Consider the following 57,499-nt stretch of genomic DNA (forward strand, 5'->3'; position numbering starts at 1 on the left):
CTGGATGCGCTGCTGAGCAACGGCCAGCGCGCCCAACATTCCCGGACCGGTCTTGAACGCGCTGCTACGGCGAGGCTCGGTCGTAATCGGTGCGGCGGGCCGCTCGGTCGGTTGACGTTCCGACGACGAACCCAGTTCGGCCGTCTTCGCCGCCATTTTGTCGCGAAAAGAACTCACTTGCCGGCCCTCCATTGTTCAACGTAGAGATCGTCGATCCATCGAACGTAGTCGGTCAGCGGCTGGCGAACCCGTGCCACCGTCTTGTCCGCGAGGTCGCCTTTGCTGATGTCGAAAACCGTAGCCATCGCGAGCGCGCCGTTACTCATTGCCGAGCTGGCCGGCACCTCGAGCGCGTTCACCCAGTCCTTGTAGGTGCGCTGCACCCACGAGCGCACCACTGGGGCCGACGACGTCTTGCCGTAATCCACCTTCGAAAGCAGCACCGAAACGAAGTCGTAGGTTTTCTCGTCACCGCGCTCCATGATCGTGTGCGCAAGATCGGAAAAAAGACTCCAGAAAGAAACCGAGCTGATGAAATCGAGGCTCTCGGGCACCAACGGCATGACCATGGCGTCGGCGGCCATCAAGGCGTTGATGGTCAGATAGGAAAGCGACGGCGCGGTATCGAGAAGAATGTAATCGTATTGCTTGCGCAGCGCTTCAACGCCCTGGCGCAACAGATCCCAGAACTTGAAGCCCGGATTCTTGATCACCGTGCCGGGAATATGAAATTCCGCGGAAAAGAGTGTGGGGTGGGCAGGAATCACGTCGAGACCGTCCCAATACGTTTCCTGCACGAAATTGAGCAGGCCGCCTTCCATTTGCGGGTCGTAGATGAACGGAAGCACCGTGCTATCCTCGGTGACTTCCTTCTCTGCGTAAAGACCGCACAGTTCCGTCAGTGAGGCTTGAGGATCGAGGTCGATGAGCAGCACCCTGCGCCCGCGCAACGTGAGACCTTGCGCGAGGCACATCGTCGTGGTCGTTTTCGTCGATCCGCCCTTGAAGTTCGCGACCAGAATGACCTTGCCGTCTGCGTCGCGCACGCCGGTATGCAACGGCGTCTGATAGATATCGGAGACTTGCTGCACCCACGTTCGCGCCTCGGGCAGCGTGAATACGCGGCTACGGCCGGAGCCTTGCGCGACACCTTGCGGCAAGCCCTCGCGCGTGGCGAGCAGGTTATTCAGCTTGATCCGGTCGATGCCGCACATCTCGGCCACTTGCGCCGATGTAAAAGTGGGCGCCATCTTTCGCGGCCGGGGAGCCAGCATCATCTCTCGAAGTTCTTCCGAAAGACGTCCGGCCTCTTCGGCAAACTCAGTGATCGCGGAAAGATCCACGCGTCGATCGATCGACGGCAATTCGATAGTTTTTGCCATTAATACGCTTTCTAACGGAATTTAGATAAAGCGTAGAATACAGGAAAAGCGTATAAAAACACACTAATCGAGATCGCTATTTCAAAAAATGACCTTTTAAAACGGCCGCTAAAGGCTTCGCTACCTTCGCCCAAGGCATTCGCCTAGGCGCCGCAATCGACGGCGCCAAGGGCCTCTAAATCGCTTTGCGCGTAAGTGCCTCATTTTTGTGCAGATGCCGTAAGGAAATCGCGAGAAGAAATCGCGAATTCAAAGGTCGCGGGTCGGCTTTGAAGGTGCCGACGTTCCGGAGCGGACAATTTGACACCGAGCAAGTTGTTCGATTCGCCAAAAAGGCACCCCCGCGACCGACCGCGACAACGGCAACGCTTTTTGTGCTTCGACGGAAGCGATCCCAGCGTTGCAATGTGCGAACGACACAAAAACCGTTACCCCTGTGGTTCTAAGCGCCATAAAAAGCGCGTGCTCAAAGCAACCCGCACAAAAACCTCGACCTCTTACCTCCTCGTCGGCTGACATATCTTCGGCAACTCGGCCACGTACATACGCTTGCAACAGCGTCGGAGACGCGCTCGCTGCTTCTTGCACAAATTCCGTTACCGTTGACGCCATTTCCGAGGGATCGTGCTACCAACGCCCTGCACAAATTCCGTTACCGCCAATCCCGCACATGCCTTCCGCACGAAAAGCTTGCCGCAAAGACCGTAAATTCAATTGCACAAAATCCGTTACCAACACGGCCCAGCAGTCTTCATCCAGTAGGAGGCAGATGTTCGGCCAGCACTTCCCGACCAGGGAATACCCTGGTAATTGCCCTTGCGCTCCCAATCGGCACAAAAATCATTACCTTAAGCACGCATGGGCAACATCGAAATTACGATTTTTGTGGGGCCGTCCGAATGCAGTCGTCTCGCGCTGTCGCCCTCAATCGGCTAACTCCAGCCATTTCCGGGTGCGAATTTCTTCTGCATCTCGCGATACGCCGAGCGCGAAATTTTGCCCAAAGCATCTATATTGGACGCCGGTTGGTTTGTTTACTTAAAAACAAAACCTCACAAACCAACAAACACAGCAGCCAATCTCTGGTCTTTTCAAGAGCTTAGCCAGAAAAAGCACCGTTTTCTGTGCTGAATGTGCCGTTTTATGTGCGCGGATGTCGAGTTTGTTGTGTCCCTGTTGCAGCGATATTTGTGCAGAACGGTACGTTTTTTGTGCGACCGGCTGCCAAAACCGCCGCTTGCGGTAACGTTTATTGTGTTGACTTGTGTTTGGGGAGTGATACAGTCCCGGCCAATGTCGACGGGGAGAGCGTGAATGTCGGAGGTGAACGGGCGAAGTACGACCACACAGCAGATGGCGCTGGGTCTCTTTGAGGAGATGTCCGGTCAGCCGATCAACGAAAGCACGCGCGAGATCGGATTTCAGCGCAACAACGTGTTCGTGGCCATCAACGGGCTGGGGCTGTCGTCGCGGCGCTTCATCGACGCCGCGTACTTCATCGCTGCGCAGGAACCGGTGCCGCGCGAAACCTACGACGTCGACCTCAATTACTTCAAGTGGCTCATGCGCTACGAGAGCCGCAACGTGCGCCATCTGCAAAGCGTGATCAAGGAAGCGCAGCGCGTGCTGATCGAAGTCACGGACACGCCGCCGGACCGCGCACCCAACGAAGACGACCAGTGGATTTCCGAGCAGTTGATGGGCAGCGTCAAGATCGGCAAGGGGCGCATCCAGTTTCGCATTCCGCCGTTGATGCTGCGCCACATCACCGGGCCGGACAAGCATCACTGGCTGAATCTCTGCATCACCGCGTCGTTTTCGCAAACCTATGCGCGCGCGATCTACGACTTCGTGATGCCTTACGTGGTCGCGGGCGTCACCGACTGGATCGAACTCGACGTCATGCGGCGCTGGCCCGGCAAGCTCGGCACGAGCGCGTCCGAATTCAAGCATTTCCGGCCGAAGTACCTTGATCCGGCGGTGCGCCAGATCAACGAGCTTTCCGATATCGAAGTCAGTTACGAGACCCGTGCCGACTCCGAAACCTCGCGTAAAATCAACAAGATCCGTTTCCGCCTCAAGCGCAAGGACACGGTCGCCGCAATGCTGAGCCGGCAGCCCGACGCGCACGATCTGCTGCTTACGCTCAAGGAGGAGTTCGGCCTGAGCAACAAGCAGTTCGACGTGATTGCCGAGCACCGCATGAGTTGGACCGACGAGCGCATTCAACAGGCAATCGAGTACACGCGCTTTCGACTGAATCAGGGCAAGGTCACGAAAAGCCCGGCCGGTTATCTGATGAAAGCGTTGAGCCACAACTGGCAGGTGTCGGAGGCCGAGCGCAAGATGGTCGCGATCCAGTCGGAGCTGGCGATTGCCGCAACCGAGAAGGAAACCGCGAAGGAGGCTGCCACCGCCGCCGTGAAGCAGAGCATTGCGGCGCGCGATGAAGAGGCGAGGGCGCAGCGCAACGACGAAGTCAAGCGCGGCCGCGATCATTTCGAATCCGCCGACGAAAAAACGCGCAAGGAACTCGTGCGTCTCTACATCGCCTCGCAGGCCGGTAAGCTCATGCTGCGCCGTCTGAAGCTGGAGGCGGGCGCGCTGTCGGACGCCAACATTCTCAACCACTCCGATCTCTCGTGGTATTTCGGCCAGTTCGTCTACGGCAAGATGAAGCAGCTCGGCGCGTAGAAAGCGTTTGCAGAGACGCTAGGCGGCTGATCGCGGGGCAAGCGTATGGAAAACGGCGCCGGCGAAGCCCGATTGCGCTCGCTTGATGAGCAAGCAGCCCGACCGTAACGCGGCCTCGAAAATCCTTGCCGGATCAAGGGATTAAGGTGGTCGCACCACGCGTTCTTCACAGAGTTTTCCACTAAAACTGTGGACAACTCTCCAGACGAATACGCGTCGGCCATGCACAACAAACGTGGTTGCGCACACAACGGCTAGCATTTAACTCAACCATTTGTTGTTTTTTTGGCGGCTGACACCGACGGTTGCGTCGGCATATTCTTTCAGACGGCCTCCTGACAAGGCTCAACGACTGTCGGTTCAGGTGCGCGTCATTTTGCCACCGCGCAGGCGCGCAGGGCGGTGTGACAATGACCCGGAATCATTAACAGGAGTCGTCCGATGCTGTCACCCGCCGCAGGAACCGATACCCTTGCGCGCCCGGCGAGCCGCGCACCGGTCGGGGCAATCTCGGCCGCTCCGCGTTGCTCGGGCTGCGCCATGCGCCACCTCTGCATGCCGCAAGGCCTGCCCGCCGAAGACTTGCCGAAGCTCGAAGCGCTGATTTGCGGCGCGCGCCGCGTGCGTCGCGGCGAGGCGCTGTACCGTTCGGGCGACCGCTTCGACAACCTCTATGCGGTGCGCTCGGGCTCGCTCAAGACAATGATCGTGCATCACGATGGCCGCGAGCAGATCACGGGGCTGCGGCTCGCGGGCGAAGCGCTCGGGCTCGACGGCATCGCGAGCGACGTGCATGCGTTCAGCGCCATCGCGTTGGAGGACAGCTCGATCTGCACGATGCCGTATGGCGCGCTCAAGCGCCTGTGCCGCGAGGTCGGCACGATGCAGGACCGTCTGCACCGGCTGCTCGGCGACCAGTTCAACCAGGAAGCCTCGCAGATGATGGTGCTGGGTTCGCTGTCGGCGGAGGAGCGCGTGGCCGCCTTTCTGCTCGACGTTTCCGAGCGCAACTGGCAGCGCGGCTACTCGCACGCCGAGTTTCATCTGCGCATGTCGCGCGAGGACATGGGCAGCTATCTCGGCATCACGCTTGAAACGGTGAGCCGCATTCTGTCGCGTTTCCAGAAGCGCAATTTGATCGACGCACGCGGCAAGCTCATTCGTATCGTCGATATCGACGGGCTCAAGGAACTCTGAGCGCAAGCGGCCGGCAAGCAGCGAGCATAAACCGCCTCAAATCGCAGCGCCAAAAACAAAAGGGGGAAGGCCGCAAGCCTTCCCCCTTTCTCATTGGGCTACGCGCCGGTTACGACTTCCCGTCGCCCTTGATTTGCGGCAGCGTGTACGCTTCGCCCGGTGCGAGCAGACCGACTTGCGAATACACGCGCAGCTTGTCGCGCGTGTCGGTGATGTCGAGGTTGCGCATCGTCAGTTGGCCGATACGATCCTTCGGCGAGAACGTCGACGCCACCTTTTCCATCGACAGACGCTCCGGCTGATACGTCAGGTTGTCCGACTTCGTGCTCAGAATCGAATAGTCGTTGCCGCGGCGCAGTTCGATCTTCACCTCGCCCGTGATGGCGCGCGCGACCCAGCGCTGCGCCGTTTCGCGCAGCATGATGGCTTGCGGATCGAACCAGCGGCCTTGATAGAGCAGGCGGCCGAGCCGGCGGCCGTTTTCGCGATATTGCTCGATCGTGTCCTCGTTGTGGATGCCGGTCACGAGGCGCTCGTAAGCGATGAACAGCAGCGCGAGGCCCGGAGCTTCGTAGATGCCGCGGCTTTTGGCTTCGATGATGCGGTTCTCGATCTGGTCGCTCATGCCCAGACCGTGACGGCCGCCGATGCGGTTCGCTTCGAGCATCAGCTCGACCGCGTTCGGGAACGTCTGGCCGTTCAGCGCGACCGGCTGGCCTTCCTCGAAGCGGATCGTCACTTCCTCGCGGTCGATCTTCACGTCGTCGCGCCAGAACGCCACGCCCATGATCGGGTTGACGATCTTGATGCCCGATTCGAGGCTTTCCAGATCCTTTGCTTCGTGCGTCGCGCCGAGCAGGTTGGAATCGGTCGAATAGGCTTTTTCCGCCGACATCTTGTACGCGAAGCCCGCCTGACGCATGAACTCCGACATTTCGGCGCGGCCACCGAGTTCGTCGATGAACTGCTGGTCGAGCCACGGCTTGTAGATCTTGAGGTCGGGATTGACGAGCAGGCCGTACCGGTAGAAGCGCTCGATGTCGTTGCCCTTGTAGGTCGACCCGTCGCCCCAGATGTTGACGCCGTCTTCCTTCATCGCGGCCACGAGCATGGTGCCCGTCACGGCGCGGCCGATCGGCGTGGTGTTGAAGTACGTCACGCCGGCCGTGGTGATGTGGAAGGCGCCCGCTTGCAGTGCGGCGATGCCTTCCGCCACGAGCTGCGCGCGGCAGTCGATCAGGCGCGCGCCGGCGGCGCCGTATTCGGTCGCGCGGCGCGGGATCGAATCGTAGTCGTCTTCGTCGGGCTGGCCGAGGTTCGCGGTGTACGCGTAGGGCACGGCGCCCTTCTGCTTCATCCAGTGCAGCGCGGCGCTCGTGTCGAGGCCGCCGGAGAACGCGATCCCGACCTTTTGGCCGGTCGGAAGGCTTTCGAGAATTGTGCTCATGAAAAAGAACCCGGAGAACGAGAAGCGGAGGGAATTCGGTCGAATCGTCAAGTATCTGGCATCGCCGGGCTTTCGGCAAGCTTGGCGGGGCGGCGCGCGCGGCGGTTCGCGGCGCCGCAATGCATGACGCCGGTGTGAGACGAACGGCACGCAGGCGACATTTTCGCCTAAATAAATAGGGGCGCGTGCCCCGAATGGCCGTCTCCGCCGAATGCGGCTAGCGCATGGTGTCCCAGGCGGCTTCGATGGCGTGCAGCGCGCCCATCACGATCGAGCGGTTGAGCGCGGCTGCGAGCACGCCGTCGCGCTCGGCGTAGGCTTCGCACAGACGCTGATGGTCGGCGCACGAGCGTTGCAGGCGGCCCGGCAGCGAGGTGCTCAAGTGCCGCAGACGATTGGTGCGCATGCGCATGGAGTCGAGCACTTCCTTGACGATGCCGTTGCGGCTCACGCGCAGTTCTTCGTCGCGAAACGCCACGTTGGCCCAGAAATAACCGTCCACGTCGCCTTGCGCGGCCACGTGTGCGAGCCGCGCGTGCGCGCGCCAGAGCGCGTCGATGTCTTCGGCGGTGGCGCGTTCGACGATCGCGAGCGACACCTGGCCATAGAGCACGGCGCGCAACTCGTAGATCTCGCGCACTTCCTTGAGGTCCATCGCGGCCACGCGCGGCCGGCGGCGCGGCGGCCAGTCGACGAGACCTTCGCGCGCGAGCGTGAACAGCGCCTCGCGCACGGGTGTGCGGCTCACGCCGAAGCGCTTCGCGAGATCGACGGAATTCAGGTCGTCGCCGGGACGCAGCCGGCCTTCGATGATGCCGCGCGCCACCCAGTCGACGATTTCGGCCACGCTCGACTGCTCGTTTGCGTCCGGTGCGGCGTGTACGTCGACGTCTTCATCCATGCGCTTTTCCTCGATACGCCGCGTCCGGTCGCGGCGCCGGCGATTGTAACAAAGACACGGCGCGTGATCGACGTCTCTAAGTGTATGCACTTGGGGCGGCCGGTGGCGAAAAAATCGAAAAGCTCGAATTTTTTCACTGCAAATGTCGACATAAACCACGCGCGCCACTACGCGATCCCGCGCGCTTCGAAGAAACCGACGGCTTCGAACCGCTGGCGTAACAAGGCGCGGTCGATCGCTCGAACGCATGGCCGTGAATCGCACTCGCCATCCGCAGCCAACTCGTTCGCATACCTAAGCAATGGCGCGCGCCGTTTCGACAGCATGCAATAACGCTAGGGCATACGCGCGCGCGTCGTGTCGACCACGGGCGGATCGTCCGGCAGACCGGGCAGCGCCGCCGTTTTCTCGTGCCCGCGTCGCGCGCCGTTGCAGATCATCAGCAGATGATAGTAAAGCCGCGCGCTCAGGCCGAAGCGATACGCATGCAGATTGCCGAGCGCCAGCAGCAGTCCCGCGCTGGCTTCGCGATTGCGCGCATGCAGCGAAACAACGATCGGCACGAGCCGTTTCATCGCGAGCTTGCGCGCGGGTTCGAGTTCGCGCGGCAACGCCAGATCGCGGAGAAAATGCCACGCCTGGATCGACGAAGCCTGCATGGTGTGCCGCGTTGCCTGGGATACCGAAGTATCGGTCTTGCGATAACACGAGACATGTGCGTTCACATAGAACACGCGCCGCGCGGCGAGGCACAGCCGCACGCCGAACACGAAGTCGCAGCAGGCGCCGTACTGCGCGTCGTAGCCGATGCGCCTGACGAGATCCGCGTTCGCGAGCCAGCCGTTGTTGGGAAACATCTGCACGATGCCCGCGCGGCCTGGCGGCGTTTGCAGCCCGGCCGCGCCCGCCGTGCGGTGATACGCGTGATTCATGCGCCGGCTCGCCGCGTAGTCGATGTTTCCGTCGTGATCGGTTTCGTACTGGTCGCCGAACGTCACTTCCAGATCGGGATCGTGCCGCCATGGCGCAAGCAAGCGCGCGATGCCCTCGGGAAGCAGCGAGTCGTCGTCGTGAATCAGCAGAATCTTGCTGCCGCGCGCCCGCTCGAAAAGGCTCGCCACATTGCGCGCCTGGCCCAACGCGGGAACGTTGCGCCGATAGTCGATGCGCGGCTCGTCGCGGTAACGCTCGGCAACCGCGCGCGCCGTGCGCTCGTCGCGTGAATCGTCTCCTATGACAATCTCGATGTTTGCATGCGTCTGCGCGAGACACGAGTCGATACAGCGCACGAGCAGGTCGGGGCGATCGCACGTCGGCAAGCAAATGGAGAGGGTCGTTGTTATCGTCATGACACACCTCTTACTCGGGAAAGCGACAGGTTCGCAATGCGAACGTCATCTGTTCGCCATGACGGTAAATGAAAAAAAGCCGAAAGAAATGCGAAATAATTCGAAAGGAACGATGCTTGCGTAAACCCGCGCCGCCGCGCTCGCGCGACGACTTGAGCGCGCGCACATATTTCGGCGTACGAATCGACGAAAAAACCGCGAGGCGCGTTAAGCGTGCGGCGCGAGCCTTCGACAAGCGGGCCGGCTCGCGCAACTCGTATTAGCATGCGGGTCATTCGCCCAAACGCAATCGACGCCCCGTCATGGTCTCCACCTCCTACGTACACAAGCCGCTCACGCCCTGGCGCCGCGCGGTCGCGCGGTTTTCGCTTTCCGAGCTTGCGAAATACGCGAAGCTCACGCTCGGCATGTGGATCGGCTTCGGCATTCCGTACGCGCTCGGTTATCCCGACGCGGCCGTGGCGCTTTCCGGCTCGGCAATGCTCACGCTCGCGATGGGCAGCTCGATCTCGGCGGCGCGCGGCTACTTCTACAAGCGCGTGATGTCGAACGTGGTCGCGATGCCGATCGGCACGCTCTTGATCTGGCTGACCGCGCCGCACATGTGGCTTGGCGTGATCCTGCTGCCCGTGGTGATTTTCACGATCGTGCGCATGAAGCCGTCGGTGTTCCAGATGACGAGCATCACCGTGCCGATGACGCTCGTGCTCTACACCGGCGAGCACATCCCGCTGCTCGAGCAGCGGCTTATCGGCGTGGTGCTCGGCATGCTGCTCGGCTTCGTGATCCAGCAGATCGTGTTTCCGCCCGACCACGGCTTCTGGGCGAACACGCTCGTGAACGAAGGCAACGAGGCGGCGGCGGCGCTGCTCGGCGATGTTGCCGACAACACGCTCGATCGCACGCAATTGAAAGCCGCGACGGCCAAATTGCGGCTCGCGAGCAGCCGCCTCAAGGAAGCGCACGATCTGCTCAAGGCCGATCTCGAACAGTCGTGGGTTTCGCCGCATTTGCAGCGCAACCGCGACCGGGTGCCGCTGTTCTGGTGCTATCACGAGTTGTTCGATTCGATCGTCTCGTTTCTCGAAACGCTCGACACCTTCCACGCGCAGTTCGAGGCGCTCGACACGCCGTGGCGGGACGGCTATCGGCGCGGACTCGCGCGCCTCGTGACCGTACACCGCGAGCTTGCCCTGCGCGCGGACCTGCGCGTGGAGCGCGCCGCGCTCGAGGCGAATCCGCTGCCGCTCGCGGCGCTTCAGGCGCTGGTGGAAGCGCTGCCCGCAACGGGCGTCTACACGAGCGTCTATCTCGGCCATCTCACCGGTTACGGCATTTTGCTGAGCCGCCTGAGCGACATGCACACGGAACATCTGCGCGCGGCGTAACGCCATCTTCGAAAATTTTTTGCTGAGCGAGGGAATAACGCGGCGGGATGCTTCGTTCATACGAAGCTGCCCGCGCTTCGGCGCGCGTGGGTCCGGTGCGCGTGGGTTGCGCACGGCAGCGTATGACTCGGCGGGCAGCGCAATGTAAGTGCAACGCAGGCGCAACGCTGTGCTCGCCGGATGACGTCGGTCTTTAGCCGGCGTGTATCTGGCCGGCGTGTATTCGTGATGGTGAATACGAATCGTTATGAATTGCGTTACTGATTGAACGATCGACCACGCCGGCCCGCGCGCCGACCCGCGCCATGAGAACCACCCTCGACGACGCATGAAACAGGAGAAGACAACGTGAACATTCCCCGCCGCTCCAGACCGCGCGGCAAACAACGCGCGGCGCTCGCGGGCCCGGCGCTCGCGCTGGCGATCGCCCATTCGGTCCCGGCCGCGGCGCAGAGCAGCGACCTCGCCACGCTGCCCGCCGTTCGGGTGCAGGCCAGCGCGCCGCGCCATGCCGCCGACAACCTCAACGATCCCGAGCAGGCGGCCAGCGTGAGCAAGACCGGCACGCCGCTCAAGGACTTGCCCGCGAGCGTGCAGATCATCCCGCATGCGCTGCTCGCGGAGCAGGGCGCGACCATGCTGCGCCAGGGCGTGAGCAACGCAAGCGGCGTGAACGTGGGCGGCCAGGACACCAAGGGCTATTACGATCACTTCCTGATTCGCGGCCTCAACGCGCAGATCTACAACGACGGCTTTTCCGATGGCGATCTGCTCGGCGGCATCTCGCACTCGCTCAACGGCGTGGAGCGCGTCGAAGTGCTCGAAGGCCCGGGCTCCGCGTTGCTCGGCAGCGGGCCGCCGGGCGGCACGATCAACATCGTGCATTACACGCCTTCCGCCGACTTCCACTTCGGCGGCAACGTTCAGGCGGGCTCGTTCGGCACCGTTTCGGGCAGCGGTTACGTTACGGGGCCGACCGGCGTTGCCGGTCTGAACTATCGTGTTGACGCCACTATTTCGCACTCCGATGGATTTCGCGACCTCGCGAGCCGCGACGAGGAAATTCGCCCCGCGCTCGAGTGGAAGCTCGACCATCACAAGATCGACTTCACGCTCGACGCGCGCGATATTCACGAAACGCCGGATTCTTACGGGCTGATCTACTTCCACGGCACGCCCATCAGCAACGTTTCGCGCGACGCCAAATACTCCACGCCGTTCGCCTATGCGCGCGGCAACTACGTGCGCTCGACGCTCAGCGACGAATGGAAGCTGAGCGACGTGCTCACGATCAACAATCGCTTTTCGTATCTGCATCGCAGCCTCGACGTGCTCGGTAACGGCGACAGCACGAGCACGAAAGTGAGCGGCGGCGAAGTGGTCGGGCGGCAGTTGCGCCAGCAGGACGATTCGGATAACAGCTTCGACTATCAGCTCGAACCGGTATGGCGTTTCAGCACCGGCAGCGTGCGGCATACCTTGCTCACCGGTTTCGAGTATCAGCATCAGATTATCGACACCGAACGCACCACCGCCGATCTGCCGAACATTCCCGACGCCTTCGCGCCCGTGCCGCCCGAAACGTCGCTGGCGGGGCTAGCATTTCTTTGCGACGCGAAGCATTCGTGCGACAACGATCATCTGGTCGCGAACAACTACAGCCTTTACGCGACCGACCAGATCGACGTGACGGACAAGCTCAAGGTGCGCGCCGGCGTGCGCCAGGACTGGTGGGACACCTCGCTCACGCCGAACGTTTCCGTGCCGGGCCGCTTCGACACGCAAGGCGACCCGTTGCTGGCCGGTGTGACCGACTCGCGCCACGACGCGCCCGTGAGCTGGAACGTGGGCGTGCTTTACAAAGTGCTGCCGTGGATCTCGCCGTATGTGGGCGTTTCGAAAAGCCATCTCGCGAACTTCAATTCGGAGAACACGCAGAACGGCATCGGCGCGCCGGAATCGGCGTTGCAATACGAAGTGGGCGTGAAGTTCGCGTTCCTCGACGACCGCTACGTGCTCAACACGGCGCTGTTCGACATTTCGCGCGACAACGTGGCGGCGCTCACCACCGTCGACGGCGAGGAAAGCGTGGTGTTCGACAGCCAGCGCACCAAGGGCGCCGAGGCTTCGCTGGACGCGACGCTCACGCCGCAATGGCACATGATCGCGAACTTCACGGCGCAGGACGCGAAGATCACGGACAACCCGCAAGGCATCGCGTCAGTGGGCAATCATCCGCAAGGCGCCCCCGCGTACATGGCGAATCTTTGGACTGCGTACGATTTTTCGATTGCAGGCGTGCCGGGTTTTCACGTGGGCGCGGGCGTGAACTACGTGAGCCGCACGTATAGCGACATCACCAACGTCAATTCGATCCCTTCGTATGTGATCGCGAACGCGGCGTTCGGCTACGACGCGCATCGCTGGGGCGTCGACCTCAACGTTCACAACCTAACCGACCGGCGCTACTTCGTCGCGGCGAATGCGGCGGGCGCCTACGTGGGCGAGTCGTTGAGCGCGTTCGTGAATCTGCACGCGAACTTCTGAGCGGATGCACGCGCGCGCGCGCCTGATTTTCAGCGATGTCCGAGCGCGCGCGTGATGTCGGGCAGGCGCGCCGCCGCGCGCTCGTGCAACTGGCTATACAGGCTGTTGCCGTGCGCGTCGATGGCGACGGTGGCCGGCCCGAGCTTCTCGACTTCGAGCGTGAGCAGGCGGAACTGCGAGATGTACTCGGTCCAGTTCATCGCCACCACGCGGCGCAGCGCCTGCGAAAGCAGATGCGCGCCGCCGCCCAGAAACGAGAGATACACGCAGCCGCTCTCGCGCATCGCCTGCGCGCTCGCTTCGTCGAGGCCGCCTTTGCCGCCGGCCAGCCGCACGCCCAGACCGCCGATGATCGCGGGCATGAACGCGTTGTAGCGCGTGCTCGTGCTCGGATTGATATAGAGCGGCACCGCGCCTTCGGGCGTGTCCTTCACGTAGGTGCTCAAGTGAAAGAACGCGCCGCCGCGCAGATCGACGGGCAACGGCGCACTCGTCGCCGCCGCTTCGGCGAGCCGCTTATGCGTGGGCAAGCCGATGCTCACGGTGATCTCGCCCGACACGCGCACCATTTCGCCGAGCTTCAGATCGAGCGCGCTGTCTCGCGCGAGCGGCAATTGCAGATCGCGAATCACGCTCATGGTTAGTTCTCCAGAAATTCGACGCGGCCGTCGTGATGAATGCGGGCGGCCGTGCGCCGGTTGATCCAGCAGTTGAAGCACACGGCAACGGGCACGAAGCCGTGGCTTGCCGAATAGTCGATATTGACGGCCATCGCAGTGGTGTCGCCGCCCGTGCCCATCGGACCGAAACCCATGGCGTTGATCGCGCCGAGCAAGCGCTCCTCCATGCGCGCGAGCGCGGGTTCGGCGTTGGTCTGGCCGAACGGGCGCAGCATCTGCTCCTTCGCGAGCCGCGCCGCATGATCGAAAGTGCCGCCGATGCCCACGCCGATCACGAGCGGCAGGCACGGCTGCGAGCCCGCGCGCATCATCGTGTCCAGCACGAAGCGCTCGATCTGTTCGTGCGTGGGATAGACGAACGCCTCGATCGCTTCCCAGCGCCCCGTGCCCATCGCTTTCGGGGCGCAGACGATATCGACGTAATCGGCCTCGTCGATCACGTCGAAGCTCACGATCGGCATGTCCTTGCCCGCGTAGCCGCGCTCGTGCGTGAGCGGATTCGTCACCATCTTGAGAATGGGCGGCGAGATGTTCGCGGCCAGTTCCGCGAAGCCGTCGCGAATCGCGCCGCGCACGGGGCCGTCGAACCGCACGCGCGTGCCGATCTTCACGCTGTACGTGGGAATGCCCACGTCGCTGCACACGAGCGTGCCGTTGCGTTTCGCGCCGTCCGCGCTTTCCAGCATGATGGTGAGCGTGGCTTTGCCCGTGGGGTCGGTTTCCGTGGTCGCGGCGCGTTGCAGGAACGCGCGCGTGTCGTTGGGGATCGCCTTGAGCGAGCGCTCGTAAAGTTGCGCGGTGACGCGCCGGAGAATCGAACTGTCGATGGACATCGTGGTGATTCCTTCAGGGGCGGGCGCGAGCCGGCGAACCCGCTCGCGTTCCGCCAGGAGAAAAGCGTGCGAATCGCGCGTCGGGGCCGGCGCCGCGCGGCGACAATACGGCCAAACGCAACGACACGCGAAAGAGGGATTCATGAACGTTGTTTCGAACCGCATCACGGTCGTCGGCGCGGGCGCGATCGGCGGACATTTCGCGGCGCGTCTCGCGCTCGCGGGCCATCGCGTTTCGATGCTTGCGCGCGGCGCGACCTTGCAGGCGCTCGCGCAACACGGCTTGCGCTACACGTCGCCGGGCGAGGGCGAGCGCAGTATCGACGTGAACGCCGCCGACGATTGCGCGGCGCTCGGCGAGCAGGACCTCGTGGTGATCGCGCTCAAGTCGCATGCGCTGCCCGGGCTGGCCGCGTCGCTCGCGCCGCTCGTCGGTGCGGGCACGGTGGTGCTGCCGGTCGGCAACGGCTTGCCGTGGTGGTACTTTCTCGTGCCGGGCCAGCCGCTCGAAGGCTTGCGTTTGCCAAGCGTCGATCCGGCAGGCGGCATCGAGCGCGCCATCGACCTCGCACGGGTGCTGGGCGGCAGCGTGATGGCGTCGTGCAGCGCGCCCGCGCCCGGCGTGGTCGTGCATCGCAGCGGCGGCGCCGTGGTGATCGGCGAGCCGGGCGGCGGCGTGAGCGCGCGCGCCGCGCACTGGGCGAACGTGCTCGCCGAAGCCGGTCTGGGCGCCACGGCCAGCCGCGACATTCGCCGCGACCTGTGGCTCAAGCTGCTCGGCAATGTCTGCGCGAATCCGCTCAGCGTGCTCACGCAAGCGAGCACCGACCGCATCATCGACGATGCGCGCACGCACGCCGTGTTCGCCGCTCTGATGCGCGAGTGCGCGGAACTCGGCCGCCGCGCGGGCCTGGCCGTCGACATCGACATCGAAGCGCGCATCGCGCAAACGCGCGCGCTGGGCACGATCAAAACGTCGATGCTGCAAGACCTCGAAGCGGGCCGGCGGCTCGAACTCGAAGCGATCCTCGGCGCGCCGCTCGAATGCGCGGCGCGGCTGGGCTACGACGCGCCGCTCATGCAGGCCGTTCATGCGCTCGCGCGCCTGCGCGCGGCGCAAGCCGGCCCGGCGTGAGCAAACGCGCGCGCGCGGCATCAGCTACGCGCGTAATCGCCGGCGTTGGCGACCCAGCCCTTGCTGATGAAGTCGTCGCGCGGCGGCGAGAATACGTCGATCAACAAATGCCGGCCGTCGCCCACGCCTTCGGTCGTGTGGATCATCTGCACGGGAATTGCGATGAGCGAAGCCGGGCCCGCTTCCAGATGCTGGTCCTCGCGCCACTGGTTCGCGTCGGGGCCCCAGTGTACGCGCAGGTGATGCACGAAATGGCCCGCAATGGCGAGCGATCCCTGCTCGAAGTTCGCGTGACTGTGCGGGCTCAGCTTCGAGCGGTCGCGCGCGTCCTGATACTCCACCCAGTTGATGCTGAGCGTGTCGCTCTGGAGCATCTTGAGGCGCGGCTTGTCGGCGGGCGGCACGATGTCGTCGATGCGGATCACTTGCAGCTCGCCGTTGCCGCGCGTGCGCGCATAACCCGCATCGCTGCCGACGATGCGCGCGTCGGGCGTGGCGTAGTCGTTCTCGTTGATCGAGACGCCGGGCGCGAGATCCGCGCGCGACGAAGCGAGCAGCACCGCGCGCCCGCCCGTCTCGCATGTCACTTCGACGTCGCCCGCGGGCAGCACGCACACGCTGCGGCCCGGCACGCTTTGCGCCGCCGCGGCGCCCACGCGCACCCGCGCGCCGCTTTCGGGCAGCAGCAACAGCATCTCGCGCGCGCTTTGCGCCGCGAACGGCGCGTCGCCTTCGATCCATTGCACGAAGAAGTTCTGGCCGCGCGCGACGCTGCCGGGCGCGAGGTTGTAGACGGCCGTGTCGCGCACGCCGGTTTCGGGGGAGGGGGTCATGTTGGTTTCCTTGAGGGCGCAGACGTCAGTCGCGGCGCGGGCTCGGGCGTCCGAGCACGTCGACGCGGCCGACCGTTGCGTAGTTGTTGCCGTCGAGGCGCGTGAGCGGCTCGGTGCCGATGGTGTCGAAGCGGCCGTCCGCATCGACGAAACGCTCGTCCAGATGCACGCCCACGACGCGCCCGAACACCACGTTGCTGAAGGTTTCGCCGGGCGCGGTCGGTTCGATGTCGACGATGCGCAAAAGCCTGCACTCCATGCTCGCGGGCGAGGCGGCCACGCGCGGCGGCTTGACCATCACGCTCGGCGCTTTTTCGAGGCCCGCGAGTTCGAATTCGTCGGTGCCGTAAGGCGCGTTGAACGAGCTGAGATTCATCGGCTCGCGCAGGCTCCAGGTCACGAGATTGGTGACGAACTCGCCGGTCTCGCGCACGTTCGCAATGGTGTCCTTCTCGTGGCGGTCGGCGGGTGCGTTGCACGAGAACATCACCACGGGCGGCGCCGTGGAAACGAGGTTGAAATGCGAGAACGGCGCGAGGTTCACCTGGCCCTGGCCGTTGATCGTGCTGATCCAGCCGATCGGTCGCGGCGCGACGATCGCGTTGAACAGCGTGCGCTTGAAGCCGGGCGTGGCGGCCGGATCGAGAAACATCGACGTCTCCTGCTTGATGAAGTGGCGCCGCTCAGCCGAGCATGCCGCCCTTGACGAACACGCGCTTGCCGGTTTCGTAGAGCACGGCGTGGCGTTCCTCGGGCGTGAGCAGCGCGGTCGCGTCCACCATGCGTTGCACCATGTCCTGGTAGGTGCCCGACGACGTGCCGATGTCCGAGCCCCACATGATGCGCCCGGCGCCGAACATGTCGACGGCGGCGCGCAGCGCGCGATCGGCGGGCGTGTGCGTTTCGCGGTAGATGTCGAGGTTGATCGACGTGAACTTGAAGAAGATGTTGGGCTCGGCCGCGAGCGGCACGAAGCGCGCGTCGAAGCCGTAGTTTTCGTCCTCGACTTCGGGTTCGAGCATGTGATCGAGTACCACGCGCACGTTCGGGTGCCGGCGCGCGAGGTCGATGAGCGCGGGCACCGAGGGGCCGCCGCCGCCCACGGCGAGCACTTCGAGATCCATCACGATGCCGTATTCGTTCGCAACGGCCCACGTTTGCAGCGCGCGCGGCGAATTGAGCCACGGCATCGTGCCGTCGGCTTCGCGGCCGCCGAACAGGCGCACGCCGGTGAGACCGTGCTTCTCGATGTACGAGCGCACCAGCGCGGGCGTGGCTTCGTCCTCGGCGTCGAGAATGACGACGGCCGAAAACGTCTCGGGATACGCATCCGACGAATCGAGAATGTAGCTGTTGTCGTAGCGGTAGATCATGCGCTTTTGCACCGCCACCGCGCCTTCCACGCCGGCCTGCTTCATCCACGGCAGCATGCGCGCGACGTCGGGCACTTCGTTGATCGGGTTCGGGCCGTGCGCGCCGCCGGGCAGGCCGATCACGCCGGGCAGGCGCGGCGGCGCGTTGGGCGAGCGCTTCATCGGATTGCGCGGATAGCGGCTCTGGTCGTCGGCGACGAGGTGGGCGTGCGAGTCGAACAGCTTGAGATGGGCAGATGCCATGACGTCTCCAGATTGAAGCAAAAAGCGCAGGATGCGCGGGCTTTCATCGCGGGCCGCGCATCGTGCTCAGGCGTTAGAAAAGATGGCGGATGCCGACGAGCGCGCCCGCTTGCGCGTCGCTTTTCGAGGGCGTCGCGAAGGTGAGCGCGGCCACGGCGCGATGGCCCGTGGAGTCGAAGCCGCCCGCCGTTTCGCGCAGGCCGATCAGATACAGGTCGGTGCGCTTCGAAAGCGCGTAGTCCGCGCCGATGTTCCATTGCTGATAGCTCGCGCCGCTCAGGCCCAGATAGGAGCTTGCGCGCGTGTATTCGTAAGCCACGCCGAATTGCAGCGAAGGCGTGAGGCGGTACTTGAGATTCAGCTCGCCCGTGTTGAACGTGACGCTCTTGCCGCGTTCGCTCGCGGGCGTGGTGACGCCGGTCACGGCCGTGCCGCCGAGGTCGTTGAACTTCGTGTTGGTCCAGATGCCGCCCACCGTGAACGCGCCGAACACATAGGAAGCGCCCGCGCCGATCACCTGCTGCGAGGCGGCCGTGGCGTAGCCGCTGAACACCGGGCTCGCCGACATGTTGTTGCCGGTCGTGCTGCTGGTCGCGTTGTTGCCGAACAGCGAATAGTTAGGATTCTTGACGAAGAGATACGCCGCCGACGCCTTGAACGGGCCGCCGTCGTAATCGAGGCCCGCCGAAATCATCTCGTTCTGCGTGGCGTTGCCCGCGACGCCGCCGAGGCTGTACGTGCCGCCCACCTGGAAGCCGCGATAGCGCGCGCTCGCGAACTTGATGGCGTTGTTGGCGCGCTCGGTGCCGTCCACGTCGTCGAGACCGGCCGGATGGTAGCCCCAGCCCGCGCCGCGCGCCGCCCAGTCGGTGCCCGAGGCGTACTGGCCGAGATAGGTGGAGAGCGTGAGGTACTGGCGGCCGAGCGTGAGCGTGCCGTAAGGCGTCGACATGCCGACGAAAGCCTGGCGGCCGAACATCAGGCCGCCTTGCAGCGCACCCGTGGTGGTGGTGAAACCGTTTTCGAGGGTGAAGACGGCCTTGTAGCCGCCGCCCAGGTCCTCCGCGCCGGTCAGGCCGAAGCGCGAGGCGCTTTCATTGCCGCCCGCCACGGCGTACTGCGATTTGCCGCCGGCATTGCTCACGTAGCGAACGCCGGCATCGACGATACCGTAAAGCGTCACGCTGCTTTGCGCATGCGCCGCGCAGGCCACGCCGCATGCGGCGATCAGGAACAACGGTTTTTTCATTGGGGGTCTCCTCGCGTATTGTCTCCCGAGCGGTGCGCTGCGGGTCTATGGAATTGCTTCGTTGCGATCACACCGATCTGAACCGTCGCAACGTTTCGACGCCCCGTATGTTTCCACGCAGCGCCGCGCCGACCAAGCGCGTTTCCCGAACTTTCCGCGCTGCGAAATGCGTGCGGTGCAGCAAAGGCCCGCAAAATAGGGCGCTTTCAAGTGGATTTCGCCACGCGAAATCGCGAGGATTCCCGCTTGGTGCGTGCCGGCGCGCCACGTACTATTGCTCGCCGTGGACCGCGAAGCGTCATGCGCGGCCGCTCGATTACACAAAAGCCGGCAGCACGCCGCGCACGGCGCGGGCGAAGCCGGAAGCGCTACGTTGGAGGAGCGATGGAGATATCAATGAGCACGTCGGCGAGCGCCGACACGACCTGGGACGCGCGGCAGGACGAGCGCCTCATCAAGCGCGTCTGGTGGCGCATCATGCCGCTGATCCTCGTCACCTATCTGGTTTCCGTCATCGACAAGATGAACGTGAGCTTCGCGAAGCTTCAGATGGTGCATCAGATCGGGCTGAGCGAAACCGCTTACGGCCTCGCGTCGTCGCTGTTCTTCATCGGCTATCTGATCTTCGAAATTCCGAGCGCGCTGGGCGTACACCGCTTCGGCGCGCCCAAGTGGATCTTTCGCATCGTGCTGAGCTGGGGTGTCGCCACGCTGCTGATCGCCTATATCTCGTCGGGCTCGATGTTCGCGGCGCTGCGCTTTCTCGTGGGCGCGGCGGAGGCGGGGCTTTATCCCGGCATCATCTATTACCTCACCGTCTGGTTCCCGCGCCGCTACCAGGTGCGCGCGGTCGCGCTGCTCACGCTCGGCAGCGCGCTCGGCAACATGCTCGGTTCGGCGTTCGGCGGCATGCTGCTCTCGCTCGACGGCGTGTGGCATCACGCGGGCTGGCAGTGGGTGTTCATCGTCACGGGGCTGCTCGCGCTCGTGCTCGCGCCGGTCGTGCTGTGGTGCCTGCCGCGCAATATCGAAACCGCGCCGTTTCTCGACGCGCCCGAACGCGCCCGTCTCGCGCGCATGGTCGCCGACGAAGCGCCCGAGGCGCATCACGGCGGCAGCATCTGGTCGGTGCTGTGCGACCGCGCGGTGCTGGTGTTCGCGTTCGGCTACACGCTGCTGCTCACGTCGCTCTACGGCCTCATTTACTGGCTGCCGACGGTGATCAAGGGCTTCGGCGTGTCCAGCTCGCTCAACGGCTTTCTGACGATGATTCCGTGGGCGCTCACTGCGGCGCTGCTGCTGACCGTGCCGCGCACGCTCAATACCGAAAGCCGCGTGCGTTACGCGGCGGCGGCGATCGGCGTGATCGGCTGCGTGGCGTTCGTCGCGAGCCTGCTCGTGACCGATCCGGCCGCGCGCTACGTGGCGCTCGTGATCGGCACGCCGTGTACCTCGCTGCTGCTGCCGTGCTTCTGGTCGCTGCCTTCGAAATATTTCAGCGGGCGCCGCGCCGCCGCGGGTCTCGCGACCATCAGCAGCATCGGCAACTTCGGCGGCTTCCTCGCGCAGAACGCGATGCCGTGGATCGGCAAGGCGCTCGGCCATCCCGGCTACGCGATGCTGCTGCCCGCGCTGTGCCTGCTCTCGCTCGGCCTGACCGCGCTCGCCATGCAAATGGCCGGCGGCCGCGCGCGGGCTCAATCGTCCGCATCGTAATTCTCACCGGCTTTCACTATGTCCAGCACCGACACCACCTCGCGCACCACCTCGCGCCAGATCGGCACTTTCGTCAAAACGGGCGCGCCGCAGATCGTCGAAATTCTCGGCGGCGCGGGCCTGAACTTCGTTGTGATCGACGCCGAGCACGCGCCGTTCGACCGCGGCACGCTCGACGTCATGGTGATCGCCGCGCGCTCCGTGAACCTGCCGCTCTACGTGCGCATTCCCGACATGAGCGCGGCGACGATTCAGTCGGCGCTCGATCTGGGCGCTTCCGGCCTCGTCGTGCCGCACGTGGACAGCGCCGAGGAAGCGTGCCGGCTCGTCTCGCGCACGCGCTTTCTCGACGGCGAGCGCGGCTTTTCCAGCTCGCCGCGCTTTGCCGGCTACGGTTCGCTCGGCATGAAAAAGGCCGTGGCGGCCGGCGACGGCATCGACATCCTGTGCCAGATCGAAAGCCGTGCGGGCTGCGAGGCGGCGCAGGCGATCGCCGGCGTCGAGGGCGTTTCGGGCCTTTTCGTGGGCCGCGCCGATCTCGCGCTTTCGTTCGGCCTCACCGATTCGCGCGCGCCCGAGGTGATGCAGGCGACCGTGGATGCGCTCGCCATTGCGCGGCGCGCGGGCAAGACGGCGGGCGTGGCGTGCGGGGAGCCGGCCGAATGCGACGAATTCGCGGCCATGGGCGCGACGTGGTTCGTGATCGGCTCGGACCAGTCGCTGCTGCGCAAGGGCGCGCTCGCGCTGATGGCGTGAGCGCATGACGGTGGACGTGAAAGCGGACGTGATGGTGGACGTGAAAACGGCTGCGATGGTCGATCCGAGGGCGCGCTTGTCGGTGCGCGTGGCGGTGCGCATTGCGGTGCGCAACCCGGCGCGCGCGGCGGCATTCCGGCGGTGCGCTGAGGGTAGCGCCCGATGGAAGCCGCGCGTGGAGCTGCGATAATGCGCGCTTTCGCCGGTTGCGGCGCGAGGCTTGCATGAGCCGCGCGCCGCGCCCGATCCCTCGCCCGAAAGACACGATGGCCGAACGCGATTCCTCGATACGCGCCGTCGAGCGCGCGATCACCCTGTTGCGCGCGCTGAACCAGATGCCGGTTTCGACGCTCGAGGGGCTGCATCAACTCACGTCGCTGCCCAAGCCTACGTTGATCCGCCTGCTGCGCACCTTCGAGGAACTCGGCCTCGTGGCGCGCGGCGGCCGCCCCGGCGAATATCGCTTGCTGGAAGGCGTGAACGCGCTCAACTCGGGTTATCACCATGTGCCGCGCGTGGTGGAGATCGCCGCGCCGCTCGTGCGCGCGCTCACCGAAGAGATCAAGTGGCCGATCGCCGTGGGCATGCTCGACGTCGACGCGCTCGTGGTGCGCTACAGCACGATTCCGTATTCGCCGCTTTCGCTGCTGCATTCGTCGATCAACATGCGGCTCTCGCTCGTGTCGCGCGCGCTCGGCCGCGCCTACCTCGCGTTCTGCGCGCCCGACGAACAGGCGATGCTGCTCGAAGTCGTGCGCCAGAGCCATCATCCCGAAGACCGTCTCGCGCAGGACCGCGAAGCCGTGCGGGCGATGATCGAGCAAACCCGCGCGCGCGGCTATGCGCTGCGCGACACGACCGTGCGGCCGGTTTCGGGCACGATTGCCGTGCCGGTGATGGCGAAGGAGTTCGTGGCGGCCTCGATCGGGCTGACGTGGTTTTCGTCGGCGTTGACGGTGGAAAAGGTGGTCGAGCGTTATCTCGGGCAATTGCAGGACGTCTCGCGGCGGATTTCCGAACAGCTTTGATGCCGATGCGCCGCTCGTGCGTTCATGCGCGGCGAAATCTGCCCCACTTTCTTCGAATACCGGTGCGTATCGAGTGCCCGATGCGGGTCGCGCCGCGTCAAGAACGAGGCCAGTGCGCCGCAAGCGAGGAGAGACCGGTTCTTCCCGGTCGCGCACGCTTCGATAAGTGGGGAATTGCATAAAAAAGGGCGCTGCAACGCGCGCCCCTTCGGTCAGCGAATCCGGCCGGCGAATCCGGCTTGCGAATCCGGCCGGCATCAGAACTTCTTGCGGATACCCACGCGCAACGCTAACTGGTTGATCGAATCCGAAGGCGAGAGCACCGGCGCGAGATCGGCCACCGCGCCGCCACCGGCGCGCATATAGGTCGCGCTCGCGTACACGTCGGTGCTTTTCGAGAGGTAGTAGTCGAGGCTCGCGTCGGCTTCGTGATAATGCGGCGCCTGGCCCGTGGCCGAAACGTTGCCTTCGGTGTAGCTGTACGCCGCGCCCAGTTGCAGCGTGGGCGTGAGCATGTAGGCCGCCACGATTTCGCCGATATTGAAGGTGACGTGCCCGTTGATCTTCGCGCCGAGCGTGGGATCGAGGTCGCCGAACTGCGTGTGGGTCCAGTCGGCGCTCAAACGCAGCGCGCCGAACGTATAGGCCGCGCCGAGACCGAACACCTTGTAGCTCGCGGCCGCGAGCCCGTAATTGCCGTCCACGGTGTTCGACGCGGTCCACACGCCCTCGGGCACGGCTTGCGCGGGATGGTCGATCGACGTGAACGCGCCCACGAGTTGCAGCCCGCCGTTCAGGTATTGCAGCGCGAACGACTTGGCGCTGTTCTGCGCCACGTTGCCCGCCACGCCGCCGAAGCTGTAGCTCGCCATGCCGCTGAAGCCGGCGATGGTCGGCGTGACGTAGCGCACCGCGTTGTTGAGGTGGAAGTCGATGCCGTTGTTGTCGAGGTCGCCCGGATGCGGGAACAGAATGCCGCCGGGCAGCGTGCCGTTGGCCGAGAGCGTGCCGATGTAGTCGCCGATTGCCTCGCCCTGGCGGCCGAGCGTGAGCGTGCCGTAGCGCGTGTTCGAGAGGCCCACGTAGGCGAGCCGGCCGAATTCGCGGCCGCCCTGGCTGAACGCGCCCGTGTTCACGTTGAAGCCGCCTTCGAGCCGGAACAGCGCGCTCGTGCCGCCGCCCAGGTCCTCGTTGCCGCGCAGGCCCCAGCGGTTGCCCTGCGAGATGCTGCCTTGCATCTGCACGGCGCTATGGCCGCCCTGGTTGCTTGTCCACGTCAAGCCGTCGTCGATGATGCCGTAGATCGTCACGCTGCTTTGCGCATGCGCGACGCCGCATATCGTAAGCATTCCGAAATATAAGGTGTAGGCAAGCTGCTTTCTCACGACATCCCCTTGCAAAGAATCGTTGTAGGAACTGCGCGGAACTGCGGGTTTACAGCGCGCGCGCCTGAATGCGATGGCCGGCGTCGACGTCGAGCGCCACTGCCGCGCCCGCCGCGACCGGCGCATCGAGCCGCGCGACGACGACCGGGCCTTGGTCGGTGGCCACGCTGGCGAGATGCAGCTCGCCGCCTGTTTGCGCGCCCACGCGATGCAGCACCGCCGTCGCCGCGATCACGGTGCCGCGCGCGGCCGCGAGCACGGCGAACCGCGCGCCGCCGCACGCGGGGCAGAAGTAGCGCGCCGGAAAGAGCGTGGTGCCGCACGCGGTGCAGCGAAAGACTTCGAGCGCCTTCGTATTCATCGTGCCTCTCCTTGCGCGGCTTCGAGCACCACGGCGTTGGCGCACATGCCGTAGCGGTACTCGACCATGCCGTAGCCGCTCACGAGCGCGAGCCGCGCCTGCTGCACCTGGCGCTCGCCCGCCGCGCCGCGCAACTGCGTGAGCGCTTCCACGAGCCCGTGCATGCCGCCCGCCGCGCCCGCCTGTCCCGCCGAAAGCTGGCCGCCCGAGGTGTTCACCGGCAAGGCGTGCGAGGCGATGCGCGCGATCAGCGCGCGCAAATCGCCGTCGGGCGCGAAGCCGAGATCGGCGAGTTGCACGAGCGACATCACCGGATAGTCGTCGTAGACCGAGATCATGTCGATGTCGTCCGGCGAAGCCTGCGCCTGCTCCCAAAGCGCCGGCGCGAGGGAAGCGAGGCCGGTTTGCATGCCGTCGCCGGCCTGATGGTCGGGGTTGTAGCTGCACTGGAGCGCGCGCACGCTCACGTGGCGGCCCGGCTTCGCGAGATCGGCGCGCGCCACCACGACGGCGTTCGCGCCGCACACCACGGGCACGCAGTCGAAGCGGCCGAGCGGCGGCGCGACCATGGGCGCTTCGAGATACGCTTCGAGCGTGAGCGGCGTGCGGTACACGGCCAGCGGATTGCGTTCGGCCCACGCGCGCTGCGCGACGCACAGCGCGCCGTAATCGGCGCGCGCGAGGCCGAAGCGTTCGGCGTGGCGTTGCGTGAGCATCGCGAACAGCGCGTTCGGGCCGCCGCTTTCGAGCGGGCGCAGCCACGTGCGCGTGGTGAGGTTGTAGTGCTCCACGAGACGCTTGAAATCGGCGGGCTCGAAACGGTCGCCGGAAACCAGCACGATCACGTTGGCGTCGCCGCACTGGATCGCGCGAATCGCGTGCTGCAACAGATTGATCGCGCTCGCGCCGCCGTGGCAGTCGTCCATGCACCAGCGCGGCGAAAGGCCGAGCCGCCAGGCGAGGTCGATGGCGTGATCGGGGCCGAGCGTGAACGAAGCCACGCCCAGGCCGTCCACGTCGCGCGCCGCGAAGCCCGATTGTTCGAGCGCGGCCGCGAACGCCTGCGCAAGCAGGTCGCCCGTGCTCGCGTCGGGCGCCTGGCGGCGGTACGGCACTTCCACGCCGGCGCAGACCAGCGCGCCTTCGTATGTGCGGGATGGCATGGGTCAGGATTCCTTAGCGAAGTGCGGGTTCGACGTCGGGCCTGGCCCGGCGCCCGACTGTCTCGCGCGTGCAGAGCACGGCCACGGCGGTGATCGCGCCCATCGCCATCAGCATCAGCGCGACCGGCCATGCGGCGTGATACTTCGCGAGCAGCGCCGTGGCGGCCAGCGGCGAGAGGCCGCCCGCGAACACCGAGGCGATCTCGTGACCGAGCGCCATGCCCGAATACCGCACTTCGGTGCTGAAGAGTTCGCCCATGAGGCTCGGCTGCGTGCCGATCATCGCGCCGTGGCACACCGCGTTGCCGAGCAGCAGCGCGAGCCAGACCAGCGCGGGCACCTTGGTGTCGAGCAGCCAGAAGAACGGGAACGCCACGACGATCAGCCCGATCGCGCCGATCAGATAGACGGGCTTGCGGCCGATGCGGTCGGAAAGGCGGCCCCAGAGCAGCATCGTGCCGAGTTCGACCATCATCGACACCATTACGCCCGCGAGCATCACCGGGCCAGGAATGCCAAGGAACTTGCCGTACACGAGCGAGAACGCGAGGAAGATGTACGAGCCGCCGTTCTCGGCCACGCGCAGGCCCATTGCCACGAGAATCGCGCGCGGGTGCTTGCGGATGGCTTCGAGCACCGGCGTGTGCGTGGTCTTGCCCGCGGCTTCGGTCCTGGCGAATTCGGCGCTTTCGGGCAGCGTCGAGCGAATGTACACGCCCACGCCGAAGATCAGGATCGAAAGCAGGAACGGAATGCGCCAGCCCCAGCTCATGAAGCTGTCGTGCGCGAGCGTTTGCACGGCAAAGAACACGGCCGCCGAAAGCACGAAGCCGCCGCCCACGCCGATCTGGCTCCACGAAGCGTAGAAGCCGCGTTTTTCAGCGGGCGCGGATTCGCTGATCATCAGCACGCCGCCGCCCCATTCGCCGCCCGAGGCGATGCCTTGCACCACGCGCAGCACCACGAGCAGCGCGGGCGCCCACATGCCCACTTGCGAGTAGGTGGGCAACAGGCCGATCAGGAAGGTGGCGCCGCCCATCAGCGAAAGCGTCCAGACGAGCGCGCCGCGCCGGCCGTAACGGTCGCCGAGATGGCCGAACAGGATGCCGCCGAGCGGGCGCGCGGCGAAGCCCACGGCGAAGCCCGCGAACGCGGCGAGCGTGCCGATGAGCGGGTCGGTGCCCTTGGGGAAGAACAGTTCGCCGAACACGAGCGCGGCGGCGGTGCTGTAGAGGAAGAAGTCGTACCACTCGAGCGCGTTGCCCGCGACGGACGCCATGACGATGCGGCGCAGCGCGCGCGGATCGAGCGCGGCGGCGTGCGCGCCGGATGCGGGCGCGTTGGACTCCGGCGCGCCTGCGGAACAGGTCTGGGTGCTTGCCATGCTGCTTCTCCTGGCGCCGTGGGGCGGCGCCTTCAATGGGATGCTGCGTTATGCGAGCGCGCGTGTCTCCTCGCGCGATATCGTTGTGCCTGCTTTTTGTGGGCCTGGCTTCGTGTCGTGGCGGCTGCGCCGGCGCGTTCCCCTTTTATGAGCGTTTCAACCGGTAGCCCGAGCTTTCGAGGTCCCAGGCCGTTGCCGTGATGCCGATCTCGCGCAGCTTGTACTTCTGGATCTTGCCGTTCTCCGTGCGCGGCAAGTCGGCAACGAAGTCGAGATAGCGCGGCACCGCGAAATAAGGCAGGCGCGGCTCGCAATAGCGGATCAGTTCGAGCGCGTCGAGCGTTTCGCCCGCGCGCAGCACGAGCGCGGCCATCACTTCGTCTTCGGCGAATTCGGATTTCACGGCGAACACGGCGGCCGTTTCCACGGCGGGATGGCTGAGCAGCACTTGCTCGACCTCGAACGACGAGATGTTTTCGCCGCGACGGCGGATCGCGTCCTTCAGCCGATCGACGAAACGGTAGTAGCCGCCCGCTTCGCGCACCACGCGGTCGCCCGTGTGGAACCACAGATTGCGCCATGCCTCCACGGTTTTTTCGGGCATGTCGAAGTAGCCGCTTGCGAACGCGAACGGTTCGTCGGCGCGCACGATCAGCTCGCCCGCTTCGCCGTCGGGCACTTCGCGGTCGTTGTCGTCGACCACGCGCGCGTCGAAGCCCGCGACGAGCTTGCCCATGTAGCCCGGCTTTTGGTCGCCGATGCCGCCGCCGATCACGAAGTTGGTTTCCGTCGAACCATAGCCGTCCAGCAGCGCGATGCCGCAGCGGTCGGTGAATTCCTGCTGGAAGTGGCCGGGCACGCCGGGCGCGAGCGCGATGCGCACGCGGTGCGCGCGTTCGCGCGGTTGCGCCTCGCGGCCGAGCAGGATCGGCACCATCGCGCCGAGCACGTAGGTGACGGTGGCGCGGGTCTCGATCAGCGCGCCGAAGAAGCCGCTCGCGGAGAAGCGGCGGTCCGCGACGAGTTCGGCGTCGTGCGTGAGCGCCTGGAAAAAGGCGTTGAGCGCGTTGGTGTGAAAGAGCGGCAGGCAGGTGTAGAGCACGTCGCCGGGAACGACGCCCAGGTGGTTGGCCGTGTGGCGCGCCCACCAGTAGAACTGCGCGTGCGGGCAGATCACGCCCTTCGAAAGCCCCGACGTGCCCGAGGTGTAGAGAATCGCGAGCGCTTCGCCGTCGCCGATGGGCGCGGCGGGCAGCGGCTCGCCGCGCGGCGGCAGCGGTTGCGAGCCGATCGCACCGGCTTCGGGCGTACCGGCTGCGTGCATACCGGCTGCGGGCGTAGCGGCTTCGGGCGTAGCGGCTTGGGGCGCGGTGGTTTCGCGTTCGCTGCCCGCCTCGCTCTCGATCAGCCAGATCGATTCGAGCGCGAGCTTGCCGCGTTCGAGCGCATGCACGGCGCCGACCAGGTGCGTTTCCGCGACCATCAGCTTCGCGCCCGAATTGGCCAGGATGTGTTCGAGCTGCATGCCGCGCGAGGCGGTGTTGATGGGCACGACCACGGCGCCCAGCCAGCCGCAGCCCAGCACGATTTCCATGAATTCGCTGCGATTGGTGCAGAGCAGCGCGACGCGGTCGCCGCGGCGAATGCCGTGCTGGGCGAGCGCGCCCGCGCGCCGCGCGGCGATGTCGAGCGCTTGCGCGCCGCTCCAGCGCAGCTTGCGGTCGGAGAACAGCGGCGCCGAGCCGTTGCGCCGCGCACGCGCCGCGAGCAGGGCGGGCAGCGTAAGGGCGGGTGCGCTTTGCGCCGGGGCTTCGGCGCCGAGCGTCGCGCTGTCGTCAATGCTGCCCATACGGCTTTTCTCCTCGTCGAATAATGGGGTGAGTCTGGTTGCCGCACCGGTTATCTGTCAAATTCATCAATATTATTGGCGGCATAAATACGGCTGATTTTGCCGCGCGCGCGTTGCGGCGCGTTCCATCGCATTCAGCGGCGCGAAATAGTTGGGAATCCCAATCAAAATGCCGATGCGAAATGCGCGCGTTGACAGTGCGCGTGCGTTTCGCCGATCATGCGTACCATTGATGAATTCGCGCCGCGCCAATCAGCGGCGTCGATATGTGAAACACGTGTGATGACTTCCATCGACCATATCGATCTCAATCTGCTGCGCGTGTTTCAGGCGATCGTCGAGGAACGCAGCTTGACGAAGGCCGGCGAGCGGCTCGCGCTTTCGCAGCCCGCCGTGAGCTATTCGCTCGCGCGTCTGCGCACGCTGTTCGACGACACGCTGTTCGTACGCACGCGCGCGGGCATGCAGCCTACGCCGGTCGCGCTCGAACTCGCGGAAATCGTCGGGCGCGCGCTCGATTCCGTGCGCGAGGCGCTGCGCTACGCGGAGCGTTTCGATCCCGCAACCAGCACGCGCACGTTCCGGCTTTCGCTCTCCGACGCGGGCGAAATGGCGTATTTGCCCGCGTTGTGCGCGGCGCTGCGCGAGGTTGCGCCGCGCGTGAAACTGCAAGTGGAGCCGCTGCCGGTCGAGCAGATCGAGGAAGCGCTGCGCTCCAGCCGGCTCGATTTCGCCGTGGGCAATTTGCCCGCGCTGCTGCCGCGCACGCGCCACATGCTGCTGTTCGAGGAGGACTACGTGTGCATGACGCGCAAGCGCGAGCGCCTGCCGCGCGGCTCCGCGCTCACGCTGGAGCAGTTCGTGGCGGCGGCGCATGTGCAGGTGCGCTCGTTCGAGCACAGTCATCACGCCGTGGACGACGCGCTGCGCGCGCAAGGCGTGGGCCGCAACATCGCGCTCGCGCTGCCGCATTTCGTGGCCGTGCCGGGCGTGCTGGCGGCCACCGACCTCATGGCCACGCTGCCCGAACGGCTCGCGCACATCCTCAACCGCTCGGGCACGTTTCGCATTTACGCGCTGCCGGTGCATCTGCCGAAAGCGCCGGTGACGATGCACTGGCACGAGCATTTCGACGAGGACGAAGGCATTGTCTGGCTGCGCGGCCTCATGGCCGATCTGCTGGCCAACGTGGAAAAGCTGCGTATCTGAAGTGCGGCGTGAATCACGGCGCGAATCGCAGCCCGAATCACAGCCCGAATCACAGCCCGAATCACAGCCCGAATCACAGCCCGAATCGCGGCGCGAATCACGGTGCGAATCGCAGCCCAAATTGCAGCGCAAGAAGCGGATCGGCGGGCGGCGCGCCTTCGCGTAAGCTTTTCGAACCTCATGCACCGAACTGAATTCGATGATCACCGAAACCGCGAGCGCGCAACCGGGCGCTTCCCGCTCTTATAACTGGCCCGCGATAGAAGCGTCGCTGGACGCGCACGGCCACGCCGTGTTGCCGCGCGTGCTGAGCGCCGCGCAGTGCGCGCGGATTGCGGCGCTCTATGCGCGCGACGACTGCTTTCGCTCGCGCATCGTGATGGCGCGGCACAACTTCGGGCGCGGCGAGTACAAGTATTTTTCGTATCCGTTGCCGCCGCTGCTGCACAAGTTGCGTCACGCGCTGTATCCGCATCTCGCGCCCATCGCGAATCGCTGGAACGCGCAAATGGGTATCGAAACGCGTTATCCCGCCGAACTCGACGCGTTTCTCGACGACTGCCATCGCGCGGGGCGGACGCGCCCCACGCCGCTGATCCTCGAATACGGCGCGGGCGACTACAACTGCCTGCATCAGGACCTGTACGGCGACCATGTGTTTCCGCTGCAAATCGCCATGCTGCTTTCGCAACCGGGACGCGACTTCGAAGGCGGCGAATTCGTCATGACCGAAAGCGCGTCGAACGGCCAGCGCGCCGAAGTGATCGCGCTCGCGCAAGGCGACGCCGTGTTGTTCGCGGTGAATCAACGGCCCGCGGCGGGCAGGCGCGGCGGCACGCGCAAAGTGGCGATGCGTCATGGCGTAAGCCAGATTCGCAGCGGCAAACGCCATACGCTCGGTTTGATTTTTCACGACGCACGATGAATGCCATCGAACGCACCTTGGGCCGGCTTGACGGGAACGCGCTGGCCGCTCGACTCGGCAGCGAAGGGTACGCGGTGTTGCCGCGTCTGCTCGATGCCGACGAGGCGCGCGAACTCGCGCGCGCCGCGATCGCGGCGAACGCCTCGCGCCGCGTGCTGCTCGAAGCCGTCGAGCTTGGGCGCGGCGAGATGTTTGACTTCGGCGCCGCCTTGCCCGCGCCGCTGGCCGCATGGCGGCGCGCGTTCTATCGTGCGCTGGCGCCGGTGGCGAACCGCTGGAACGAGGCGTTGGGCGCGGCGTACCGCTATCCCGCCGAACTCGACGCCTTTGCCGAACAGCAGCGCGCGGCGGGGCAAACGCGCGCGCAGTCGTACGCGAGCCGCTTGCGCGCCGGGGACTTTCTCGCGCTGCATCAACGCAGCGAAGGCGAGCCGGTGTTTCCGCTGCAAGTCGTGGCGCTGCTGTCGGAGCCGGGCAACGACTTCGCGGGCGGCGAATTCGTGATGACGGAACAGCGGCCGCGCATGCAGTCGCGCCCGATGGTCGTGCCGCTCGGTCTCGGCGACGCGGCCATCATCGGCACGGCGCAGCGGCCGTTCGAAGGCGCGAACGGGGTTTATCGCGTGAATCTCAAGCATGCGATCAGCCGGGTGCGCGAGGGCGAGCGAGTGGGCATCGAGCTGGCATTTCACGAAGGGCGATAGCCGTCGCTATCGCGCGATTGCACTGCCGCAATTCGCCGCCGGTCAACTTGCGCAACTAACTGCCCGATTCGGCCAACGCACATGACGTACGCGATGTGCGCGACGTGCGCGTTGGCGGCAACCATCCCGGTCGTTGCCGTGATTGCCGCCGGCGCGCTAGGACTTTCTCCGGCAAACGCCTTATGCTGCGGTTCTGCTTCGCTTTACCGTTTCGATGAGGCCACGATGACCACCACCACACCGCCCCGGCTCACCGCCGCGTATGCTTCCCGATTCGCGACGCTCGCGCTCGCGCATCTCACGCGCGAGTATCCGAACAAGCTCACGCATTGCCTCGAAGGCCCGCAGGACGTGCAAAGCCCGCGCGCGCTGCATCCCGTGTTCTACGGCAGCTACGACTGGCATTCGTGCGTACACGGCTACTGGCTCGTGCTGCGTCTGCTCGAACGCTTTCCCGATCTGCCCGAGGCCGCGCGTATCGTCGGCGTGGTGGACGCGCATTTCACCGAGGCGAACATGGCCGGTGAAATGGCCTATCTCGACTTGCCGCACAATCGCGGCTTCGAGCGTCCGTATGGCTGGGCGTGGTTGCTCGCGCTCGCGGCCCAGGTGAATGCGCTTGCGCAGCCGGCATCGCGGGCGCTGCCGCAGGCCGCGCGCTGGCAAACGGCGCTTGCGCCGCTCACCGAAACCTTCGTCGCGCGTTTCGAGGAATTTTTGCCGAAGGCCACCTACCCGCTGCGCGTGGGCACGCACTTCAACACGGCGTTCGCGCTCACGCTGGCGCTCGACTTCGCGCGCGCCAACGCGCGCCCGAAACTGGCGGCGCTGATCGAGGAAACCGCGCGGCGCTGGCACACGCACGACGCCAACTGCCAGGCGTGGGAGCCGGGCGGCGACGAGTTTCTTTCGCCCGCGCTCAGCGTGGCCTTGCTGATGAGCCGCGTGCTGGGCGCGCAGGACTTCGAGCCTTGGTTCACGCGCTTTTTGCCGAACCTGGCTGCGCGCGAACCGGCCACGCTGTTTACGCCGGCCACGGTTGCCGATCGCAGCGACGGCAAGATCGCGCATCTGGACGGCCTGAACCTCAGCCGCGCCTGGTGCCAGCGCGCGCTCGCGCGTGCGCTGCCCGCGCACGACGCACGCGTGGCCGTGCTCGAAGCGGCGGCGCACACGCATCTGGCGAGCGCGCTCGATCACGTGGCGGGCGACTACATGGGCGAGCACTGGCTCGCCACCTTCGCGACGCTCGCGCTCGAAGCGTAAGCGATGGCGATGGCGATGGCGTGAGCGCAGGCGCAATCGCCCAGCCCACGCCGCCCAAGCCGCCCAAGCCGGGGAAAGCCGCAACAGCAGCATCGAACGTCATCGCGTAAACCCGCAGAGCATAGCGCTCGCGCGCAAACGATTGGCGTTGCTAACGATCGTCTTTCTTTCAAAAGCCTATAAAGTCCGGCGTTTTTTTGCCGTTGTCATGACAGACGCCGGCCGGATGCCACGGCGAGCGCGTCGCATCACAATTGCCGATGACGACTTCGGGCGCGCACGAGAAGGCCGCCCGTGGAGAGAGACGAGGATGCTTCATAAGCTGTCGATACGCGCGAGCCTAACCCTGATGATCGCTTTTTTCGGCGTCGTTCTGCTGATCGGGGCCGCCACCGGATTGCTGTCGATGCGCGCGGGCAACGACGCACTGCGCACGATGTACACGGTCGACACGCCCGCCGTCGCCGATCTCGAAGGCAGCGCCGGCCAGTTGCTGCGTCTGCGCCTCGCGCTCGCCACTTATGCGTCGCTTGCCGATCTCGGCGACCAGAAGGCGGCGGATGCCGTGCTCAAGCGCTTCGATCAATATCTAAGGACTTCGAACGAACGTCTCGATCACTATCTGTCGATCGCGGGCAAGAGCGAGGATTCGAGCCTGATCGACGACATGCAGGCCAAGCGCAACGGCTTCCTGCACGACGGCGTGGAGCCCGCGCTCGCGGCGCTCAAGTCGGGCGACAAGGCGGCGTTCCAGGAATTGCAGGGCCACAAGCTGCCCGCGCTCTACAACCATTACGAAAAGGCGATGCTCGTGCTGGAGCAGCGTCAGATCGATCACGGCGCGCAGCGCTATCAGCGCGCGCAAGACCGCTTCAACCTGGTGAGCGCGGTCGTGGCGTTCGGCATGGCGGCCTCGCTGTTGTGCGCGTGGCTCGCGCGCGTGGCGTTGATGCGCGCGATCGTGCATCCCGTCAACGCGGCCATCGCGCAGTTCCAGCGCATCGCGGCGGGGGATCTGAGCGGCGCGGCGGCGGCCACGAGCAACAACGAAATGGGCCGTCTGCAAGCGGCGCTCGGGCAGATGCAGGCCTCGCTCATCACGATGGTGAGCAGCGTGCGGCAGGGCGCCGAGTCGATCGACAGGGGCGTGAGCGAGATCGCGTCGGGCAACACCGACTTGTCGCAACGCACCGAGGAACAGGCTGCGTCGCTCGAACAAACCGCGGCGAGCATCGAGCAACTGACGTCCACGGTCAAGCAGACCGCCGAGAACGCACGCGAGGCGAGCACGCTCGCGCAAGGCGCCTCGGGGCTCGCCGCGCGCGGCGGCGATCTTTCGCGCGAAGTGGTGGGCACGATGCAGCATATCGTGGGCGATTCCCGGCGTATCGGCGAGATTGTCGGCGTGATCGAAACCATCGCGTTCCAGACCAATATTCTCGCGCTCAACGCGGCCGTGGAAGCGGCGCGCGCGGGCGAGGAAGGGCGCGGTTTCGCCGTGGTCGCGAGCGAGGTGCGCTCGCTCGCGCAACGCAGCGCGGCGGCGGCGAAGGAGATCAAGGAACTGATCGAAGCGTCGACGGCGCGCGTGGAAAGCGGCGCGAGCCTCGTGCAGCGCTCGGGCTCGACCATGGGCGAGATCGTCGATGCGATCGCGCGCGTTTCGTCGATCATGGGCGAGATCGCCTCGGCGGCTTCGGAACAGAGCACGGGCATCGATCAGGTCAACGTGGCCGTGGGCCAGATGGATCTCGTCACGCAGCAGAACGCGGCGCTGGTCGAACAGGCTTCGGCGGCGGCTTCGTCGCTGGAAAGCGAGGCGCACCGGTTGAGCGCGGCCGTTTCGGTGTTCCGCATGGCGCATTGAAGCGGCCCGCGCGAAGGCGCAAGCGGCAACCCGGCAGCAACCCGGCGGCAATCCGACAGCAACCAGGCGGCAATCCCGCATCGGCACCGGCACCGGCATCGGCATCGGCATTGGCATTGGCATTGGCATTGGCATTGGCATTGGCATTGGCACCGGCACCGGCACCGGCATCGGCGCCGGTATCGGCATCGGCACGAGGATGCAACGAGGCGCGCGGCAGGCGGCATCGACGGTTATAGTGCCGGATTAGCACTCATGACTGGATTGACGATGCAGCTACTCGATCACGTTTCGATCGGCGTGCCGGACCTGGACGCCGCGCGCCCGTTCTACGATGCGGTCATGCACGCGCTCGGCGCGGCCAAGGTCTACGACCGGCCGCAAGCGCTCGGCTACGGCGAGCGCTGCGACGCCGCCGACACGCAATCCACCTGCCTCGCCGTCTATCTGGACGCCGCCGCGATCGACCCCGCCAACAAGCGTCACTGGTGCTTCAAGGCGGCGACGCGCGCGCAGGTGGATGCATTCCACGCGGCGGGCCTCGCGCACGGCGGCCGCTCGGACGGCGAGCCGGGCCTGCGCGCGCATTATCATGCGCATTACTACGGCGCATTTCTCGTCGATCCGGCGGGCAATCGCGTCGAGGCGGTGTGCCATGCGGCGGCGGCCTGATCGACTCGGCAGCCGGGTTTGAAAATCGCGCGGCGCGCGCGGCCATTGTGGTGTGGCACGCGCACGAGGACGCGCACGGGCACGGGCACGGGCACGGGCACGAATCGGCGCGCGCAGGTTGTTCGCTACACTAGGCCACTAGGCGGAAAACACCGATTGGAGCGAGACAGCCATGCCCCACTGCATCGTCGAATACACCGACAACCTTGGCGAAGCCGCGCGCATTCGCGTGCTGCTCGAACACCTGGCCGCGCGCTTTCGCGACTCGGAAGGCGTGTTTCCCGTAGGCGGCGTGCGCGTGCGCGCCATTCGCCTGACCGAATACGTGATCGCCGATAACCAGGGCGACGACGCGTTCGTCAACATCACCGTGAAAATCGGCGGCGGGCGCGACGCGGCGTTCAAGAAGCGCTTTTTCGGCGCGATGTTCGAAGCCGCGAAAGCGCATTTCGAGCCGGTGTTCCAGAGCCGCCCGTTCGCGCTTTCGCTCTATGTCGAGGAAGCCGACGAGGACGGCTCGTTCAAGGCGAACACGATCCATGCGCGGTTGAAAAACGCGGCTTCGAAGGCATGACGCGCGCGGCACGCTTTCAGTTGTCGAACGTGCCGCGATATTCGGGCGCGGCGTCCACGCGCGTGTTCATCTCGAACATCACGCCGCCCGGCGCGCGGCAAAAGAAGCGCGAGCCGCGCCCGTTGTTGAACACGCCCGTTTCCATCCGCACGCCGTCGGCCGAAAAGCGTTCGTAGAGCGCCTGCACGGCTTCGAAACTCGGCAACTCGAATCCCACGTGAAAATTTTTCGGCCAGACGGGTGCTTCGGCATCCTTATCGGCGCTCGTGTCGTCGATCACCACGTCGTAGCCGGGCCGCTTGAGGATATAGGAGCGGTCCCACTGGCCGGAAATCGTAAAGCCGAGATAGCGCTCGAAAAACGCGGCCGTCGCGGCCGTATCGGAAGAAGGAAAGCTCAAATGATTGAGCTTCATGGTTTGCGTCACGTCGTTCATGTTCGAAGTCCTTGGCTGAAAGGGCGGCGGTTCGATGTGTGCCGCCCGAGGACTTCAGAATATAAGCAAATGCTCGCATTCGAAACTCGCATTGACCGCTGGCGCGCGGCGTGCGCAACGCCTTGCGGAACGGGGCGTCGCGGCCTTTCATCAAGCGTTTTGCGATGGTTTATTCGCATTTTCAGGCGGCGCGCGGCGCATGCGACGCGGTTTTGGTGGCCCCAATGCGCGTGCGCCGTGTGGACCTTTTCATGGGACCACGGCTGCGCTAACGTAGCGCGATCGCAACGAGGTCGCGCAACGCGCAAGAGGAGTGTGTCACGCATGGCAGCACGAACCAACGAATACGGCCAGCCGGTAGGCGCCGAAATGCACGGCTGGCAGCCGCGCGAGCGTCCGGGGCGCGTGACGCTCGAAGGGCGCTTTAGCCGCGTCGAACCGGTCGACGTCGAACGCCATGCCGCGGACCTCTTCGACGCCTACAGCGCGGCCGCCGACGGTCGCGACTGGACCTATCTGTTCGCGGAACCGTTCGCCGATTTCGCGGCGTTTCGCGCGTATCTCGCGAAGCTCGCCGCATCGAGCGACCCGTTCCATTACGCCGTGATCGACCGCGCGAGCGGCAAGGCCGTGGGCACGTTCGCGCTCATGCGCATGGAGCCCGCGCACGGCGTGATCGAAGTGGGCAGCGTGGCGTTTTCGCCGCTGCTCAAGCGAACGCCCGTTTCCACCGAAGCGCAATTTCTGCTGATGCGTTACGTATTCGACGATCTCGGCTACCGGCGCTACGAATGGAAATGTGACAGCCTCAACGCGCCCTCGCGCAAGACGGCGCTGCGTCTGGGCTTCGAGTTCGAGGGCATCTTCCGCCAGGCGATCGTCTACAAGGGCCGCAGCCGCGACACGGCGTGGTTCGCCATCATCGACCGGGACTGGCCGCGCGTGAAAGCCGCGTTCGAAACATGGCTCGCGCCCGCGAACTTCGACGCCGAAGGGCGCCAACGCGCGTCGCTCGCCGCGCTGCGCGAAGCGGCGGCGCGATGACTTCGGCCGCGCGCACCGTGATTCGCGAGATCGCGCCCGCCGACCGCGAGGCATGGTTCGCGCTCTGGGCCGGCTACAACGCGTTCTACGAAACCGAGGTTGCGCCCGCCATCACCGAGCGCACGTGGGCGCGCCTTTTCGACGCGAACGTGCCGCTATTCGGCCGCATTGCCGAACGCGACGGCCGCGTGGCGGGGTTCAGCCTGAGCGTGCTGCATGAAGGGACGTGGGTCGCAACGCCCGTCTGTTATCTGGAAGACCTGTTCGTCGATCCCGCGTGCCGGGGGCAGGGCATCGGCCGGCTGCTCGTCGACGATCTGATCGCCTTGGCGCGCGAGCGCGGCTGGTCGCGCCTCTACTGGCATACGAACCGCAGCAATCCCGCGCGCAAGCTCTACGACGAATACGCGCAAGCCGACGATTTCGTGCGCTACCGGCTGTCGTTCTGATGCGTTCCGCATGGGCGAGCGCTCGCTCGCCCGTTCCCGCCTTTCACATGGCTCGCCCGGCGCCGTGAGCGCCATCGTCCCCGCGCGCGACCTCATAACAGCGTTTTTTGCTGCTGAGCACGCTTTAGCATGGTTTTGCCCGCGCGCCTAGTTGGGATTGTAACGAGCATTGTCACGATCATTTCACAGGTATAGGATGATCGCGAATAAACCATCACGGTTTGGTGTGCATTGCACAAATTCGCCTCTCAACCTATGTCAGAAGCCTCTGTGAACTCCCTCGTCGTGCTGCACGGCGCCGCTGCCGGGCACGCGGCCCGCAATGCGGGCGTGCCGTTCGACGCCGCGTGGCTCGACGGCCTGCGCGTGAACCAGTCGGCGGTCGAGCGCCGCACGGCCACGCTCGGCACGCGCCGCGCCGTCAAGAAGGACGCGCAGGCGGCGTGGCTGCTGAAAGCCGTCACCTGCATCGACCTCACCACGCTCAGCGGCGACGACACCGAAGGCCGCGTGCGCCGCCTGTGCACCAAGGCGCGCCAGCCGGTGCGCGCCGACTTGCTCGCCGCGCTCGGCATGGCGCCGGAGTCGATCCGCACGGGCGCGGTGTGCGTCTATCACCGCTTCGTGGGCGCCGCCGTGGACGCGCTCGCGGGCAGCGGCATTCCCGTCGCCGCCGTGTCTACGGGTTTCCCCGCCGGGCTGAGCCCGCACGCGCTCAAGCTCAAGGAGATCGAAGCCTCGGTGGCCGAGGGCGCGCGCGAAATCGACATCGTGGTGACGCGCGAATACGTGCTCACCGGCAACTGGCGCGCGCTCTACGACGAAGTGCGCGACTTTCGCGCGGCGTGCGGCGAGGCGCATCTCAAGACGATTCTCGCGACCGGCGACATCCGCGTGCTGTCGAACATTGCGAAGGCGTCGATGATCTGCATGATGGCGGGCGCGGACTTCATCAAGACGTCAACGGGCAAGGAAGGCGTGAACGCCACGCTCGACGTTTCGCTCGTGATGGTGCGCATGATCCGCGAATACGGCGAGCGCACCGGCGCGCGCGTGGGCTTCAAGCCGGCAGGCGGCGTGTCCACGGCGAAGGCGGCGCTCGCCTACCAGATTCTTATGAAGGAAGAGTTGGGGCGGCCGTGGCTCGAACCGGACCTGTTCCGGTTCGGCGCGTCGAGTTTGCTCGCCGATATCGAGCGCCAGCTCGAACATCACGTGAGCGGACGCTATTCGGCGTTCCAGCGCCATCCCGTCGCTTGAGTGGAAACTGAATCGAACATGAGCGTAGCCGAGTATTTTCGAACGATGGATTACGGTCCCGCCCCCGAGGACGATCAGCCCGTGCGCGCGTGGCTCGCGCAGCACGAAGGCGCGTTCGGTCATTTCATCGACGGCGCCTGGCGCTCGCCCGCGAGCGGCGCGCGCTTCGAGGTGCGCTCGCCCGCCACGGGCGACGTGCTCGCGAGCGTGGCGCAAGGCGACGCCGCCGATATCGACGCGGCCGTGGCCGCCGCGCGCGCGGCGCAGCCCGAGTGGCACGCCGCCGGCGGCGCGGCGCGCGCGCGTCATCTGTATGCGCTCTCGCGCATGGTGCAGCGTCACAGCCGCCTCTTCGCGGTGCTGGAAGCGCTCGACAACGGCAAGCCGATTCGCGAGACGCGCGACATCGACGTGCCGCTCGTCGCGCGCCATTTCCTGCATCACGCGGGCTGGGCGCAGTTGCAGGAAAGCGAGTTCGCGGGCTACGCGCCGCTCGGCGTGATCGGCCAGATCGTGCCGTGGAATTTCCCGCTGCTGATGCTCGCGTGGAAGGTGGCGCCCGCCATCGCGCTCGGCAATTGCGTGGTGCTCAAGCCCGCCGAATACACGCCGCTCACGGCGCTGCTGTTCGCGGAACTCGCGCAGCGCGCGGGCTTGCCGAAGGGCGTGCTCAACGTGGTGACGGGCGACGGCGGCACGGGCGCGGCGCTCGTCGATCACGCGGGCGTCGACAAGATCGCGTTCACGGGCTCGACCGAAGTGGGCCGCCAGATCCGCACGGCCACGGCCGGCACCGGCAAGTCGCTCACGCTGGAGCTGGGCGGCAAGTCGCCGTTCATCGTGTTCGAAGATGCCGATCTCGACGGCGCGGTGGAAGGCGTCGTGGACGCCATCTGGTTCAACCAGGGCCAGGTGTGCTGCGCGGGTTCGCGCCTGTTGGTGCAGGAAGGCGTGGAGGCGCGTTTCATCGAAAAACTCAAGCGCCGCATGGCGACGCTGCGCGTGGGGCCGTCGCTCGACAAGGGCATCGACATCGGCGCGATCGTCGACCCGGTGCAGCTCGAACGCATCGAGTCGCTGGTCGAAGCGGGCAAGCGCGAAGGCTGCGACGTCTGGCAGCCGCCCGCGCTGGCCATGCCCGCCGGCGGCTGCTTCTATCCGCCGACGCTCGTGACCCGTATCGGCCCGGCCTCCACGCTTGCGCAGGAAGAAATTTTCGGCCCGGTGCTGGCGGCCATGAGCTTTCGCACGCCCGAGGAAGCCGTGGCGCTCGCCAACAACACGCGCTACGGGCTTGCCGCCAGCGTGTGGAGCGAGACCATCGGGCGCGCGCTCGATATCGCGCCGCGCCTGCAATGCGGCGTGGTGTGGATCAACGCAACCAATCTGTTCGACGCGAGCGTGGGCTTCGGCGGTTATCGCGAGTCGGGTTTCGGGCGCGAAGGCGGCCGCGAAGGCGCGTACGAATACCTGAAGCCCGCAAGCTGGAGCAAGCTGCCGATGCGCGCGGCGCGCGTGGCGCGTGCGCCGCGTTCCGGCGACGCCGCCCCGGCCGGCGCACTCGATCGGACTCCGAAGCTTTTTATCGGCGGCAAGCAGGTGCGCCCGGACAGCGGCTACTCGCACGCCGTGCATGCGCCGAACGGCGCGTGGGTCGGCGAAGTGGGCGCGGGCAGCCGCAAGGACGTGCGCGATGCGGTGGCCGCCGCGCGCGGCGCGCAGAAGTGGACGCAGATGAGCGCGCACGGCCGCGCCCAGGTGCTGTACTACCTCGCGGAAAACCTGAGCGCGCGCGCCGAGGAATTCGCGCAGCAGCTCACGCGTCGCGCGGGCCACGACGCGCGCGATGCGGAGCGCGAAGTCGCCGCCGCCATCGACCGGCTGTTCAGCTATGCCGCATGGGCCGACAAGTTCGACGGCGCGGTGCATACGCCGCCGCTGCGCGGCGTGGCGCTCGCGATGCACGAAGCCATTGGCGTGATCGGCGTGGCGTGTCCCGACGAAGCGCCGCTGCTCGCCTTCGTCTCGCTCGTCGCGCCGGCGCTGGCCATGGGCAATCGCGTGGTGGCGCTCGCGAGCGAGGCAAGCCCGCTTGCCGTCACCGACTTCTATCAGGTCGTGGAAACCTCGGACGTGCCCGCGGGCGCGCTCAACATCCTCACGGGCGAACGCGCGGCCATGCTGCCCGCGCTCGCGAAACACGACGACGTGGATGCGCTCTGGTGCTTCGGCCCGGCGACGGATGCGGCGCTGGTCGAACGCGAGTCGGCGGGCAATCTCAAGCGCACGTTCGTCGATCACGGCAAGCAGATTGACTGGTTCGAGCGCACGAGCGCAGGATTGCCGTTCCTGCGCCATGCCGTGCAGGTGAAGAACATCTGGATACCGTATGGCGATTGAGCGCGCCTCGCGGGCGCGAACGGCGAGCGCATGACGCGCCGCTCAAAAAAACGCAGAGATGGAGACAACGATGCTTAAGAACCTCGACCCGCTTCTGAACGCCGACGTCCTGCAAGCGCTGAGCGCGATGGGGCACGGCGACGAAGTCGTCGTTTGCGACGCCAACTTTCCCGCCGATTCGGTGGCGCGCGCCACTGTCACGGGCAAGCTGCTGCGCATCGACGGCGCGAGCGCCCCGCGTGCCGTGCGCGCGATCCTCTCGGTGCTGCCGCTCGACACGTTCGTCGAAGCGCCCGCCATGCGCATGGAAGTCGTCGGCGAGCCGCAGACGGTTCCCGCCGTGCAGCGCGAGGCGCAAGCCGAAGTGGATGCCGCCGAAGGCCGCCCCACGCCGTTCGCTTCGATCGAACGCCACGCGTTCTACGCGCGCGCCCGCAAGGCGTACTGCGTGATCGCCACAGGCGAGGCGCGCGGCTACGGCTGCTTCGTGTTCACCAAAGGCGTGCTGCTCGCGCCCGACGCGCCCGCCGCGAAGGAGTGAGCGCGATGGCGCACGACAATGCAGCGGGCGGGAACGGCCGGGTGGTCATTCTCGGCATCTTCGTGACCGATCTGGCGTTTCGCGCGGCGCGCATGCCCGTGATCGGCGAAACGCTGGCCGGGTCGGCGTTTGCGATGGGGCCGGGCGGCAAGGGCTCGAACCAGGCCGTGGCCGCCGCGCGCGCCGGCGCGCAGGTGGTGTTTTGCACGCGCGTGGGCGACGACGCCTTCGGCGAGATCGCGCGCAAGACGTGGGCGGCCGAAGGCATCGCGGCGCGCACGCAGCCGGTTGCGGGCGTGGCCACGGGCGCGGCGCACATTTTCGTCGACGAAACCACGGGCATGAACGCCATCATCGTCGCGCCGGGCGCGGCGGGCACGATGAGCGAGACCGACGCCGACGCCATCGAAGCCGATATTTCGCAATCCCAGGTATTCGTCACGCAACTGGAGCAGCCGCTTGCGGCCGCGCGGCGCGGGCTCGAACTCGCGCGCCGCCACGGCGTGACGACCGTGTTCAATCCCGCGCCGGCCATGGCGCTGCCCGACGACATCTTCCCGCTCTGCGACTACGTGACGCCGAACGAAACCGAAGCGGCCGCGCTCACCGGCATCGAAATCCGCAACCCCGACGACGCCCGCCGCGCCGCCGACGCGCTGCTCGCCAAGGGCGCGGGCGCGGTGATCGTGACGCTCGGCGAAGCGGGAGCGCTCTTGCATACGCGCGAGCAATCGGTGCTGCTGCCCGCGTTTCAGTGCGGTCCGGTCGTGGAAACGGCCGGCGCCGGCGACGGTTTCACCGGCGGCTTCGCGGCGGCGCTCGCGCGCGGCGACGACGCGCTCGCGGCCACGCGCTTCGGCTGCGCGCTCGCGGGCATCTCGGTGACGCGCGCGGGCACGGCGCCTTCCATGCCCACGCGCGAGGAAGTGGAAGCGGTGCTCGCGAACGCGGCGAGCGAAGCGCATTGAGGGCGTACCGGCGGTTTCGCGCGCATCGAAGCGCGGCACCCCACGCAAAAGGAATCGGAACGATGAAGTCTGCCTTGTTTGCGAAATGGTTCGGCGACCGGCAACTGAATTTTCTGCTGGCCGTGAATCTGCTCGTGGTGCTGGTGGCGATCGGCGTGTCGCACGGCCAGTTCGTCGGCATCGACAATTTGCAGTCGATGGGCGCGCAACTGCCCGAAGTCGCGCTGCTCGCGCTCGGCATCATGCTGTCGATGCTTTCGGGCAACGGCGGCATCGACCTCTCGGGCGTGGGCCTCGCGAATCTTTCCGGCATGATCGCCGCGCTCGTGGTGCCGCATTTCGTGAGCGGCGACGACTCGCCCGTGCTCTACACCGCGCTCTTTTGCGCGATCGTCGTGGGCATGGGCTTGATCGGCGGGCTGCTCAACGGCATCGTGATCGCGCGGCTCGGGCTCACGCCCATTCTCTGCACGCTCGGCACGCAGTTGCTGTTCACGGGTTTCGCCGTGGCGCTGAGCAACGGCGCCTCCGTACACGTGGATTACGTGGAGCCGCTCGCCGACATCAGCAACGGCACGTTCTTCCAGGTGCCGATTTCGCTGATCCTGTTCGTGGCCGTGGTGGTGGTGCTCGGCTGGCTGCTCAAGCGCACGCCGTTCGGCCTGCGGCTCTATCTGATGGGCACGAATCAGCGCGCCGCGTTCTATGCGGGCATTCCGCGCGCGCGCATGCTCGTCATGACTTATGCGATGTGCGGCGTGCTCGCCTCGCTTGCCGGGCTCGTGAGCGTCTCGCACACGCTGAGCGCGAAGTGGGACTACGGTAACTCGTATCTGCTGATCGCGATTCTCATTGCGGTGATGGGCGGCGTCGATCCCGCGGGCGGCTATGGGCGCATCATCTGCGTGTTTTTCGCGGCCACGGTGCTGCAATTCCTGTCGAGCCTGTTCAACCTGATGGGCGTTTCGCAATTCTTCGGCGACTGCGCGTGGGGTTTCCTGCTGCTGGCGTCGCTTGCCTTCGCGGGCGGCGAGCGCGTGCGCGCGATCTTCGGCACGGCGAAGTCCGCAACGGCCGGCAAGCCCGCGCGGAAAAAACCGGCGTCCGGCTAACGCGTTTCCAGTGCAAGGCGGACGTCGAGCCTCGGGGGTCCGCCGCCATCCAATTCGGGGCGATTGCCAAAAAACGGAGACAACGACATGAAACTCAAGCGACTCAGCGCGGCACTCACGGCTTGCGCGCTTGCGGGCGGCCTCGTGGCCGCGGCGCACGCGGCGGACCAGACCATCGTGACCGTGGTGAAGGTCACGGGCATTAGCTGGTTCAATCGCATGGAAGAAGGCGTGAAGGAATTCGGCAAGGACAACCCCGGCGTGACGGTGTATCAAACCGGGCCGGGCCGCGCCGACGCCGCGCAGCAGCTCAAGATCATCGACGACCTGATCGCGAAGAAGGTGAGCGCGATCGCCGTGGTGCCCTACGACCCGCCCACGCTCGAACCGGCGCTGAAGAAGGCGATGGATCGCGGCATCAAGGTGGTCACGCACGAAGCCGACAACGAGAAGAACACCATGGTCGACGTCGAGGCGTTCGACAACTCGGCGTACGGCGCGGCGCTCAACGACCGGCTGGGCGCGTGCATGCACGACGAAGGCAAGTGGGCGACGCTGGTGGGCTCGCTCGGCAGCCGTTCGCAGGTGCAATGGGCCAACGGCGGCATCGACAACGCAAAGAAGAAGTTCCCGAAGATGCAGCTCGTGGAAACGAATCTGGAAACCAACAACGACGGCGAGCGCGCGTATGAAGTCGCGAAGGAAGTGCTGCGCAAGCATCCCGACCTCAAGGGCTTCCAGGGGTCTTCGTCGCTGGACGTGATCGGCATTGGCCGCGCGGTGGAGGAGGCGGGCCTGCAAGGCAAGATTTGCGTGTACGGCACGGGCCTGCCGACGGAAGCGGGCAAGTACCTCGAAAGCGGCGCGATCAACGGCATCGCCTTCTGGGACCCGAAAACGGCCGGCATGGCGATGAACAAGATCGCGAAGATGCTGCTCGACGGCAAGACCGTGGAGAACGGCGCGAATCTCGGCCTGCCGGGCTACGAGAAGGTCACGGTCTCCAAGGGTCCGGGCAAGGGCATCATCGTGCGCGGCCAGGGCTGGGTGAGCGTCGACAAGTCGAACTACAAGCAATACAACTTCTGATCGGAGCGAAGCGGCGCGCGTCACGGGTTTGAGCGTGGCGCGGCGCGCGCCGCGTGGAATGCGATGAGTGAAAACATGGCGGCATCGGAACCGTTGTTGCAGGTGCTCGACGTACACAAGCGCTTCACGGGCGTGTACGCGCTGCGCGGCGTGACGCTCACGTTCGAGCGCGGGCAGATTTATCACCTGCTCGGCGAAAACGGCTGCGGCAAGAGCACGCTCATCAAGATCATCTCGGGCGCGCAGCCGCCCGACGAAGGCGAACTCGTGATCGACGGCGCGCGGCACGCGCAGCTCTCGCCGCTCGAGTCGCTGGCGGCCGGCATCGAAACGGTCTATCAGGATCTTTCGCTGCTGCCGAACCTGAGCGTGGCCGAAAACGTGGGCTTGACGACGGAACTCGCGGAACACGCGGGGCGTCTCGCGCGCACCTTCGACCGCCACGCGCTCGCGCGCACGGCCGCGCGCGCGCTCAAGGCCGTGGGCCTGCCCGGCGACGCCGACTTCCAGGCCACGCTGATCGAACAATTGCCGCTCGCGACGCGCCAGCTCGTGGCCATCGCGCGCGCCATCGCGAGCGAGGCGAAGTTCGTCATCATGGACGAACCCACCACGTCGCTCACGCAAAAGGAAGTGACCAACCTGATCGCCGTGCTCGGGCAGTTGCGCGCGCAGGGCGTGACCGTGCTGTTCGTGAGCCACAAGCTCGACGAGTGCTATGCGATCGGCGGCGAAGTGATCGTGCTGCGCGACGGCCAGAAAGTCACGCAAGGGCCGATCGCCGATTACACCAAGGCGCAGTTGAGCGAACTGATGACGGGACGCCAGCTTTCCACCGAGCGCTACCGCACGGAGGAACCCGGCGCCGGGTCCGGCCGCGACGTGCTGCTCGACGTGCGCGGCCTCGGCCGCGCGGGCCAGTTCCGCGACGTGTCGTTCACGCTGCATCGCGGCGAGATTCTGGGCATTACCGGTTTGCTCGATTCGGGCCGCAACGAACTCGCGCGCGCGCTCGCGGGCGTGGCCGCCGCCGACAGCGGCGAAGTCGTGCTCGACGGCGGCGCGATCAAGCTCGCCACGCCTGGCGACGCCAAGCGCGCGCGCATCGGCTACGTGCCCGAAGACCGCCTGAACGAAGGGCTATTTCTCGACAAGCCGATTCGCGACAACGTGATTACGGCGATGATCTCGAGCCTGCGCGACCGCTTTGGCCAGATCGACCGTGCTCGCGCCCGCGCGCTCGCCGAAGAGACGGTCAAGGAATTGCAGATCGCCACGCCGAGCGTGGACAAGGCCGTGCAGTCGCTTTCGGGCGGCAACCAGCAGCGCGTGCTGATCGGCCGCTGGCTCGCCATCGACCCGCGCGTGCTGATTCTGCATGGCCCGACCGTGGGCGTGGACGTGGGCTCGAAGGACATCATCTATCGCATCATGCAGCGGCTGTCGCAGCGCGGCATCGGCATTTTGCTCGTGAGCGACGACTTGCCCGAATTGCTGCAAAACTGCGACCGCGTGCTGATGATGCGCAAGGGGCGCGTTGCCGAAGCGCATCGCGCCGAAGGGCTCACCGAGGCGCAGTTGTATCGTGCGCTGCTTGCCGAAGCCGCTTGACCGCACTGCCGAACACACTACCGACCGCATTGCCGACCGCACTGCCGATTGCCCGAACGATCGCACGACCGCCATGAACCCTACGACCATGCCATCCACCTCCACCCCCGCCGAAGCCGCGCGCGAGACGCTGCCGCTCAACTGGCGCGCGAAGCTCGCACGCAATCCCGAGTGGTTCACGGCCACGCTGATCGTCATCACCTGCGTGATCGTGGCGTCGATCAACCCGCGCTTCTTCCAGTGGGCGACGCTGTTCGACCTGCTGCATTCGGCCACCACGACTTCGCTTTTCGCGCTGGGAACGCTCGTGGTGCTGGCTTCGGGCGGCATCGACGTATCGTTCACGGCCATCGGCGCGTTCACCATGTACGCCATCACCAAGGCGGTGTTCGCATGGTGGCCCGACGCGCCGTTCGTGCTCATTCTGCTCACGGGCGCGCTGGGCGGCATCGTGCTGGGCGTCGTCAACGGGCTGCTCGTGGACCGCTTGCAGGCGCCTTCGCTGATCGTCACCATCGGCACGCAGTATCTGTATCGCGGCTTGCTGCTGACCTTCGTCGGCACCACGTTCTTCATGAACATCCCGCACAGCATGGACCGCTTCGGCCGCTATGCGCTCATCGCCTACAAGACCGCCGACGGCCTCAACGCGGTGCTGCCCGTTTCGGCCGTCGCGCTCGTGGCGGGCGCGGCGCTCACCTGGTGGCTGCTCAATCGCACGATGATGGGCCGCGCCGTCTATGCGATGGGCGGCAGCACGGCCATCGCGGAGCGGCTGGGCTTCAACCTGCGCGCGATCCGCCTGTTCGTGTTCGGCTATACGGGGTTTCTCGCGGGCGTGGCCGGCATCCTGCACGTGTCGAACAACCGGCTCGCCAATCCGTTCGATCTCGTGGGTTCGGAACTCGACGTGATCGCGGCCGTCATTCTGGGCGGCGCGCGCATCACGGGCGGCAGCGGCACCGTGGCGGGCACGCTGCTGGGCGTGGCGCTCGTCACGCTCATCAACAACGTGCTGATTCTCGTGGGCGTGCCGAGCACGTGGCAAAAGGTGATCGTGGGCGCGTTCATTCTCGTGGCCGGCACGCTGTTCGCGCTGCGCCGCCGGAGCTGAAAACACCGCGTTTGCGCGCGCTCGAATTCAGGCGCTGCGTTCGCGCAGCGCCTGGCCTTTTTCGGTGATGACGGAAGCGAAGGCGTCCACCTGCGAGAAACGCCACGCTTTCACGACGTTGTACTTGCTCGCGTCCACCACCAGATGACTTTCCACGGCGCTTGCCATCGCGGCCTGCTTGAGCGCGACTTCGTGGAAGTTCCAGCACGTCACGCCGCGCGCGGCATCCACGCCGCCCGCCGATATGAACGCCTTGTTGATGCCCATGCGGCGCAGCGTTTCCAGACTTTCCTCGCCCGAGAACGAGTCCGACGAAGGCACGTACACGCCGCCCAGCAGAATCATGCGCACGTTGGGCATGTGCCGCAAGATTTCGGCGACGTTGAGCGAATAGCACACGGCCGTGATTTGCAGATGCGCGGGAATGAGGCGCGCGAGCGCGGCGAGCGTGGTGCCGCAATCAATGAACACGGTGTCGTTCTGCGCGATGAGCCGCGCCGCATGCGCGGACGCTTGCGCCTTCGCCTGCGCGAAATGATCTTTCTCGTGTTCGAGCGAATAGCCCGCGGAATTGGGCACGTCGTCGGCGCTGACGATATAGCCGCCCAGATAGGTAAAGCGTTCGGGATTCGCGCCGATGTCGCGGCGCACGGTCATTTCGGAAACGCCGAGCAACGCGGCCGCATCGCGCAGATGCATGACGTTGTGTTTCGCGAGCGCCTCGGCGAGGGCGCGCAGCCGGTCGGGTTTTGCCATGCGGGTGTGCCGGGGAGTGGAGCTTCGGCAGGCGATGATGCCGCGCGCGCCGGAAGTTAGATTTATTTCGTCGGTGTGATCGGATTATAACAAGCAAGCTTGCGCGCCGTCACCCGCAAGGTGCGCCGATGCGGGCGGCACGGAAATTGCGCAGTCGCCCCGCCCAACCGCCGCAGGGTTTGGCGCGGTACCCGGCGCGTGCCGTGATCCAGTACCATATGGCGAAACTCGGGCCGACCCGGGCCAACCCAGGGCCAACCCGCGACCGCTTTTGCATGACCCCCGGGGAGCGAACCGCTTCCCGCTGCGCCTGTTTCCGGGCCCGCTAGACTTTGGAGAGATCTCGCATGCGCGCAATGCCTTTCCGTGACGGCTTAACGATCGAATCGCCGGTGCGCGACCTTCGCCGTGTTCCCATTCACCCTGACAACTGGTACCCGCTCGCCTGGTCGCGCGAGGTCAAGACCGGCAAGACCTTGGGCGTTCACTATGCGGGCGAGCCGATCGTGCTGTTCCGCACCGCGTCCGGCAACGTTCACGCGCTGGAGGACCGTTGCGCGCACCGGCAGGTGCCGCTGCATGCGGGCGTGGTGGACGGCGAGGGGCTGCGCTGCGGCTATCACGGCTGGACCTACGACTGCTCGGGCCAATGCGTGGACGTGCCGTATCTGGGCCGCGAGCGCTTGCCCAACGGCGTGCGCGCCTATCCGTGCAAGGAAGCGCACGGCATGATCTTCGTGTTTCCCGGCGACGCCACGCTCGCGGAGTCGCGCGCGCTGCCCGAACTGCCCGCGCTCACCGACAAGGCGTTCAAGACGCGCCGTTTCGGCAAGCCGGTGAAGTGCCACTATTCGTTCATGCACGAAAACCTGATGGACATGAACCATCAGTTCCTGCACCGCAAGCAGATGGGCCAGATGCGCGCGCGCTCGCTCGGGCGGCGTCGCGGCGATAGCTGGGTCGAGGTCGATTACGTGTTCGAGCGCGAGCAGGGCAAGCAGCCCGCGGGCGAGGCGCTGGTGTTCGGTTCGAGCAAGAACCGCTCGGACCAGGGCGGCAAGAGCGTGATGACGATCCGCACGGAATATCCGTATCAAACGCTGCGGATTCGCTCCGACGAAGGCACGCTCGTGATGGACCTCTGGATCATCTACGTGCCGCTCGACGCGCAGCAGCGCACCAATCGCACGTTCGGCCTGCTTTCGGTGCGCAAGCCGTCGTTCCCGTTCGCGCTCGATCTCGCGTGGCCGCTGCTCGTGTGGTTCACGGAGCGCATCTTCAAGGAAGACCGCGACATCGTCGAAATGGAGCAGGCCGCGCACGACGCGCAGGGCGCCGACTGGAACCACGAAGTGTTCCCGGTCATCAACGACTTGCGCGACGTGCTGCGCAATTGCGGCGCGCGCACGGTGATCCCGATTCGCGAAGTCAGCGACGTGGCTTAAACGCCGCGCGATTTCGCGGTTTTTCCGGCCACGCCCGTCTTTTTGGCGGGCGTTGTCTTGCCGGCTTTCGCTTTGGCCTTCGACCGGTTCCATTCGATGGCCGTGCGCACGAGCCGCGTCAGCGCGGGCGCATTCACCTCGTCGCCTTCGAGAAAGTCGATGGCGCGCCGCGCGTTGCCTTCCAGCCCCGCGTTGAACAGCTTGTCCGTGTCCGCGAGGCTCGCGCCGTGCGCGAACGTGAGCTTGACCTTGCCCTGATGCGCGTTGGCGACGGCGATCATGCCGTCGCAGTACCACACGGGGCTGCCCATGTACTTCCATTCCTCCACGACGGCCGCGTCGGCTTCGAGCACGGCGCGGCGCACGGCGGCGAAGGTGTCGCGCCGCCAGTCGCCGAGTCCCGCGACGAGTTCGTCGATGCGTTGCGAAGCGTTCATGGCGTCTCCTGGTTTTTAGCAGCGTAATTTAACACCGGCGCCGCAGCGCAACCTCGACGCCACCGTCGACGCATCAAACCAGATCGCCCTCCGCGAGCGCCGCGTCGCGCGAGCGCATCCATTCGGTGAGCGCCTCGTGCGGCAGCGGCGTTGCGTAGAGAAAGCCCTGCAACTCGTCGCAACCGAGGCGGCGCAGCGCATCGGCTTCGTGTTCCTGCTCCACGCCTTCGGCCACCACGCGCAAGCCCAGTTCGTGACCCAGTTCGACGATGGCGCGAATCACCGCGAGATCGGCGGGCGCGTTGAGGCGGCCATGCACGAACGCGCGGTCGATCTTGAGCCGGTCGAGCGGATAGCGGTGCAGATAGCTCAGGCTCGAATAGCCGGTGCCGAAGTCGTCGAGCGAAAGCTTCACGCCCAGCGCGCGAATCTGCTGGATGGCGTCGAGCGAATGGCCGCCGCTTTCCATCAGCACGGTTTCGGTGATCTCGAGTTCGAGGCTGCCCGCGTCCACGCCGTGCGCGGCGAGACTTCGGCGCAGATGCGCGACCAGTTGCTCGTCGTCGCGCAACTGCACCGCCGAAAGATTGATCGACACGCGCATGGCCGGCAAGCCCGCCGCGCGCCAACGCGCGATCTGGCGGCACGCTTCCTCGATCACCCACGCGCCGATCGGCAGGATCAAACGCGTTTCCTCGGCGATGGGGATGAAGTCGGAAGGCGGCACGAGACCGAGTTGCGGGTGTTGCCAGCGCAGCAGCGCCTCCACGCTCATCAGCTCGCCGCTGGACGCGTCCACGCACGGCTGGTACGCGATCCACAGTTCGCCGTGTTCGACCGCCGTGCGCAAATGCGCTTCGAGTTCGAGCCGGTGGCGCGTGTTTTCCGCCATGTCGGGCGAGAAGAACTTCACGAGATTGCGGCCGCTCGACTTCGCGCGATACATGGCCGCGTCGGCGTTCTGCATGAGCGTTTCGATGGTTTCGCCGTCCTGCGGATACATGGCGATGCCGATGCTGCACGCGACCTGCAACGTCATTCCGCCGATGCTGTGCGGTTCGCGCACGAGCGGCAGCAGACGTTCGTCGATCAGGCGCGCCACGTCGCTGCTGCCGCCCGCGCCCGAGAGCAGCACCGTGAATTCGTCGCCGCCGAGGCGGCTCACCGTGTCGCCCGCGCGCACCGATTGCAGCAGCCGCCGCGAGACCGAGCGCAACAGGCCGTCGCCCGCGTGATGGCCGAGCGTGTCGTTGATGTCCTTGAAGCGGTCGAGGTCGATGAACAGCACGGCGAGCCGCCCGCGCGTTTGCCGCGCGTGGTCGATGGCGGCGCCCAGGCGCTTCGTGAACAACGCGCGATTGGGCAGTTCGGTGAGCACGTCGTGCTCCGCGAGAAACTGGATGCGCGCCTCGCTTTTCTTGCGGTCGGTGATGTCGATGAGCGTGCAGATGTAGTGCGACACGCTCGCGCGCTTGTCGCGCACGGCGCTGATCATGAGCCACGCGGGATAGTCGCCGCCCGCGCGCCGCCGCACCACGGCTTCGCCGTTCCAGACGCTCGAAATGTCGACGAGTTCCGCGAGCTGCGCCATCAACGGGCCGCCGCTCGTGGAGGCCACCACGAAGTCGGGCAGCGTGCCGCACACGTCTTCGGCGCGATAGCCGGTGGCGCGGTAGAACGAGGCGTTCGCGGTGAGCAGGCGGCGGTTCTGGTCGAGAATCAGAATGGCCTCCGACGAGGCTTCGAACACCTTCGCCCACAGTTCGAGCCGCTGCTCCATGAGCTTGATCTGGTTGATCGGCGTGAACGCGGTGAGCACGGCGTCGCGGCCCTGGAACGTGAGGCGCCGCGCGGAGAGCATGGCCCACGTGGGTTCCTCGCTCGCCATCCAGCGCACTTCGAATTCGTCGACGGCGTCGCGATCGGAAAGCTGCTGGAAAAAGCGCGCGCGCACTGCCGAATCGAGGCCGGTGGCCCAAGGGTCCGAGGTGCAGCCGTTGAGCCAGTAGAGCGCCGGATGATTCGCGTGCAGCACTTCGTGGCCGGGCACGGCGGTGACCATCATCGGCACGGGCGTGGCTTCGACGAGCGCATGCTGCGCGGCCGAGGCGCGCGCCGTGGCGGCGAGTTCCTTCTGCACGTCGCGTTCGCGGTCGAGCTGCATGAGCATGTCGTTGAAACCGGTCACGAGCTGGCCGATCTCGTCCTGGCTGTGCCACGTGGCGCGCACGCCGTGGTCGCCCGTGCGCCGCACCTTGTCCATCACGCGCGCGAGTTCGCGCAGCGGCCGCGAGATTTGCTGCGCGACGAGATAGACCATCGAAAGAATCCCGCACAGCAGCGACAACGCGGTGCCCAGATGCAGCCACATGCGCGAGAAGAGGCCGCGCACGCGCGCGTGCAGCAGCGTGTCGAGTTCGGCGCCGGTGGCGCGCCAGGCGTCGCCCACGCGCGCGACCAGCGCGGCGTGCGCGGCCTGGGCGGCGGCGCGGCTCGCGGCGTCGCCGCCCGCTTGCGCGACGACGGTGCGCGCGGCTTCGCGATACGTTTCCACCGCATTGAGCAGGTTGGCGATCGGCATGGCGAGCGCGAGCTTCACGTCCTCGTTGGCCGCGCCCGCCTCGGCGAAGTCGGAGCGCAGGCCCTGCGAAACGGCGTCGAGCTGGCCTTCGAGCACGAGGTAGCGCGTGCTGAGATCGCGGCGCGTTTGCGGGTCGTCGCTGCCTTCGCGCAGCCGCTCGCCGATGCCGTTCACCGCTTCGAGCAGCGCCGGATAGCGCAGGATGGAAAGCGACATCGAGTAATAGCTGTCGAGGTCGGGGTCGAGAATCAGATTCGACTGGTTGCCCACGCGCGTGATGAGTTCGCGGCAGGCTTCGAGCGCCGCGCTCACGGCGGCGGGCGAGGGCGGCTGGTGCGCTTTCGAGGCGGCGACGAGCGCGCCCAGCGTGCGGCGCACGTGCGCGTTGAGTTCCTCGCTTTGCAGGTTCGCGCCGTACTGCGCCTCGGCTGTCGCGAGCGCCGCGTTCATCTGCACGAGTTGCGGCGCGTCCACGCGCGCGCTCGCGCCGCTCATGGCGACGTCGATCAGCGCATCGCGCACCGCGCCGAGATACGCATTGCCAATAATCTCTTTCTGCGAGAAGTCAATCGAAATATATTTCTCGTGAATCAGAATGCCGCTGATATAGACCACCGCGCTGAGATCGAGCAGATAAATCAGCAACAGTTTGCGCCCGACCCGCAAACGTCCCAGCAGCCGGAAAAATAGATTGTGTTTCATCGCTCGCGCCATAACGACACCATGAATTACGCCGCATTCCAGAACTAAAACTCGACGCGCCCGAAGGGAGCGGCCCATGCAAAAGCCCACTCGACATTGGCGTAACGGCAGCCTTTATCGCGAACTTTAGCGCGCCCTTCGATATTCCCTGCGCTGACGCGCGCTTTCGTCGCCGTGGTGCGCCATGCACCGTTATGGAGCGGTAAAAACGGGCGGAATATTCGACGGCGGTTAATCGTCATGGCGATTTAAACCGCTTAGCCGCGCGGCGTCATTTAATCAGGATGGCAAATTAATACGGCGCCGCGAAAACATTGCAAACGCCATGGCAAATGCGCCGCCTGCGCATGCCGCGTGCGCTGAACGCCGGATTCGATGTTTTCGTCTAAACGCCGCGAAATATCGCAAACGGCCGCAAAACAGGCCGCGAAAAATTGACGCTCGGGACAGCCTTGCCGCATAGTGCCAGCTCTTATTCACCGCACCCTGTTTCCGGCGCCGATCATGCTGACCGTCCATCATCTGAACAATTCGCGCTCGCAGCGCGTGCTGTGGCTGCTCGAGGAGCTTGGCGTTCCCTACGAGATCCAGCGTTACGAGCGCGATCCGCAAACCCTGCTCGCGCCGCCCGCGCTGCGCCGCATTCACCCGCTCGGCAAGTCGCCCGTGATCGTGGACGACGGGCAAACGGTGGCGGAGTCGGGCGCCATCATCGAATATCTGCTGCACAAATACGACGGCGAAGGCCGCTTTGCGCCCACCGCCGGTGCGCCCGATTGGCTGCGCTTTCGCTACTGGATGCATTACGCGGAAGGCTCGGCCATGCCGCCGCTGCTGCTCAAGCTCGTGGCGCTGCGCATCGCGAGCGCGCCGATGCCGTTCTTTGCCAAACCCATCGCGCGCAAGATTTCCCAGACGCTGCAAGCGAGTTTCGTCGATCCGCAATTGAAGCTGCATCTCGGCTTTATCGACGACGAATTGAAAAAGACCGGCTGGTTCGTCGGCAACGAGTTCAGCGCGGCCGACATTCAAATGAGCTTTCCGCTCGAAGCCGCGAGTTCGCGCGGCGCGGACGCTTCGCTCACCGCCATCGCCGGCTTTCTCGCGCGTATTCACGCGCGGCCCGCCTACCAGCGCGCGCTGGAGCGCGGCGGCAAGTACGACTACGCGTGATGCGCGCACGGTAACGTGCCGCGTTGCGTTGCGTTGCGTTGCGTTGCGTTGCGTTGCGTTGCGTTGCGTTCAGGGCCGGGTACGGCCGCGTTGCGTCGAGGAAGCCGAATCGCGGTTCGGCACAGCGTCACGGCACAGCGTCACGGCACAGCGTCATGGCGCACCGCCGATGAATCCGGCCCGGTGAGTTCGCTGCGCGCGCGCCTGCAATTCCGCTACCATCGTCGCGGCATTCACTCATCGCGCCGCGAGCGCGCACGCAATGGATCGAATCGACGCCATGAAGGTTTTCGTCGCCGCGCTCGACGAGGGCAGTCTCGCGGGCGCGGGCCGGCGGCTCGGCCGTTCGCCCGCGGCGGTGAGCCGCGCGATTGCGTTTCTGGAAGCGCACACGGGCACGCCGCTGCTCTACCGCACCACGCGCACGATTCGCCTGAGCGATGCGGGCGAGCGTTACGCGCTCGCGTGCCGCCGCATTCTCGCCGACCTGGAGGAAGCCGACCTGCTTGCCGCCAACGAGCGCTCCGCGCCGCGCGGGCTGCTTGGCGTGACGGCCGCCGTGGCCGTGGGCGAAGCGGTGCTGCGGCCGATGGTCGAGGCATTCATCGACCGCAATCCGGAAGTGTCGATCCGGCTGCATCTGCTCGACCGGCCCGTGAGCCTGATCGACGAAGGCATCGACATCGCGCTGCGCATCGCGCATTTGCAGGACTCGACGCTCGTGGCGCTGCCCGTGGGGTCGGTGCGGCGCATCGTGGCCGCTTCGCCCGACTATCTGGCCGCGCATCCGCCCATCAAGACGCCCGCCGATCTCGCGCGCCATTCGATCATTTCGATGACGCACTTCGGCATCGACTCGTGGGCGTTTCCGGCGGCGGGCAGAAGCGCGCTGCCGCAGGTCGTGCAGTTTTCGCCGCGCATGGTCGTCAACACCGTGCGCGCGGCGGTGGCTTCGGCGGTGGAAGGGCGCGGCGTGACGCGGCTCTTTTCCTATCATGTTGCCGAGCAGGTCAAGGCCGGGCGGCTGAAGATCGTGCTGCGCGACAACGAACACGCGCCGCTGCCGGCCAATCTCGTCACGCCGCACGGCAGGCTTTCGGTGCCGAAGGTGCGCGGTTTCGTCGATTTCGCGGTGCCGAGGCTGCGCGAGTTCTTCGAGGAAGCGTGGCGCATCACCGACGAATGACGTTTTCCGGCAGGCACCGCCTGCGCGCGCCATTCGTTCGATTTTCGAAAGAATAGCGCCGGCAATACGGCGATTCTGCCGACGAGCGATTTTATCTGGACTGATTCCGGTGTTCGGCAGGTGCGCTTCAAAGCATCGCGTGCAGCAGTCGTCATGCAGCAAGTTCTTTCCAGGCCGCCCGCGTTCTTCAACGTCCGGCGCAGCATGCTCGCCCGCGCGGGCGCGCCGCGCGCGGCGTCGTGGCCGGTTCGGCGGACAATGGCGATTCGCGGCGCGAACGGGCGCCACGCATCCGGAGGAAAGGCAACATGAGCATTCAGGCAAACGGCGGCGCGCTGCTGCGCGCGCTCGGCATCCACAAGCCGATCATTCAGGCGCCGATGGCGGGCGTGAGCACGCCGGCGCTGGCGGCGGCGGTTTCGAACGCGGGGGCGCTCGGCTCGCTCGGGCTGGGCGCGATGAACGCGCAAACCGCGCGCAAGACGATTCGCGAAACGCGCGAGCTGACCGGCAAGCCCTTCAACGTCAATCTGTTCTGCCATCGCCCGGCCACGCCCGACGCGGCCGTGGAACGCGCGTGGCTCGACTGGCTCGAACCGGCGTTTCGCCAGTACGGCGCGACGCCGCCGCAAAAGCTCGCGGAAATCTACACGAGCTTTGTCGCCGATGACGCGATGCAGGCGATGCTGCTCGAGGAGCGGCCCGCCGTGGTGAGCTTTCACTTCGGCTTGCCGCCCGACGCCGTGATCGGCGCGCTCAAGCGCGCGGGCGTCGTGCTGCTCGCGTGCGCGACCAATCTGGACGAGGCGCAGGCAGCCGTGGAAGCGGGCGTGGATGCGCTCGTCGCGCAAGGCGCCGAGGCGGGCGGCCATCGCGGCACGTTCGACGCCACGGCGCGCGACGACCGGCTCGGCACGTTCGCGCTCACGCGTCTTCTGGTCGAAAACTTCGAAGTGCCGGTGATCGCGGCGGGCGGCGTCATGGACGGCGCGGGCATTGCCGCCGCGCTCGCGCTGGGCGCGCAGGCCGCGCAGTTGGGCACGGCGTTCGTGGCGTGCCCGGAAACGGCGATCGACGACGGTTAT

49 protein-coding genes and 1 pseudogene (2 of these 50 only partly in view) are annotated in these 57,499 nt (G+C 65.9%); 30 read left to right on the forward strand and 20 right to left on the reverse strand.

Features of this window, described 5'->3' with window-relative positions:
• Both U5805_RS00765 and U5805_RS00770 read right to left on the reverse strand, forming a co-directional pair.
• Positions 1–177 carry the 5' portion of a ParB/RepB/Spo0J family partition protein gene (locus U5805_RS00765; RefSeq protein WP_322101516.1) on the reverse strand. It extends 819 nt beyond the left edge of the window, so 177 of the gene's 996 nt are visible here — the first part of the coding sequence; it begins with the start codon at positions 175–177; its stop codon lies off the left edge, out of view.
• Complete coding sequence (locus U5805_RS00770; protein WP_322101517.1) at positions 174–1,382, reverse strand: AAA family ATPase; 1,209 nt, start codon at positions 1,380–1,382, stop codon at positions 174–176. The genes U5805_RS00765 and U5805_RS00770 overlap by 4 nt, the downstream gene beginning before the upstream one ends.
• A gap of 1,314 nt (positions 1,383–2,696) precedes the next feature.
• Here U5805_RS00770 and U5805_RS00775 point away from each other — a divergent pair.
• Positions 2,697–4,076, forward strand: coding sequence for a replication initiation protein (locus U5805_RS00775; protein WP_322101518.1), 1,380 nt, complete (start codon positions 2,697–2,699; stop codon positions 4,074–4,076).
• A gap of 441 nt (positions 4,077–4,517) precedes the next feature.
• Positions 4,518–5,273: a helix-turn-helix domain-containing protein gene (locus tag U5805_RS00780; protein ID WP_415914515.1), complete on the forward strand. Its 756-nt coding sequence runs from the start codon at positions 4,518–4,520 to the stop codon at positions 5,271–5,273.
• Between the two features lie 109 nt (positions 5,274–5,382).
• On the opposite strand, the gene argG is transcribed toward U5805_RS00780, so the two are convergent.
• Together argG and U5805_RS00790 are read right to left on the reverse strand one after the other, a co-directional pair.
• Complete coding sequence (gene argG / locus U5805_RS00785; RefSeq protein WP_322101520.1) at positions 5,383–6,720, reverse strand: argininosuccinate synthase; 1,338 nt, start codon at positions 6,718–6,720, stop codon at positions 5,383–5,385.
• 217 nt (positions 6,721–6,937) lie between these two features.
• Positions 6,938–7,621, reverse strand: coding sequence for a GntR family transcriptional regulator (locus tag U5805_RS00790; protein ID WP_322101521.1), 684 nt, complete (start codon positions 7,619–7,621; stop codon positions 6,938–6,940).
• On the opposite strand from U5805_RS00790, the gene U5805_RS00795 reads away from it, so the two are divergent.
• Positions 7,598–7,954 (forward strand): hypothetical protein, encoded by a 357-nt coding sequence (locus tag U5805_RS00795; RefSeq protein WP_322101522.1) that lies wholly within the window; start codon positions 7,598–7,600, stop codon positions 7,952–7,954. The two genes, U5805_RS00790 and U5805_RS00795, sit on opposite strands and share 24 nt — an antisense overlap.
• Before the next feature lie 2 nt (positions 7,955–7,956).
• On the opposite strand, the gene U5805_RS00800 is transcribed toward U5805_RS00795, so the two are convergent.
• Positions 7,957–8,970 (reverse strand): glycosyltransferase family A protein, encoded by a 1,014-nt coding sequence (locus U5805_RS00800; protein WP_322101523.1) that lies wholly within the window; start codon positions 8,968–8,970, stop codon positions 7,957–7,959.
• A 302-nt stretch (positions 8,971–9,272) separates the two neighbouring features.
• On the opposite strand from U5805_RS00800, the gene U5805_RS00805 reads away from it, so the two are divergent.
• Positions 9,273–10,358 (forward strand): FUSC family protein, encoded by a 1,086-nt coding sequence (locus tag U5805_RS00805; RefSeq protein ID WP_322101524.1) that lies wholly within the window; start codon positions 9,273–9,275, stop codon positions 10,356–10,358.
• A gap of 348 nt (positions 10,359–10,706) precedes the next feature.
• Positions 10,707–12,905: a TonB-dependent siderophore receptor gene (locus U5805_RS00810; RefSeq protein ID WP_322101525.1), complete on the forward strand. Its 2,199-nt coding sequence runs from the start codon at positions 10,707–10,709 to the stop codon at positions 12,903–12,905.
• Between the two features lie 29 nt (positions 12,906–12,934).
• Here the strand turns inward: U5805_RS00810 and U5805_RS00815 are convergent, their stop codons facing one another.
• A complete protein-coding gene (locus U5805_RS00815) occupies positions 12,935–13,543 on the reverse strand; it encodes a fumarate hydratase C-terminal domain-containing protein (RefSeq protein ID WP_322101526.1) in 609 nt (202 codons plus the stop codon).
• 2 nt (positions 13,544–13,545) lie between these two features.
• A complete protein-coding gene (locus U5805_RS00820) occupies positions 13,546–14,418 on the reverse strand; it encodes a fumarate hydratase (RefSeq protein WP_322101527.1) in 873 nt (290 codons plus the stop codon).
• 142 nt (positions 14,419–14,560) lie between these two features.
• Here U5805_RS00820 and U5805_RS00825 point away from each other — a divergent pair, with 142 nt between their 5' ends.
• On the forward strand, positions 14,561–15,553 hold the full coding sequence (locus tag U5805_RS00825) for a 2-dehydropantoate 2-reductase (RefSeq protein ID WP_322101528.1): 993 nt from the start codon (positions 14,561–14,563) through the stop codon (positions 15,551–15,553).
• A 20-nt stretch (positions 15,554–15,573) separates the two neighbouring features.
• Here U5805_RS00825 and U5805_RS00830 read toward each other — a convergent pair whose 3' ends face one another.
• The 4 genes from U5805_RS00830 to U5805_RS00845 all read right to left on the reverse strand — a co-directional run bounded on the left by U5805_RS00830 (position 15,574) and on the right by U5805_RS00845 (position 19,251).
• Positions 15,574–16,386: a hypothetical protein gene (locus U5805_RS00830; protein WP_322101529.1), complete on the reverse strand. Its 813-nt coding sequence runs from the start codon at positions 16,384–16,386 to the stop codon at positions 15,574–15,576.
• Between the two features lie 25 nt (positions 16,387–16,411).
• Entirely contained in the window at positions 16,412–17,038 is a 627-nt protein-coding gene (locus U5805_RS00835; protein WP_322101530.1) for a flavin reductase family protein, read from the reverse strand.
• 31 nt (positions 17,039–17,069) lie between these two features.
• Complete coding sequence (locus U5805_RS00840; protein WP_322101531.1) at positions 17,070–18,002, reverse strand: amidohydrolase family protein; 933 nt, start codon at positions 18,000–18,002, stop codon at positions 17,070–17,072.
• Between the two features lie 73 nt (positions 18,003–18,075).
• Positions 18,076–19,251: a porin gene (locus U5805_RS00845; RefSeq protein WP_322101532.1), complete on the reverse strand. Its 1,176-nt coding sequence runs from the start codon at positions 19,249–19,251 to the stop codon at positions 18,076–18,078.
• A 396-nt stretch (positions 19,252–19,647) separates the two neighbouring features.
• On the opposite strand from U5805_RS00845, the gene U5805_RS00850 reads away from it, so the two are divergent.
• From U5805_RS00850 to U5805_RS00865, 4 genes are all read left to right on the forward strand, one after another.
• Positions 19,648–20,967: an MFS transporter gene (locus tag U5805_RS00850; protein ID WP_322101533.1), complete on the forward strand. Its 1,320-nt coding sequence runs from the start codon at positions 19,648–19,650 to the stop codon at positions 20,965–20,967.
• 18 nt (positions 20,968–20,985) lie between these two features.
• Positions 20,986–21,723, forward strand: coding sequence for an HpcH/HpaI aldolase family protein (locus U5805_RS00855; RefSeq protein WP_322101534.1), 738 nt, complete (start codon positions 20,986–20,988; stop codon positions 21,721–21,723).
• A gap of 4 nt (positions 21,724–21,727) precedes the next feature.
• Positions 21,728–21,913, forward strand: coding sequence for a hypothetical protein (locus U5805_RS00860; protein WP_322101535.1), 186 nt, complete (start codon positions 21,728–21,730; stop codon positions 21,911–21,913).
• Between the two features lie 76 nt (positions 21,914–21,989).
• Positions 21,990–22,751, forward strand: a complete 762-nt coding sequence (locus tag U5805_RS00865) for a DNA-binding transcriptional regulator (RefSeq protein ID WP_322101536.1) — start codon at positions 21,990–21,992, stop codon at positions 22,749–22,751.
• A 257-nt stretch (positions 22,752–23,008) separates the two neighbouring features.
• Here the strand turns inward: U5805_RS00865 and U5805_RS00870 are convergent, their stop codons facing one another.
• The 5 genes from U5805_RS00870 to U5805_RS00890 form a co-directional block, all read right to left on the reverse strand.
• On the reverse strand, positions 23,009–24,136 hold the full coding sequence (locus tag U5805_RS00870) for a porin (protein WP_322101537.1): 1,128 nt from the start codon (positions 24,134–24,136) through the stop codon (positions 23,009–23,011).
• A 49-nt stretch (positions 24,137–24,185) separates the two neighbouring features.
• On the reverse strand, positions 24,186–24,497 hold the full coding sequence (locus tag U5805_RS00875) for a Zn-ribbon domain-containing OB-fold protein (RefSeq protein WP_322101538.1): 312 nt from the start codon (positions 24,495–24,497) through the stop codon (positions 24,186–24,188).
• Positions 24,494–25,660 carry a thiolase family protein gene (locus U5805_RS00880; protein ID WP_322101539.1) on the reverse strand — a complete coding sequence of 389 codons (1,167 nt, stop codon included), beginning with the start codon at positions 25,658–25,660 and terminating at the stop codon, positions 24,494–24,496. Before U5805_RS00880 ends, U5805_RS00875 begins: the two co-directional genes overlap by 4 nt.
• A 13-nt stretch (positions 25,661–25,673) precedes the next feature.
• Positions 25,674–27,044, reverse strand: coding sequence for an MFS transporter (locus U5805_RS00885; protein WP_322101540.1), 1,371 nt, complete (start codon positions 27,042–27,044; stop codon positions 25,674–25,676).
• Between the two features lie 145 nt (positions 27,045–27,189).
• Positions 27,190–28,893, reverse strand: coding sequence for an ATP-dependent acyl-CoA ligase (locus U5805_RS00890; protein ID WP_322101541.1), 1,704 nt, complete (start codon positions 28,891–28,893; stop codon positions 27,190–27,192).
• 282 nt (positions 28,894–29,175) lie between these two features.
• Here U5805_RS00890 and U5805_RS00895 point away from each other — a divergent pair, with 282 nt between their 5' ends.
• From U5805_RS00895 to U5805_RS00925, 7 genes are all read left to right on the forward strand, one after another.
• Entirely contained in the window at positions 29,176–30,102 is a 927-nt protein-coding gene (locus U5805_RS00895; protein ID WP_322101542.1) for a LysR family transcriptional regulator, read from the forward strand.
• Positions 30,103–30,301: 199 nt separating this feature from the next.
• On the forward strand, positions 30,302–31,027 hold the full coding sequence (locus U5805_RS00900) for a 2OG-Fe(II) oxygenase (RefSeq protein WP_322101543.1): 726 nt from the start codon (positions 30,302–30,304) through the stop codon (positions 31,025–31,027).
• Positions 31,024–31,731 (forward strand): 2OG-Fe(II) oxygenase, encoded by a 708-nt coding sequence (locus U5805_RS00905; protein WP_322101544.1) that lies wholly within the window; start codon positions 31,024–31,026, stop codon positions 31,729–31,731. Before U5805_RS00900 ends, U5805_RS00905 begins: the two co-directional genes overlap by 4 nt.
• A gap of 225 nt (positions 31,732–31,956) precedes the next feature.
• Positions 31,957–32,997 carry a DUF2891 domain-containing protein gene (locus U5805_RS00910; RefSeq protein ID WP_322101545.1) on the forward strand — a complete coding sequence of 347 codons (1,041 nt, stop codon included), beginning with the start codon at positions 31,957–31,959 and terminating at the stop codon, positions 32,995–32,997.
• 310 nt (positions 32,998–33,307) lie between these two features.
• A complete protein-coding gene (locus U5805_RS00915) occupies positions 33,308–34,864 on the forward strand; it encodes a methyl-accepting chemotaxis protein (protein ID WP_322101546.1) in 1,557 nt (518 codons plus the stop codon).
• 270 nt (positions 34,865–35,134) lie between these two features.
• Positions 35,135–35,536 carry a VOC family protein gene (locus U5805_RS00920; RefSeq protein WP_322101729.1) on the forward strand — a complete coding sequence of 134 codons (402 nt, stop codon included), beginning with the start codon at positions 35,135–35,137 and terminating at the stop codon, positions 35,534–35,536.
• A 172-nt stretch (positions 35,537–35,708) separates the two neighbouring features.
• Complete coding sequence (locus U5805_RS00925) at positions 35,709–36,110, forward strand: 5-carboxymethyl-2-hydroxymuconate Delta-isomerase (RefSeq protein WP_322101547.1); 402 nt, start codon at positions 35,709–35,711, stop codon at positions 36,108–36,110.
• A gap of 16 nt (positions 36,111–36,126) precedes the next feature.
• Here the strand turns inward: U5805_RS00925 and U5805_RS00930 are convergent, their stop codons facing one another.
• Positions 36,127–36,546, reverse strand: a complete 420-nt coding sequence (locus tag U5805_RS00930; RefSeq protein ID WP_322101548.1) for a VOC family protein — start codon at positions 36,544–36,546, stop codon at positions 36,127–36,129.
• 324 nt (positions 36,547–36,870) lie between these two features.
• Here U5805_RS00930 and U5805_RS00935 point away from each other — a divergent pair.
• The 9 genes and pseudogenes from U5805_RS00935 to U5805_RS00975 all read left to right on the forward strand — a co-directional run bounded on the left by U5805_RS00935 (position 36,871) and on the right by U5805_RS00975 (position 48,134).
• Positions 36,871–38,039, forward strand: a pseudogene (locus U5805_RS00935) (GNAT family N-acetyltransferase).
• 255 nt (positions 38,040–38,294) lie between these two features.
• The gene (gene deoC / locus U5805_RS00940) at positions 38,295–39,299 is read left to right on the forward strand and encodes a deoxyribose-phosphate aldolase (protein ID WP_322101549.1); all 1,005 of its coding nucleotides are present in this window, start codon (positions 38,295–38,297) and stop codon (positions 39,297–39,299) included.
• A gap of 18 nt (positions 39,300–39,317) precedes the next feature.
• Positions 39,318–41,699, forward strand: a complete 2,382-nt coding sequence (locus U5805_RS00945; RefSeq protein WP_322101550.1) for an aldehyde dehydrogenase family protein — start codon at positions 39,318–39,320, stop codon at positions 41,697–41,699.
• Between the two features lie 70 nt (positions 41,700–41,769).
• Positions 41,770–42,240 (forward strand): RbsD/FucU family protein, encoded by a 471-nt coding sequence (locus U5805_RS00950; RefSeq protein ID WP_322101551.1) that lies wholly within the window; start codon positions 41,770–41,772, stop codon positions 42,238–42,240.
• Between the two features lie 5 nt (positions 42,241–42,245).
• Positions 42,246–43,208: a ribokinase gene (rbsK, locus tag U5805_RS00955; RefSeq protein ID WP_322101552.1), complete on the forward strand. Its 963-nt coding sequence runs from the start codon at positions 42,246–42,248 to the stop codon at positions 43,206–43,208.
• Between the two features lie 62 nt (positions 43,209–43,270).
• Positions 43,271–44,320, forward strand: a complete 1,050-nt coding sequence (locus U5805_RS00960) for an ABC transporter permease (protein WP_322101553.1) — start codon at positions 43,271–43,273, stop codon at positions 44,318–44,320.
• 87 nt (positions 44,321–44,407) lie between these two features.
• The gene (locus tag U5805_RS00965) at positions 44,408–45,409 is read left to right on the forward strand and encodes an autoinducer 2 ABC transporter substrate-binding protein (RefSeq protein ID WP_322101554.1); all 1,002 of its coding nucleotides are present in this window, start codon (positions 44,408–44,410) and stop codon (positions 45,407–45,409) included.
• Between the two features lie 63 nt (positions 45,410–45,472).
• Complete coding sequence (locus U5805_RS00970; RefSeq protein WP_322101555.1) at positions 45,473–47,020, forward strand: sugar ABC transporter ATP-binding protein; 1,548 nt, start codon at positions 45,473–45,475, stop codon at positions 47,018–47,020.
• 88 nt (positions 47,021–47,108) lie between these two features.
• On the forward strand, positions 47,109–48,134 hold the full coding sequence (locus tag U5805_RS00975; protein ID WP_322101730.1) for an ABC transporter permease: 1,026 nt from the start codon (positions 47,109–47,111) through the stop codon (positions 48,132–48,134).
• Between the two features lie 27 nt (positions 48,135–48,161).
• Here U5805_RS00975 and U5805_RS00980 read toward each other — a convergent pair whose 3' ends face one another.
• Positions 48,162–48,890 (reverse strand): DeoR/GlpR family DNA-binding transcription regulator, encoded by a 729-nt coding sequence (locus U5805_RS00980; RefSeq protein WP_322101556.1) that lies wholly within the window; start codon positions 48,888–48,890, stop codon positions 48,162–48,164.
• A gap of 347 nt (positions 48,891–49,237) precedes the next feature.
• Between U5805_RS00980 and U5805_RS00985 the strand changes: the two genes are divergently transcribed.
• Complete coding sequence (locus tag U5805_RS00985; protein WP_322101557.1) at positions 49,238–50,335, forward strand: aromatic ring-hydroxylating dioxygenase subunit alpha; 1,098 nt, start codon at positions 49,238–49,240, stop codon at positions 50,333–50,335.
• Here the strand turns inward: U5805_RS00985 and U5805_RS00990 are convergent.
• Together U5805_RS00990 and U5805_RS00995 are read right to left on the reverse strand one after the other, a co-directional pair.
• A complete protein-coding gene (locus U5805_RS00990) occupies positions 50,332–50,772 on the reverse strand; it encodes a DUF1801 domain-containing protein (RefSeq protein ID WP_322101558.1) in 441 nt (146 codons plus the stop codon). The genes U5805_RS00985 and U5805_RS00990 overlap by 4 nt on opposite strands.
• Positions 50,773–50,845: 73 nt before the next feature.
• Positions 50,846–54,055 (reverse strand): EAL domain-containing protein, encoded by a 3,210-nt coding sequence (locus U5805_RS00995; RefSeq protein WP_322101559.1) that lies wholly within the window; start codon positions 54,053–54,055, stop codon positions 50,846–50,848.
• 504 nt (positions 54,056–54,559) lie between these two features.
• Here U5805_RS00995 and U5805_RS01000 point away from each other — a divergent pair.
• The 3 genes from U5805_RS01000 to U5805_RS01010 all read left to right on the forward strand — a co-directional run.
• Positions 54,560–55,228: a glutathione S-transferase gene (locus tag U5805_RS01000; protein WP_322101560.1), complete on the forward strand. Its 669-nt coding sequence runs from the start codon at positions 54,560–54,562 to the stop codon at positions 55,226–55,228.
• A 262-nt stretch (positions 55,229–55,490) separates the two neighbouring features.
• A complete protein-coding gene (locus tag U5805_RS01005; RefSeq protein ID WP_322101561.1) occupies positions 55,491–56,414 on the forward strand; it encodes a LysR family transcriptional regulator in 924 nt (307 codons plus the stop codon).
• A gap of 308 nt (positions 56,415–56,722) precedes the next feature.
• A protein-coding gene (locus tag U5805_RS01010) for a nitronate monooxygenase (protein ID WP_322101562.1) crosses the window boundary here: on the forward strand, positions 56,723–57,499 show its 5' portion. The gene runs 321 nt beyond the window's last position; the window shows 777 of its 1,098 coding nt (coding positions 1–777); the start codon lies at positions 56,723–56,725; its stop codon lies off the right edge, out of view.

Origin of the sequence: Paraburkholderia sp. J41 (assembly GCF_905220235.1) — a bacterium.
GTDB lineage: Bacteria > Pseudomonadota > Gammaproteobacteria > Burkholderiales > Burkholderiaceae > Paraburkholderia.

Coding starts and splice junctions, on each gene's coding strand:
- U5805_RS00770 (WP_322101517.1), bottom strand. CDS start 1,382: ATGGCAAAAACTATCGAATTGCCGTCGATCGATCGACGCGTGGATCTT.
- U5805_RS00775 (WP_322101518.1), top strand. CDS start 2,697: ATGTCGGAGGTGAACGGGCGAAGTACGACCACACAGCAGATGGCGCTG.
- U5805_RS00780 (WP_415914515.1), top strand. CDS start 4,518: ATGCTGTCACCCGCCGCAGGAACCGATACCCTTGCGCGCCCGGCGAGC.
- argG (WP_322101520.1), bottom strand. CDS start 6,720: ATGAGCACAATTCTCGAAAGCCTTCCGACCGGCCAAAAGGTCGGGATC.
- U5805_RS00790 (WP_322101521.1), bottom strand. CDS start 7,621: ATGGATGAAGACGTCGACGTACACGCCGCACCGGACGCAAACGAGCAG.
- U5805_RS00800 (WP_322101523.1), bottom strand. CDS start 8,970: ATGACGATAACAACGACCCTCTCCATTTGCTTGCCGACGTGCGATCGC.
- U5805_RS00805 (WP_322101524.1), top strand. CDS start 9,273: ATGGTCTCCACCTCCTACGTACACAAGCCGCTCACGCCCTGGCGCCGC.
- U5805_RS00815 (WP_322101526.1), bottom strand. CDS start 13,543: ATGAGCGTGATTCGCGATCTGCAATTGCCGCTCGCGCGAGACAGCGCG.
- U5805_RS00820 (WP_322101527.1), bottom strand. CDS start 14,418: ATGTCCATCGACAGTTCGATTCTCCGGCGCGTCACCGCGCAACTTTAC.
- U5805_RS00825 (WP_322101528.1), top strand. CDS start 14,561: ATGAACGTTGTTTCGAACCGCATCACGGTCGTCGGCGCGGGCGCGATC.
- U5805_RS00830 (WP_322101529.1), bottom strand. CDS start 16,386: ATGACCCCCTCCCCCGAAACCGGCGTGCGCGACACGGCCGTCTACAAC.
- U5805_RS00835 (WP_322101530.1), bottom strand. CDS start 17,038: ATGTTTCTCGATCCGGCCGCCACGCCCGGCTTCAAGCGCACGCTGTTC.
- U5805_RS00840 (WP_322101531.1), bottom strand. CDS start 18,002: ATGGCATCTGCCCATCTCAAGCTGTTCGACTCGCACGCCCACCTCGTC.
- U5805_RS00845 (WP_322101532.1), bottom strand. CDS start 19,251: ATGAAAAAACCGTTGTTCCTGATCGCCGCATGCGGCGTGGCCTGCGCG.
- U5805_RS00850 (WP_322101533.1), top strand. CDS start 19,648: ATGAGCACGTCGGCGAGCGCCGACACGACCTGGGACGCGCGGCAGGAC.
- U5805_RS00855 (WP_322101534.1), top strand. CDS start 20,986: ATGTCCAGCACCGACACCACCTCGCGCACCACCTCGCGCCAGATCGGC.
- U5805_RS00860 (WP_322101535.1), top strand. CDS start 21,728: ATGACGGTGGACGTGAAAGCGGACGTGATGGTGGACGTGAAAACGGCT.
- U5805_RS00865 (WP_322101536.1), top strand. CDS start 21,990: ATGGCCGAACGCGATTCCTCGATACGCGCCGTCGAGCGCGCGATCACC.
- U5805_RS00875 (WP_322101538.1), bottom strand. CDS start 24,497: ATGAATACGAAGGCGCTCGAAGTCTTTCGCTGCACCGCGTGCGGCACC.
- U5805_RS00880 (WP_322101539.1), bottom strand. CDS start 25,660: ATGCCATCCCGCACATACGAAGGCGCGCTGGTCTGCGCCGGCGTGGAA.
- U5805_RS00885 (WP_322101540.1), bottom strand. CDS start 27,044: ATGGCAAGCACCCAGACCTGTTCCGCAGGCGCGCCGGAGTCCAACGCG.
- U5805_RS00890 (WP_322101541.1), bottom strand. CDS start 28,893: ATGGGCAGCATTGACGACAGCGCGACGCTCGGCGCCGAAGCCCCGGCG.
- U5805_RS00895 (WP_322101542.1), top strand. CDS start 29,176: ATGACTTCCATCGACCATATCGATCTCAATCTGCTGCGCGTGTTTCAG.
- U5805_RS00900 (WP_322101543.1), top strand. CDS start 30,302: ATGATCACCGAAACCGCGAGCGCGCAACCGGGCGCTTCCCGCTCTTAT.
- U5805_RS00905 (WP_322101544.1), top strand. CDS start 31,024: ATGAATGCCATCGAACGCACCTTGGGCCGGCTTGACGGGAACGCGCTG.
- U5805_RS00910 (WP_322101545.1), top strand. CDS start 31,957: ATGACCACCACCACACCGCCCCGGCTCACCGCCGCGTATGCTTCCCGA.
- U5805_RS00915 (WP_322101546.1), top strand. CDS start 33,308: ATGCTTCATAAGCTGTCGATACGCGCGAGCCTAACCCTGATGATCGCT.
- U5805_RS00920 (WP_322101729.1), top strand. CDS start 35,135: ATGCAGCTACTCGATCACGTTTCGATCGGCGTGCCGGACCTGGACGCC.
- U5805_RS00925 (WP_322101547.1), top strand. CDS start 35,709: ATGCCCCACTGCATCGTCGAATACACCGACAACCTTGGCGAAGCCGCG.
- U5805_RS00930 (WP_322101548.1), bottom strand. CDS start 36,546: ATGAACGACGTGACGCAAACCATGAAGCTCAATCATTTGAGCTTTCCT.
- deoC (WP_322101549.1), top strand. CDS start 38,295: ATGTCAGAAGCCTCTGTGAACTCCCTCGTCGTGCTGCACGGCGCCGCT.
- U5805_RS00945 (WP_322101550.1), top strand. CDS start 39,318: ATGAGCGTAGCCGAGTATTTTCGAACGATGGATTACGGTCCCGCCCCC.
- U5805_RS00950 (WP_322101551.1), top strand. CDS start 41,770: ATGCTTAAGAACCTCGACCCGCTTCTGAACGCCGACGTCCTGCAAGCG.
- rbsK (WP_322101552.1), top strand. CDS start 42,246: ATGGCGCACGACAATGCAGCGGGCGGGAACGGCCGGGTGGTCATTCTC.
- U5805_RS00960 (WP_322101553.1), top strand. CDS start 43,271: ATGAAGTCTGCCTTGTTTGCGAAATGGTTCGGCGACCGGCAACTGAAT.
- U5805_RS00965 (WP_322101554.1), top strand. CDS start 44,408: ATGAAACTCAAGCGACTCAGCGCGGCACTCACGGCTTGCGCGCTTGCG.
- U5805_RS00970 (WP_322101555.1), top strand. CDS start 45,473: ATGAGTGAAAACATGGCGGCATCGGAACCGTTGTTGCAGGTGCTCGAC.
- U5805_RS00975 (WP_322101730.1), top strand. CDS start 47,109: ATGCCATCCACCTCCACCCCCGCCGAAGCCGCGCGCGAGACGCTGCCG.
- U5805_RS00980 (WP_322101556.1), bottom strand. CDS start 48,890: ATGGCAAAACCCGACCGGCTGCGCGCCCTCGCCGAGGCGCTCGCGAAA.
- U5805_RS00985 (WP_322101557.1), top strand. CDS start 49,238: ATGCGCGCAATGCCTTTCCGTGACGGCTTAACGATCGAATCGCCGGTG.
- U5805_RS00990 (WP_322101558.1), bottom strand. CDS start 50,772: ATGAACGCTTCGCAACGCATCGACGAACTCGTCGCGGGACTCGGCGAC.
- U5805_RS00995 (WP_322101559.1), bottom strand. CDS start 54,055: ATGAAACACAATCTATTTTTCCGGCTGCTGGGACGTTTGCGGGTCGGG.
- U5805_RS01000 (WP_322101560.1), top strand. CDS start 54,560: ATGCTGACCGTCCATCATCTGAACAATTCGCGCTCGCAGCGCGTGCTG.
- U5805_RS01005 (WP_322101561.1), top strand. CDS start 55,491: ATGGATCGAATCGACGCCATGAAGGTTTTCGTCGCCGCGCTCGACGAG.